Here is a 57,671-nt window from a genome sequence, read left to right as displayed (position 1 = left end):
TACAAGGAGATTCATCGTTGGTCTCCGTTCGAACGCCTGAACTCACGATATCGGAAACAAATGTTTCCGTAAACGGTTGTTTCCCGATTTCTGTGCCAAGCTTGCAAGGTGACCCGGGCTTTCAGTGGCACCTATCGCGGCACCACGACCGACGAGCGACGCGAACAGCGCCGCCGCAGACTCCTGGACGCGGCGCTGGATATCGTTGGCACGCAGGGCTTGTCGGCCTTGACCGTGCGCGGAGTGTGCGAGCGGGCGCGAGTGGGGCCGCGCTTCTTCTACGAGGCGTTCACCGATCTGGACGCGCTGGCCGGGACCCTGCTCGAGGAGGTGCAGCGCGAGGCGCTGGACTGTGCCCGCACCACCATGCAGGAGACGCCGGGCAGTCCGGAGGACAAGATCCGGGCGGGTGTGGCCGCGCTCATCGTGGCGGTCACCGACGATCCGCGGCGCGCCAATATCGCCTTCGCCCAGGCCTACGGCAGCGAGGCCCTGACCCGGCTGCGATTCGAGGGGATGCGCGAGGTCGCACAGCTGATCGTCGATCAGACCCGGGTGCTGCTGGACATCCCCGACGGCGAGGAGGAGACGGCGCTGACCGCGCTCGCCCAGCTGATCACCGGTGGCGCCGCCGAACTGGTCATGGTCTGGCTCGACGGCGGCCTGAAGGTGGAGCGGCCGGTGCTGATCGGCATCGTCGCCGATTACGCGGTGGCCATGGTGGACCGGCTCCCGGACCTGGCCCGGAAACTCGAGTGAGCGCCGGATCGATCGGCTCGGGCATCAGACCGGCTGGCCGACCCCGCTCAGCACGATCTCCTCGACCACGACCTTGGCGGTTTCCGCGCACGCGGTGACACCGCCGTTCGCGTACTCCTTCACCCCGTCACCGACATTCCAGAGATTGGGAATCGGAGTCGAGTGCGGCATGTCGTAGCCGGCGACCGCGCGCTGCGGCGGCCACTCGTCGCGATTGACCACGATCGAGAGAATGCGCGCCTGCTCGAACCCCGGGATCTCCTCACGCAGATCCTGCAGCACCAGCGCGGCTTCGGCCTCGGGGTCGAAATCACCGACCGAGGGTTTCGGCACGCCGGCGCCCACGTAGAGATGCCAGCCCTCCGGCGCCATCTCTGGGCACACCGTGGTGAAGTTCGCGATGTAGCAGAGCCTGCGGGTGCGGGCGAAGCTCAGCAGACCGGGAGCGCTCACGAGCGGTTCGCGGCTGGCGAAGTTCACCGAGATCATCGCGCACGGCAGATCCCCTTGCAGCACGGTGCCGACGTAATCGGACGGCAGATGCTCCGGTCCGACCAGATCCAGAGTGGCCGACGGCCCGATGTCGCTCACCGCGACACCGCAGGTGATATCGACGATCTCCCCGCCCCGGCGGATGCGCGCACCGCTGATGCGGCCGTCGGTGACCTCGAGGCGTTGCACCTCGCTGTCGAGCCAGACCGCGCCGCCCTCCCGCTCGACGACCTCGGCGAGCGACTTCCAGATGCCGATGGTGCCGTCGGGGCAGAAACCGAAGCGCTTGAACGCGGATTTGCGCGTGAAGTAGGTGAGGAAGACCCGAGCGGGCAACTCCTCCGAGCCGACCGCGAAGACCGATCCGCACATATTGCGGAAGATGCCTTGCACCGCATCGTTCTTCGTGTAACGGCGCACCCAGTCCGCGGTGGAAAGTTCCCGGGCAGGCAGCCCGCTGTCCTGCCGCGCCGCACCGATGCCCTTGAGCAGAGTCGCGCCTTGCCTGGTGAGCTGCGAAATCAACAGGCCCCAGCCGCCACTGCTGACATCGACGTCCTTACCGTTGATTCGGTAGAGGATCGGCGGATCCACCGGGCGCACTTCGAATTTCGCGCCGACATCGGCGAATGTCTGCTCGGTGACGCCACCCAATTCCACGGCGACAGCGCCGTTGTTGATCGTGAATCCGTCGACCACGTCGGTGGACGCGCGGCCACCGACCCTATCCAGACGTTCGACCACCAACGTGCGGTAACCGTGATGTGCGAGCCGGGCGGCGGCACAGAGCCCGCCCACCCCGGCGCCGACAACCAATACGTCCCAGTTGTTCCCGCTCATGGCGAGGCTCCTCGAGAATGCTTAACACATGCTGAACACATAGAAATCGCCTTGGGCAAAGGCGTCGAGCCTGTCGGTACCTGAGCCTCCCAATCCCCCTCGAGCGGCGATGCCCGCCCGTTGCTGCCGCAGTTCCCACGTTCGCGGTCAGCTCCGTTCGCCTGGTACTACGTTACCGGGCGACCATCTGTCCTGCGGCACTTAGGGCAGGAAAACAGCGGGTCCCATCGGGTGGGTGCGGCCGCCGATCTTGCTCAGCAGTGGACGCCGGTCACCGCGAACCGTTCGACCTCCGCGACGTGACCTCCAGTGGACACCGCGACGGTGAGAACGCCGGGGCAGGTCCCGGTGAACGGGACTGTTCCAGACCACGGACTGTCGGTGCCTCCGGCAGGGATACCAGGTATTTCACCGACCGATCGCGGACCGGTGAGTTGGTGGATTCGCACGCGCAGGCTCTCGTCCACACCGGTGACGTGACCGCCGACCGCGAGCGGTGAACCGACCTTCGCGCCGTACTCGGGAGTAGCAATCGTGAGGGTCCGATCCTCGGTGCCGACCACCTCCCACGGCATGTCCGCACCGGCTCCCAGACGCGCGAGATGAAGCTCCGCGGCGGGGATTCCGACGCCGTTGGGATTGCCGTAACCAATTGTTATCCAGGACTCTTCGCCCTTGGTCGTGGCGAGCAGCACGCGATCGAGGTCGGTGTAGCCCAGATAGCCCCGGGTGAAATTCAGCGCGACCGCCGACGGATCGAGGTGCCACGGCTGGTGTCCGCCTTCGTGATACGACTGCTGCCAGGCGATGGCCTCGGCGGCGCTCGCGAAGGGCCACAGGGGTTGATATGCGAAGGTCACGGGCGTGCCGGAGGTCGGTGGCGCGGTAGTCGTCTCCGGGCCGGACGCGGTCGTGGCCTCCGGGCTCGGCGGGCTGCCGGTCAGGTTCGCCGGCGGTCCGCTCGTCGCGGGCCCGGTGACCGAGGCGGTCGGGGTCAGGGTCGGGGTCGCCCCGGTGTCGTCGCCGCTGTCGCGGATCAGGCCGAAATAGGCGATGGCGGCGAGGCCGAGCACCACGACCGCGGCGAGCGCCGCCAACGCGAAGATCGTTCCTGGTCGACGGCCGGGCGGTTCCGAATTCGGGGTCATGGTCCAGTCTGCCTCGCGAACAGGGCATCACGCTCGTCCCGAGACCGGCCCGGCGCGAAACCGTTCCCAGGTACAGGACTGGACAGTCGATAACTCTTCGCCCAGTCGTTAGGTTGGGAGAGGTGACGCCCCATCTCCATCGGCAATTCCCGGAACTCACCGAGACCCTCCCGCATCTAGTACTGGGCAAGAGTCCGACTCCGGTGCGGCTGCTGTCCTCGCTCGACACCGTCGGCGCGGATCTGTGGCTCAAGGACGACGGCGCGTTCGGCGACGGCGGCTGGGGCGGCAACAAGGTCCGGAAATTGGAGTGGCTGCTGCCGGATGCCCTGCGCCAGGGCCGCACGACCATCGTCACCGTCGGCGGGCTCGGCACCAATTGGGGGCTGGCGACCGCGCTGTACGGGCGCGAGAACGGGCTGAAAACCGTTCTCGCACTGATCGATCAGCCGGAGGACGACCACGTGCGCGCGCAGTTGGCGCGGTTGCGCGCCTCGGGCGCGACGCTCATCTTCACCCACACCAAGGCGCGGACCATCCTGCGGGCCCCGATCATCCTGGCGCGCAACTTCTCCGGACGCCGGCCGCCGTATCTGCTGCCCGCCGGTGGATCCTCTCCCGTCGGCGCGCTCGGATACGTCGAGGCCGCACTGGAATTGGCCGATCAGGTCCGCAACGGGGAACTGCCCGAGCCGACCCATATCGTCGCGCCGCTGGGCTCGGGGGGCACGGTGGCCGGGCTCTCGCTCGGGCTGCGGCTGGCCGGACTGTCCACCCGGGTCGTCGGTGTGGTCGTCAACGACACTCTGCGACTGGATGAATCGGCGATCTCCCGACTCGCGGACCGGGCCGCCGGGGTGCTGCGGGATCGGGGTGCGCGCCTGCCCGCCGACATCTCCCCCACCGGCAATCTCGAGATCGTCACCGGCTACCTCGGGACCGGGTACGGCCATCCGACGATGGAAGCCACCACCGCCCAGACCCTGTCGGAGGATCTCGAGCACCTCACCCTCGAGCCGGTCTACACCGCCAAGTCGATGGCCGCCGTGCTCGAGCTGAACGCGCAAGGCCGGTTCGGGGGCGGGCCGGTGGTGTTCCTCAATACCAACGGCCCGCGCTGATCCGCAGTTCACGCCGCGGCGATCCGCTCGGTGCGGTACGAAGGCAGCCGTTCGGACGAATTCCTGTCCATCGTGCGGCATCCTCGGTCCGTAGAGGGGTTGGCACGGTGTGGCCGGGGGCACAGCTGCCGGTACCTCGTACGCTGGTCCCATGTCGGCACCCGCGACGTCACCGCTGTCCGCACCCACGACAGCATTGCCCGCGCCCGAGCTCGATCGCCTGCTCGAGCTGGTTTCCGGTCGCCGTGTCGCGGTGCTCACGGGTGCGGGAATCTCCACCGACAGCGGTATCCCGGACTATCGCAGCCCCGGTGCGCCACCCCGCACTCCGATGACCTTCCAGCAGTTCGTGGGCGATCCGGTGTTCCGCCAACGCTATTGGGCGCGCAATCACATCGGCTGGCGCGCGATGGACGCCGCCCGGCCCAATCGCGGGCATCGGGCGCTGGCCGCGCTGGAACGTTCCGGGGTCGTCACCGCTCTCATCACCCAGAACGTAGATCTGCTGCACACCAAGGCCGGGCACCGCTCGGTCATCGATCTGCACGGGGTCTACGCCCGCGTGCGCTGCCTGGCCTGCGACGCGCTCATCTCCCGCATGGCCCTGGCCGACCGGCTCGAGGCCGCCAATCCCGGTTTCGCCGAGGATGCCCGAAGCACCGGCATCGAGGTCGCCCCCGACGCCGACGCGATCGTCGTCGATACCGAGAATTTCCGCATGGTCGATTGCCATCGCTGCGGTGGTCTGCTCAAACCCGACATCGTCTACTTCGGCGAGACCGTTCCCAAGGATCGGGTGACCGCCGCGTTCGAGGCCCTCGATGCCGCCGAAGTCCTGCTGGTGGCCGGTTCCTCCCTGACCGTCATGTCCGGCCTGCGCTTCGCGCGCCGGGCCGCCAAAACCGCTCGCCCCGTAATCATTCTGAACCGAGGCGAGACCCGCGCCCACCACCTCGCCACCCTCACCCTCGACGCCGGCTGCTCCCCCGCCCTCGAAGCACTGGCCCACGCCCTCGCCCCGTAGGTGGAGAACGATCCTGACCGTGCCCGATTCCGGCCGCCGTCCGGCGTACAACGACGAAGCCGGTCACCCCGGCCAGGGCGGTCGGTTAATCGGCCGGCAGCGACGGACGCGTATCGGCGGCTCGTTGGCGGCGGTGAATTCGGTGGCGTGGTTCCAGAGCTCTGCAGAGGATGAGCGGATGACGAGTGCTGTTGAGGGTCATGCTGTTTCGCGTGACAGCCTATCGCGGGCGGAGCCGTCGGGCGTCATTCCAGGGTCAGCGAGCGTGCGTGCCGCCGGGGTTGGCGCGGAGGCGGTCGCGTTCATCGGTCGGCGCGGTGTTGGCGTCTTGCAGGTCCAGGATGCGACCGATGACGACTGCGACCACAGATTACCTACATCCGACACTTGCACTCACCTAGTCAGAGTGCTAAATAATATCTATGCCAGATGGCAGAGGTTATCTGGTCGAGACACTACAGAGAATGGAGTGAGTTAGAGGTGGCGACCATGCTGATGCGCACTGATCCCTTCCGTGATCTGGATCGTTTGACGCAACAGGTGTTCGGCACCGCGGCCCGACCCGCGGCGATGCCGATGGATGCCTGGCGCGAGAACGACCAGTTCCTGGTCGAATTCGACCTGCCGGGTATCGATCCCGATTCCCTGGACCTGGATGTGGAACGCAACGTGGTGACCGTGCGCGCCTCGCGCCCGGAAATCGACCCCGGCCGGTCCATGCTCGCGGCGGAACGCCCACGTGGGGTGTTCAGCCGTCAGCTGGTGCTGGGCGAGAGCCTCGATACCGAGCAGATCCGTGCGGACTACCGCGACGGGGTTCTGCGGTTGTCGATTCCGGTGGCGGAGAAGGCCAAACCCAGAAAGATCGAGATCGCCCGCCCCGAACGCGAACCCGAACGCCAGGTCATCAACGCCTGATCCGGCCGCACGGCCGCCGTCCGCGAATGCGATCCGCAGCGCGCTCGCGGACGGCGGCCCCATGGTGACGACTACCAATGCCTCGCCTACTGACCGGACACCATCCGCCTGATCGGACAGATTCGTGAAAACGAGGACCTCTCCCGAGACCGACCACACCACCACCCGCCCCGACCCGGACCGGGATCCGCAGGAGGTGGTGCACTGGCCCGACCCCAGCCCGCTGCGCCCGTGGTGGGACACCGTCATGGGACCGGCGATGCCCGCCCCGCTCACCGCTCAACGCTCCCCCACCCCGCGTCACCCCCACGCACGGAATCCGCACGTGCGCCCGCGCAGACTCATCGGTGCGAGCGCGGCCCGCTGACCCTGCTCCGGGCGAGTCAGCAATGGCTCAGATCTCGATCCGCCGTTTCCACCAAGGGAGATCGTGCGGTGCGTACGGATCGTTGACTGTCCGGGCGATGACGCGATCGTCGAGCGGTCCGAGTTCTCTTCGTAGTTCTCGATGGGCCCTGGGCAGGAGAGAACAGGCAGCCCGCTCCAGCAGCGTCCTGATGTGGTAATCGCCACTACGTAGGTTCGAGTCGTCATGCTCGTAGTTGGGCGCCAGATCTCGACGTGCACCTCGGCCCACCCCGGCCCATTGTCGGAAAGCATGCGCGACAGACCCCGGGCACAGGCCGTGGGAGCGTTCGAAATCGCCGATCTGGCGATTCGCGGCGGGCGAGAGTCGACGTATGACGGGCGGACGCCGGTGGAAAACTGCTGGTCGGGCGTCCGCTCTGCGTCGCGGTAGCCGTGATCTGATCTCACCCGGTGATCGGCGAGGCATGGAAACTTCCAGGGGATAGCGCGAAATTCTCGCTGACTCTAGCGGGATGGAGCTGATGGACTCAATGGCACCAGCCCGCCGGTCGCCGACGTCGATCGACCTCCAGTCATCGTCCCTCGTGAGCCCACCGTGCGAATGGTGGGTGTCAGGTGGGCCGGAAGCGTTGTCGCCTACCGTAGATCGGCGGTTGTCGTGGCTGCTTCGGGCGGGCTGGTTACCACCGCGCGTGACCGCAGAATCCAGATTGTGGCGAGTAGTGCCGTCGCGACGGAGTACAGGACCATCGGGCCGGTTTGGGCCGTGCCCGAGTCCTGATCCAACAGCGCGAGCCAACCCAGGTTGATCAGCAGGTGGAAGGTGCCCGCGAGTAGCAACCGGTGGAGGGTGGGGGCGGTGCGCAGGGCCAGGCCGAGGATGAGGGACATCGCTACCGTCGAGATGAGGAACGCTGCGGCGTACACCGGGCCGAGCGCGAAGATCTGGATGTGCCAGACGCCCCACAGGAGGCCGACCGTGAGGGCGGCACCGAGTGTCCCGAAGCGGGATTCCAGTAGCGGTTGCAGGTAGCAGCGCCAGCCGAACTCCTCACCGCACGCCCCGATGAATTGGGCCGGAACGATCAACCACCAGGAATGAGAGATGCTGGTGGAGTAGCGATCCCAGCTCAGGAGCTCGAACAGCCCGAGGGTCACCGCGATGATCAGGACCGGGGTCGCGAGCAAGTCCGCCATCCGGCGGGCCGGTATCCCGGAGCCTGTTCCGAGTGTCGGATCCCGCCGCCACACGAGCAGGACCGCCAGCACGCCGAGTGTAGGCCCGAACTGAACGAGTTCGATGACCTCCCCCGGTATGCGAGTCACCGGCTGCACCAGCAGCAGGGCGCCCGCACCCAGGACGGTCACGATGTAGAACACGATCGTCTTCGACAGCCATCCGGCACTAGTCGACTTCAATGCTGTTGCCCCTCTTGACCGCAGCCTCGGACGAATGTTCGCTGCGTTGTACCGAGAGTAGGCATCCGGGGCGCCGGAAGTCCTCACCCTACGGTGCGATATCGAACTCCCCCTGGGGAGCGATACCGGTCTCGAAGATCAAGCCCGGCGATTCCGGTCACGCGGCACTACCGCCCACTGCCAGGCTCAGCGATAGCGCCGACACCGCGGACGGATCAGCGAAGCCGCCTACTCGACGGACTCGACGACGAAACTCGCTGCCGTCGTGGTGCTTCCACCGATGTTCAGGGTGGCGTAGCGGCGGGCGTCCGGGATCTGAAAGTCACCGGCTTGATCGGTGACCTGCTTGTAAGCGTCCAGCAGCATGCGGACGCCGGTGGCTCCGACCGGATGTCCGATGCCGATCAGTCCGCCACCGGGATTGACGGGAAGTGTTCCGGTGCGCGCGATTTCGCCGGATTCGATGGCCTTCCAGCTCTCACCGGGAGCGGTGAGCCCGAGGTGGTCGATGGCCATGTACTCGGACATGGAGAAGCAGTCGTGGACCTCGACGCCGTCCACGTCGTGGATGTCGGCCAGGCCCGCGCGGGCGAGGGCATCGCGGACCGTGGCGCGTACGTGCGGGAAGACGTACGGATCCTCGGCCGAGGCCGTCAGCTTCCGTTCCAGCGGCAGACCGACCGTGCGGTGGCCCCAGCCGGTGATCGCGGCGACGCGGCTCTCACGAATAGCACTGTGGCGGTTCAGGTATCGGTCCGACACCAGAACGACGGCGGCCGCGCCGTCGGTCATCTGACTGCAGTCCTGACGGCGGAGCCGGCCCACCACCGGTGGATTGGCGGTGTCGTCGTCGGTGAAACTGTCCGGGGTGTAGGTCCACTCGCGTGTCTGCGCCAGCGGATTGAGCCGGGCATTGCCGATGTTCAACTCGCTGATCGCGCGCAGGTGCGCCGCGTCCAGGCCGTAGCGGCGGTCGTACTCGTCCGCGAGGGCCGCGAACATGGTGGGCCACACCAGATCCGTGTCCTGGGCTTCGTGTCCGGCCCAGGCGGCCGCGCCCATGTACGCCGCGGCCTTGCCGCCGGGAACGGTCTTCTCCAGCTCCACGCCCAGGACCAGCGCGCAGTCGTAGCGCCCCGATTCCAGGTCGGACATGGCGGCGAGCGCGGCCATACTGCCGGAGGCGCAGGCGGCCTCGTGCCGGCTCGCGGGGATGCCCCACAGCGCGGGCAGCACGGTGGCGGGCATGGCGCCGAGGTGCCCCTGGCCGGTGAACAGCTGCCCGAAGGCGTTGCCCACGTGGATGACTCCGATATCGGCGGGATCGATGCCGGTGGCCGCCAGCGCGTCCTGCACAACGGTGCGGACCAGCGCGTCGGTGTCGAGACCGGCGCGGTGCCAGTTGAGAGCGAAGTCGGTCTGACTGCCGCCGAGGATGTGTACGGACATGGTCACTCCAGAGTGATCGACGGTTCAGAGACGAGTGCGCAGTTCGCGGCGCAGCAGCTTGCCGACCGGGTTTCGGGGCAGCGTCTCGGCGATCTCCAGACGCTCGGGGAGCTTGAAGGAGGCGACCTCTCGCGACCGCAGGTGCGCGACGAGATCATTCAGGGTCGGGTTCGCACCGGGTGCGGGAACCACGAAGGCACAGCACTTTTCACCGAGGACCGGATCCGGGTATCCGACGATGGCGACATCGGCGACGGCCGGATGGTCCGAGAGCAGACCCTCGATCTCGGCGGGCGCGATGTTCATGCCGCCGCGAATGATGATCTCCTTCACCCGGTCCACGAAGCGCAGATAGCGACCGCCCTCACCACACAGCTCGAAAACATCTCCGCTGCACAGGTATCCCTCCTCGTCGAAGGGCTCGGCGGAGGCGGTGCCCGGCAGGTATCCGGCGAAGACCGCGGGGCCGCGCATGCGCAGCTCACCGCGTCCGCCGAGTGCGGTCACCGTCTCGCCGGTCACCACGTCCACGAGTTTGACCGCGGTGCGGGCGGCCAGGCTGGTGGACCAGCGCACGCCGGGAGCGCCGTAATGCGGCAGGTGCTGGGCGCGCACCGTCGGATCGGGAATGTCGGCGGGTGCGCCCAGCAGGCTGACGCCCTCGTTCGAGCCGAAGAAATTCAGGACCTGGATGCCGAGGTCCTCCTGCCAGCGACGCACCACCGGCGGTGGCAGCGGACCGCCGCCGGACCCGACCGTGCGCAGAGAGCTCAAATCCGCCTCGGCGCGCAGGGTTTCGTTCTGCAGCAGCATGGTCAGGAGCGCGGGCGGCATGGCGGTGTGCGAGACGCGGTGCTCGGCGATCTGACCGAAGAACACCGGCAGATCCAGGGGATGGTGTTGCACCAGGTGCCCGCCCGCCAGCAGCCACGGCAGGAACGAGCCCGCGAAGCCCGCCATGTTCACCATGGGGAAGGGGTTGAGCACCACCGAATCCGGGGTGATGCCGAGTCCGTCCTGGACTCCGCGCGCCACGGCCAGCCAGTCACCGTGACAGCGGGGAATGCCCTTGGGTGCCGCCTCGGTGCCGCTGGTCCAGCAGATGGTGACGCGATCGTTGACGGTGATCTCCAGTCCGGAGCCGTAGTCGCGCACCCGATTCCGCGCTTCGGGACCGACGGCGTCGCCGATCGCGACCGCCTCGGCAGGTACGCCCGGTCCGAAGGCGAAGACGGTCCGCTCGCCCTGCGCGACCTCCAGCGCCTCGCGCACCGGTTCCCGATCGGTCAGCGCACCGACCGTGATGATCGCCTCGGCATCGGTGGCCGCGACGATGCCGGAGAGCTCGTGCCGCCGGAACGAGGCGGGCATGGGTGTGGCGACCGCCCCGAGTCGCCACAGCGCGAGATAGGTGGCGGTGAGCGCGACCGAATTGGGCAGCAGCACAGCCACGGTGCCGCCCTGGCGGATCCCGTGATCGAACAGCACGGCCGCGATATCGGTGACGTGATCGTCGAGCTCGCGCCACGTCAGCGTGCGCGGCAGCGCCCTGGTCAACTCGGCCAGGTTCGCCGGATCGGTCACCGCGAGCGCATCACCCGCCTCCGCGACCCGTCGGTCGAAGACGTCCGGAATGGTCTCGGCCTCCCACCAGCCCTGTTCGAGATACGCGCGCACCGTCGCTTCGGGGTGACACGTCGGCACCGCCCGGTGCGTAGTCGTGCCGAAGGCAGGCGTATCGGAGTCGGCCGGGGCGGAGATGGGAGAAGCGGAGATGGGAGAAGCGGTTGTGTCGGAGGCGGTTGTGTCGGCCATCGAAACCCCTACTGGGTCGTAGTGCTCTGCATCGAGCGGGATGTCGTGTGAGCTGTGTTCTGTTGTGCGGGGCCGGATCGGCAGGACGGCGAGAATTCCTCATGATGTGCGGCGGAGGATCATCGCCGAGCCCAATCCGAGTGCGGCCGGGATGGTTATCAGCGCGAATTCGCCGTCGCGGCGGCGTAGTTCGTCGAGCGCCTGGGCGATGAGAATGCCGCCGGTCGCACCGAGGGGGTGGCCGACCGCGAGCGCACCGCCCGAGGGGTTCACCCGCTCCGGGTCGAGGCCGAGTTCACCGATCAGGACCAGCGGGGTGACGGCGAAGGATTCGTTGACCTCGATGACGTCGAGGTCGGCGGCGGTGATTCCCGCGCGGCGCAAGGCAATTCGCGCGGCCACGGCGGGGGCGGTCAGCAGCGGCGAGCGCACGGCGGCCTGTCCGGTCCCGACGATCCGGGCGAGCGGATCGCGGCCCAGCGTCCTGTGCGCCGATCGGCCGCCCAGCAGCACCGCTGACGCGCCGTCGGCCAGCTGTGGTGCGGTCGCGATGGTGTGCAGCCCGTCGGCCGGACGCGGCGAGCCCGGTAGTCGCCGAGCCACTCGCTCCCAGGCGGGATCCGCGCCGAAGAGCGTGGGCAGCGCGGCGAATACCTCTTCGCTCGCGTCGGCCCGCGCGCCCTCGTCGTTCGCCAGCAGCAGGGTTCCGCCCTTGCGGGCCGGCACGACCGAGCTCGACACCATTGCGGCACCGGCTCTCCGGTGTGACCGCACCGCGTACGCATCGAGCTCCGCACGGGTGATCCCGTACTCGGCGGCGGTCAGATCCGCCGACACCCCGATGGTCACGAACCCGGTCCGCTCCCCCAGATCGGCATCGCTCGCGATGGCGGGCCGATCCGACAGCATGGGAACACGCGACATGGATTCCACCCCACCGGCGATCACCACCTCCGCGTATCCGGCCGCGACCCGCGCCGCGCCGCTCTCCACCGCGTCCAGCCCCGAGCAGCACAGCCGCGACACCACCCCGCCGGGCACCGAATCCGGCCACCCCGCCCACAATTCGGCGGCGCGCGCCACATCCCCGCCCTGCTCCCCCATCGCGGTGCTCACCCCGACGATCACGTCGTCCACCGATTCCGCCGGGCACGAACGATTCTCCAGCGCGGTCAGCAACTGCCCGAACAACTCGTACGCCGGCAACTCCGCCAACGTCCCCCCGCCCTTGCGAACCCGCCCCCGCGGCAGCCGCACCGCGTCGTAGACGTACGCCTCACTCATGCCGAACCCTCGCAAGCGTCTCGAGTGTGTGACTTCCCGCCGGGTCGTGTGCGGAGGTGGCCGGAACCACGACCACCTCGTCCGCCCCGGCCGCACGGTATGCGGCGAGGCGAGAGGTCAAAGTGTCTGCGGCCCCGAACATTCCGACCGCGGCGGGCAGTTCGTCGGGCACCGCCGCGAGCACCTCCCGGGGGTGCGCGCCGCTGTGCGCCAACCGCACCACGTCGCCGAAACCGGCTTCGGTGAACATGGCGTCATAGCCGGGAGCTCGGAGGTATCCGACAACTCCGCGCCGCACGGTCGCCAGCATCTCCGGGAGCGGATCCGCCGCCGCGGTCACCCACACCGACACCGCCGGAGCCGCCAGTCCCGCTTCTGCCGCGAAACCGCGCACGGCCGCAACGCATCTCGCGACCTGTGCCGGAGTGACCAGGTTCAGCACCACACGATCGGCGCTCCGCGCCGCTGCCGCGAGCGCCCGCTCTCCGAACGCCGCGACGCCCAGTTCGACCCGTCGTATCTCGCGATCGGCCACTGCCGAATGTCCGTTCGATCGCGTGGACACCACGGGCCCCGGGGTCGTGCGGTCCGCCGGGTGAGGGGCCCGGTGCCACGCGGGCTCGACTGCCTCCTCGATCATCGATCCCGGTACGGGTAGTCGCAGACGGTAGCCGTTGATGTGTTCCACCGCGCCGTCGAATATCACCTTCTCGCCGTTCAGCAGTCCGCGCACGATTCGCGCGGACTCCTCCAGGTGCACTGCGGGGCGTCGTCTTTCGCGCCCGTGCCAGTCGCGCACCACCACCGTGCTCGAGGTTCCCAGGGCCACGTCGACCGGCCGGCCGGTGAGGGCCGTGACGCTCGCGACGCCCATGGCGATGGTCATGGGGCTGCGGACGTCGACCGCCAGCGGGCCGACGCAGAGCGGGATTCGTCCGGAGGTTCGGCCGATCGCGGTGGCGAGGGCGAAGGCGTCGAAGGTCGCCATCTCGCCCAGCCAGAGGCGGTCGAAACCCAGCGCGTCCGCGGCCTCGGCGACCAGCAGGGCGTCGAGGGGGTCGCGGTCCTGCCAGTACGGGATGCTGACGCTCAGGCGTGGATCTGTCACCGGCGCAACCCCGTTCAGGCCAGCGGCCGGGCGGCGGCACGCATGCGGTCGCCACTGACCCAGGTGGCGTGGAAGCCCAGCGGAACGCGGACCGGCAAACCGAGACGGCAGACGGGACCGTCGGTCATGTTCGCCGCGTCGTAGATCCAGAGTTCGGCCAGATCGGTGTGGCAGTTGTGCACGAACATGGTGAGCCAGGCGTCGTCCTCGCGGTTCCCGCCGTCGCGCGGGACCACCGTGAGCTCACTGCCGTACATGCCGTCGCCGAAGGGCGCGGTTTCCTTTGCGCCGCTGAGGATGTCGTACTTGATGATGGCGTCGAAGATCATGGTGCGATCGACCGACAGCCGCATCTGATACGAGTAGCGCCCGCGCTGACCGGTGAGGCCCTGATCGATGGCCGGGAACTCGGTGTTCACATCGTCCATGGGCGTCTCGACGGTCGTGCCGGTGCGCAGGTTGAAGCGGTACTTGTGCAGCTTGGCCTCGGGACGCAGATACGCGAGCAACTGCGCCAGCGGATGGGCGCGATCGGACACCGGGCTCGGCTCGGACACCCGGCAGACCACGAGCACGATCTCCTCGCCCTCCTCCCAGGAGTTGACGGTGTGATAGATGTACCCCGGCGCGGCCTCGAACCACTTCGCCTGTGCGCCATCGCCGTAACGCGGCAGCACCGCGAATCGGCTGGGCAGGTTCCGGTCGAAGAAGATCTTGAATCGCCCGGCCGCCGCGGCCCGCGGATCGTTGTAGAGCGGCAGATCCATCAGGATCGAATAGTTCTCGGTGATGGCCATATCGTGCGGCAGCCGCGACCCGGGCAGTTCGAGTCCGGTGTAATGGGTGACGGTGCCGGACTTGTCGGCGATGCCGTAGCGCAGATACGGCGCGTTGATGCCGTAGTCGAAGAACAGCAGTTCCTCGGTCCGCTCGTCCACCTTGGCGTGCGCGGACACCTCGCCCGGCAGCGTGCCGTTGAAGTCGTCGACGCCACGGGTCTCGAGGCTGACCGGATCCACCGCGTACGGCTTGCCCGCCCGGTACCAGAGCGCGAGCAGATTCCCGTGATGGAAGACCAGATCGGTATTGGCCGAATTGCGTTCGCGCCGATCACCGGCCGGGTTGCCGTCCCACGGCTCGATCACCCCGCGCCACAGCGCCGTTCCGGCGGCGTGTTCCGCCTCGAACTCGTCGGTCCGTACATACCGGTTGCGGTAGGTGGCGCGCCCGTTCTCGAAGTGGACCGCGTGCAGCATGCCGTCACCGTCGAACCAGTGGTAGCGGCCCAGCGGCGCGAACTGCGGATTGGGTCCGTTGCGCACGTACACCCCGTCCAAGTCGACGGGCAGCTCGCCGTACAGCACGGTCAGATCGGTGGCGGTGACCTCCTCGGAACAGGCCGCGTACGGACCCTCCAGATACGGATTGGTCAGGGCCGACGCGGCCGGGGCGATGAGTTCTTCGTTGAGCGGCATGAGAAGCCTCCAGCGGCCGGGGACATCGACCCGGCAAGATTTCACTACAGTTAATGAAGTGATACGCGTCTCAACGAGAGCTGTCAAGGTTCGCAGTTCACGCGGTCGGCGGCCCGACTCGACAAGGGACTACGACCGGCGGGCAGCGTCAGCGCGGCCAGAGGGCGTCGCGCAGCGGGTGACGAGCAGCAGCCGCGGGCACGCACGCGGCGAGGGAGAAGTTCAGTCCGGTACGTCGCGGGATCCGCGCACGGGCACCTCGAACCGCACGTCCCGCCGCCCGAGTTCGCCCTCGCACCCGCGGCACCGCAGCGCCGGAATCAGCACGGCCCCACACTCTCGGTGCCGAATCAGCAACCCGGGCTCGGGGCTCTGCGGATGCGCGCGATTCGACCACGCCAGCAGGAACGCGAAGACGCCGAACAGCGCCCGACCGCGCGGCGTCAGCCGATAGTCACGCCCGCCCGCCTCGGACCGATCCAGAATTCCCGCCTCGACCAGCCGGGTGAGCCGCTCGGTCAGCGTCGTCGGCGACATGTGCAGCGCCGCACGGAATTCCGAGAACCGGCGCACCCCCGCCAATGCCAGCCCGGTCACCGCCGCGCTCCACCGATCGCCGATCGCCTCCATGATCTCGTCGAATTGCGCGTCCCCGCGCGCGGGACCGGTCCCCCGGCCGGATCGGCGCCGGCCGGAGGTGATGTGCCACAGCGCATCCCGATCCAATTCCACATCGGTGTCGTGCGCGGTGACCGTGCGACCGCACCCCGTGCACATCAGCACCGGAGGGCCGCGATGGCCGCAGTCCGCGTGCACGAACTCCGGCAGCAGCGCCCACTCCGGTGTCCATTCCCGCTGCCAGGACCAGACGCAGACCAGGATCTCCCAGGTCGCCAATCCGAGTTCGGTGAGCCGGTATTCGAACCGGTCCGGGGTCCCGGGCACCGGGCTGCGCTCCAGCACCCCGGAATCGACGAGCGCCGCCAGCCGGGCGGTGAGCACGGCGGGCGGCGCGCCGGTGTGATCGAGCCACTGGGTGAAGCGCCGGGCCCGCCCGGCGAACGCGTGCCGCAGGATCGTCAGCGTCAATCGGTCCCCGAGCAGATCGAAGGTCGCGGCCACGGAGTTCGTCACGCCGACCACCGTATGGGGCGGTGCGGCGGGATCGGCTCCGGGACTCGCGACCTCCGTCGATTGCACTTCAGTAACTGTACTGGATGATCAAGCACCTATCTCGGCCAGCTCGCGCTGCACCTTCGCGTCGTGCTCGGCCGCTTCCTCCGCCGCCTTCTTCGGGCTCCAATGTCCGTTCATCAGGAAGATGAACGGCAGGAACGCGATCTGGGCGATGAGGCAGATCCACCACCAGCGCAACCACTGCTTGGGCGAATCGACCTGAGCCTGCTGCACTTCGGCGCCGTGCGCGGCCAGATACTCCCGATCCTCGACCGGGATGGCCGACACCGCCTTCAGCTGCTCACTGGCCGCCGTCAGCTGCGGACCGGTCGAGGACGCCACGGTGAGCTCGTTGGTCGGGACCTTCTGCGCCGCGACCAACCGTGCCACCGCCTGATCCGGCGGGATCGAGAACTTCTGCGAGATCGCCGCGACGGCCTTGCCCGCGGATTCCGTATCGGCCGGATTCACCATCAGTTTGACCAGCGTCGGTGTATCGACCGCCTGCAATGTGGCGAGCTCCTGCGGATACTTCGCGTTCAGCGCGAGCGTGGTCTGCACATCGGCGGCCGACGCGCCCGTCAGCTTCACCAGCGCCGCGACCTGTGCCGCGGTGTCGTTGGGATTGGCTCCCAGCGCGCCCATGGTGTCCGTGCCGACCTTCTGGATGGTCGCGATCTCGGTGCGATACTTGGCCGAAATCACTTGCAGCTCAGGGCCGTAATTGACCAGCGTGCCCGCGGCGGTCACCACGAGCAGCAGCCCGAGCAGCACGAAGGTGACCACCGTGCGCAGGGTTCCGCCCCACACCGCCAGACCGACGGCCGTGGCCGCGGGATTGCGGTTCTCCACCGTCTCGGTGAAGCTGGCCATCCAGGTCGAGTACGCGATACCGCTGCCCACCGCGATGAAGCTCAGCACGATGGCGAAGGTGTAATAGTCGGTGCCGGGGCGATCGGTGTATCCGAGGAACACCCACAACCCGATGATGCTCACCAGCGCGCCGAACACCATGAACGGTTTGCGCACCTTCAGGTAGTCCGACACGATGCCGGTCAGCACCAGCGCGAACGCGTTCGCGATCCAGTACCAGTTGCCCAGCGCGTTCGCCTGCGCCGCGGTGAATCCGAAATTGGTGGCGAGGTACACGGGCAGGAACGACACGATCGTGTAGAAGAACGCCAGGAAGATCGAGATCCCGAAGGCCGATCCGACGATCCTCGGCACCAGCATCTGCCGCCACTGATCGCGTTCGAGCGAGCTGACGTCCAGTCCGCGCGCCCGGGCTTCGATCAGCGCCTTGTCCCGCATCGACACCATGATCTGATCGCGCAGAGCCGGGCTGAGCTCACGCAATCCGACCAGGCCGACCAGCGAGATGATCACGCAGATCACACCGCACAGCCGGTAGTGGAACTGCCAGTCCGGATGCGCGTCGAGGGTGTGCGTGGCGAGCTCGGTGGTCACCAGCGCGCCGAGCACCGGCCCGAGCGTCCAGAATCCCATGGCCGAGGCGCGCCCCAGCTGCGGCGAGAAGTCGCGCACCAGTGCGGGAGTCGCGACCAGCACCGCGCCCTCCACGATTCCGATGACGCAGTAGACGATGAGGTAGGCCTCTTTCGTCGTACACGCCGGAATCGCGAAAAGGGTGAGCAGCGAGCAGATCACGGTGCCGTAGGCGACCATATTGGCTCGCCCCCACCGATCCAGCAGACCGGCCACCACCGAGGCGACCGCGCCGACGGCCGCGCCGGCGATGAAGATTCCGACGAAGTACCGGAAGGTCAGGTGGTAGTACGCGATGAGCTGATTGCCCACCGCGCCCGCCACGAACAACTGGTAGTAGAGGGCGACCGAGACGATCACCACGAGGAACAGGTACCAGGACCGCGCGGGCGTATCCGGATAGTGCGGGATTTTGCGCTGCCACAACCCGGTCAGCAGGGTCGGCGGCGCGAATTCGGGGGGCGCGGCCGGTGGAACAGCGGTCGGAGTCGTACTCATATTCGAAATGCCTCTCTGCACACGGCATCTCGCGTACCGGGAAGACCCTTCGGCACCGCGAGCGACCGGGTGAGAACAGGGTAACTGTCATGAGTGATTTGGATCACTGTTACGAAGATCAATACTGGACAGTTGTCGGCACGAGTCCCGCTGAGTGGACTTTCTCGCCCGTTCAGTGGACCATTTCGCCCGTTCAGCGGACGATCTGGGCGTCTTTCGCGGCGCGCAGCCAGGCCGGGAATTCCTCGAGCAGCTTCGCGTACAACTCGGCATCGCTGAGCCGGTCGATATCGGGCACCGCGAAGAACCCGGCGTTGTCCACCACCCGTCCGCTGAGGGTGTCGAGTTCGTGCAGCATGCCGAACTTGTTCTTGCCCAGGCCGATGAACTGCCAGAACACCGGAAGCCGCGAGGCGTCCCGCATCAGCGCCGCGATCTGGGCCTTCTTGGAGAAACCGCCGTCGGTGAAGAACAGCACCAGAACCGGTAGCGTGCTCGACGCCGAGGCCTGCAGAATGTGCCCGATGATCGGCAGTTCGTCATTGGACGCGCCGAGCTTGCCGTAGTCGATGCCGGCATGGGTGCCCGAGAGATGGATGTAGGTCGCGCACCAGGCATCCACCTCGGCGACGGTGACGTTCGGGAGCTTGGCGTAGCCGCGGGCGTAGAGGTAGGGCTCGAGCTCGCCGTCGTCGTCGAGCTGGATCGCGACGGGGACCATGCGCTCGACCACCCGATGCACCACGCCGTTCGAGTACTCCCTGGCCATGCTGCCGGTCTTGTCGATGACGAGCAGGACCCGGGCGCGCACACCGGACGCGCCCTTGGTCAGCAGCACCTTCGCGACCTCCTGCTTGCGCAGGTTCAGCTTCTCGCGTTTGACCAGGGACAGCTTCTCCTCACCCGCGACCGAGCGCACCGGCGAATCCTGCTGCTGTGGTGCGGCGTGCCGCACGGCCGAGTCGGGCTGCGGCGGAGAGAAGGCGGCGGGTTCGTCCTCGACGCTCACACCGTGGTCGGTCACCAGTGCGGCGAATCCGCCCGCGTACCCCTGGCCGACCGCGCGCACCTTCCACTCGCTGTTGCGTCGATACAGCTCGAGCGCGATCACGATGGACTCGCTGGACAAGCCCTCGACGGCATACTCGTACAGCGGGTTTCCGGCCGCGTCCGAGACATGGGCGATCGGGGCCGCACCCGCCCCGAAGGTGCTGCCCGGATCGTCGAGGGCGATGACCGCGCGAATCTGCGCGATGTCCGCGGGCACGGCGCGCAGGGCCACGGCCAGCACGGCGGACCGCGATCCGGCGGCCGGCCGCAGTTGCACGCCCGGCCCTGTGGGCTGATTGAAGAACACGAAGTCCGCGTCCGAGCGCACGGTGCCCCGCTCGGTGACCAGCAGCGCGGACAGGTCCGCGGGCGCGCCGATCCGCAGGGAGATCACTACGTCGTCGACCGCGAGCGGCCCGTTCTGCCCCTTGGCGAGTGCCGTCATGACCCCATGCCTTCTGGTCGCTGGTGGAGCCGGGGTGGTGCCCCGAAGCTATTCCGGATCGGCGAAGTACAGGATGTTCGAGCCGTGCGAGGCCAGCGGACCGGATTCGGCGGCCTGGCGAATACCGCTGCCGGGCAGGCTGGTCAGCTTGGTGAACATGGTGGCGTTGCCGAACGCCCCACGGACCTGTGTCTCCGAGGCGTAGTCCGCGCCGTACTCGGCGAGAGCCTTGAAATCCAGTGGGGCCAAGGGCTTTTCGAGCGGCACCTGCCCCGAGGGCAGTCCGAGCGCGGCGTACTGGGTGGCGGAACCGCCTTCGTACCAGCACAGTTCGTAGGACATCTGCTCGGTGGTGGTGACCGTGACGGTCGGCCACTCCTGAGACAGGCGCAGCGCCAGCGGATGCCGCCCGACCGGGGCGACCTCCCAGTTCAGACTCTTGACCGAAACCCAGTGCTCGGAGACCTTTTCGATGAGGACCACGTCCTCACCGAGCCGCTCGGTCCGGTTCTGCTCGGGTTCCGGTGTGCTCCAGTGCTTCTCGTCCACACCCTGATACGCCGAACTCGGGACCACGTTCGCACCGTCGGCCGTGTACGCCGCCATGATGGCCGCGCGCACCAGTGTGACCGCATTGCGCGAGGAGCAGCGCACACCCAGCGCGCCGAAGGAATTGCCGATCTCCACCGGTTTGGAGGGCTGATCCGGCATGGCCCCGGCCAGCAGCGGCTTGAGGCCGATCAAGGCGAGCTGCCAGTTGATCTCCTCGATCGTCGACAGATCGCCAGAGGTCTGATAGAGGATCTGCTGCTGGGTCAGATGACCCGCGCGCTCGAGCGTCGCGCAGCCGAGCTTGCGCAGCGCGGTCAGGGTCTTGCTGGTGAAACCCATGTCCTCGACCTTGAGCTCGCGCAGGCGCTGCGCCATGGCCGGGGAGGTGACCGCCGCATACCGTTCGCGATACATGGCGACGGCCTGTTTGCGCTGGCGGCCGACCATGAGCGTGCGCAGCAGCGTATTGAGGGTGGCGAGATAGCGATTGGCCTGCTCGGGGTCCGCCGCGAAGAGCGAGGCGCGAATGCGCACGGCATCCTCACCTGCGGCGACGGCGGCGTTCGGATCGAGGCGGCAGAGCCATACGCTGCACTTGGACAGGGCATCGGCACAGACGCCGGCCGCATGCGGATAGGTGTGCGCGACATGGCGATACGCCTGACACGCATTGCGAATGGTGGCGGTCGCGAGTTCACGATGACCGATGGTGCGCGCGGCCTGCTCGAACAGGCGCAGCGCCTCCTGCACCTCACCGGCGAACACCGCGGTCACATGACCGGCGGTGAGCCAGCGCAGACGCAGCAGCACCGCCTCCTGCGCGGGTTCCAGCGCCGAGGCCGAGTAATCCCGCTGGGAACTGTCGTCTTTGGTGGCTATGAGCGCGCGGGCGAACGTGCACAGCGTGGTGGCCAGGCGTAGCTCGTTTTCGGGCGAACGGTCCCGCGCGGCCCCGCGATCCGCGGCCACCTCACGCTCGATGGCGCTGAGATCCATTGCGACCTTCAAACTCCCACATCAACCTTGCGCATACGGCCGCCCATCGACCGGGTCGCGCGTTTGCGCCGAGTCTGCCACACAATGCCCGCGCGGGTCACCCATCCGACGGTATGCCCGGATTCTCGGTGACCCGCGCACCCGGGAGCGCGTCAGTCGCGCCGGGCGATCCGCAGCTGTGTGGATTTCGACTGGTCATAGGCGTCGCGGCCCGAGAGATGCTGCGGCACACCCACTTCCCACCACGCTCCCGCCTCGGTCCACGAGGACGGCCGGGTGCCGACCACGACCACCGCGGGCCGCCGTTCGACCGTGGCCGCGGTGCGGGCGCGGGCGTAGGCATCGGCGAACTCGCTCAGCTCACCCGCGGTGAACACCGCACAGCCCAGCGCTTTCGCGTGCGCGGCGAAGTCCACCCGCGGCGGGTTCGCGTGCAGGGTGCGGCAGTCGGCGTAGAAGTTGTTGAACGGCTCACCGCCCTGTCCCCGCTGCAACCGCGCGATGACCGCGTACCCGTCGTTGTCGCACACCACGGCCACAAGTGGATGCCCGGCGAAGGCCGCGGAGAACAGCTCGGAATTGAGCATCAGGTACGAGCCGTCGCCGAGCAGGGTGGTCACCAGCCCGGCGTCGTGCGCCATGGCCGCGCCCCAGGCTCCCGCCAGCTCGTATCCCATACAGGAGAAGCCGTATTCGACATCCATGGTCGGCTCGCCGCCCGAGGCGCGCCAGCCGCCGACCAGTTCACCGGGCAATCCGCCGGAGGCGGTCATGACGTAGTCGGTCGGTCCGCTGAGCTCGTTGACCACGCCGACCAGCTGCGCGTAGGTGGGCGCACCACCATCGGGGGCGCGCAGTTCGTCGATGTGGGCGTCCCACGCCGACCGGGCCGTGGCCGCCTTCAGGGTCCAGTCCGGGTCCACCCGCCAGCCGCGCAGGCCCGGCGCGAGATCCGCGAGCGTCGCGTCGGCGTCCCCGACCACCGCGAGCGCGCCGTGCTTCACCGCGTCGAAGCGCGCGGCGTTGATGTGCACCAGCCGCACCTCGGGCGCGAAGAGCGTCCACGAGGCGGTGGTGAAGTCCTGCAACCGGGTGCCAACGGCCAGCACCACATCCGCCTCGGCCGCGAGGGTGTTGGCCGAGGCTGCGCCGGTGACACCCAGCGGTCCCGCGTACAGCGAATGATCGTGCGGAACCAGCGTGCGCCCGGCCGTGGTCTCGGTGATCGGAATGCCGTGCCGCTGAGCGAATTCCAGCGCGCGGGCTCCGGCCCCGGAATAGCGCACTCCCCCACCGAGTATCAGCAGCGGACGGGTGGCGGACCGCAGCGTCTCGGTCGCCGCCGCCACACTGCGCCGGTCCGGGCGTGGACGCGGAACGTGGTGCACGACAGGGGTGAACAGCGCGTCGGGGAAGTCGTGGACCTCGGCTTGCACGTCCTGGGGCAGTGCCAGGGTCACCGGCCCCGCGTCGGCCGGATCGGTGAGCACCCGCGCGACCTGCGGCAGCGTCGCGATCAGCTGCTCGGGCCTGGTGATCCGATCGAAATAGCGGCTGACCGAGCGGAACGCGTCGTTGACCGTGCCGGTCGGATCGCCGTAGTGCTCCACCTGCTGCAACACCGGATCCGGCGCACGGCTCACGAAGGTGTCACCCGGCAGCAGCAGCAACGGCAGCCGATTGGCGTGCGCCACCCCGGCGGCCGTCACCATGTTCAGCGCCCCCGGCCCGATGGACGAGGTGGCGACGCCCACCTGCCGCCGGTGCGCGGCCTTGGCCAACCCCACCGCCGCGAGCGCCATCCCCTCCTCGGTGTGGCCGCGCCACACCGGGATCTCCTCGCGCCGCTCCTGCAACGCGGTACCCAGACCCAGCACGTTCCCGTGCCCGAAGATCGCGAAAACCGCTGGGAACAGCGGCACTTCATCCCCGCCGAGCGTCGCTGACCGCTGCGCGATCATCCACGCCACCAATGCCTGTGCGGTCGTCATCCTCATACCGGGAGTCCTTCGTCGTCGATGGCCGGCCCTGTCATCGGACACGCCCTCGGTGGGTGGTGACCGGACAGCGCGGATCGAGAGGTGTGTCTGTCCAGCTCGATCGGACCCAGGCGTGGGCGGGGTCGTCGCAGAAGGCCATCGATCGTTCGGGGGCGGGTCCGGCCAGTACGTTCAGGTAGTACATCGGGTAGCCGGGGGCGGCGATGCAGGGGCCGTGATAGCCGTGCGGCACCAGGAAGACGTCGCCGTCCCGCACCGCTGCGTTCTCGTCGAGTGATCCGTCCGCCGTGTAGGTGCGGTGCATGCCGAACCCCTCGGGGCCGGTGGTGATTCCGTCGCGGCCGGCGATCCGGAAGTAGTAGATCTCCTCGTTGACCACCTCGCAGTCGTTCGCCGCGTCGTGCTTGTGGGGCGGGTAGGAGGACCAGTTCCCGTCGGGGGTGATGAGCTCGCAGGCATTGAGTTTGTCCGCGTGTTCCCAGACACCGGGTACACCGAAGCCGGTGACCTGTCGCGTCGCGGAGCCCGCCCCGCGCACCTCCACCGGAACCTGTTCCGCCGGGCCGTATTTCGGTTCCAGCCGTCGAGTGCAGCGCGCCATCGGCAGGGCGATCTCCGCACCGGCGGCGCTGGACAATTCGATCTCGGCATCCCTCGGGACGTAGGCGAAATCCGTCACGCGCGCGAATACCGAAGCGCGCCCGTCGAGTTCGAACCTGAGGCCGTCGACCCGGACCGTGCAGGAACCGGCCAGCGGGAGCACGAAAGCCTCGAAGTCTCCCGTGCGCACGATCCGGGAAGCACCGGCGTGCAGCCGCAGCACCCGAAGACCGGTGTAGGTCCAGCCCGCGTCCGCGGGTGTCAGCACCACGGGATCGGTTCCGCTGCGCAGGGTTCCGGCCGGATAGTGCAGCGTGCTCATGTCCGCACCGCCGTTCCCGGACCGGGTGGGACGACCACGGCTCCGCGCGCACCCACTCCGGATGCTCTCTCGGTCGACGGTTTCCGACTCGGCACCGACGACGCGACCGGGATTCGACGGACGACCGCACTCATCGGGCCGCCTCCAGGACTCGCGCCGCCGCGTCGACCGCACCCGCGACGTCGCCGTCCGGCGGGTAGAGCAGGCTGCGCCCGACCACCAGGCCGCGCGTGACGTCGTGCCGGAGCGCCGCTCCCCAGGAGTTCAGGTCGGCCTGCGGGTCGCCCGAGGGTGCGCCGCCCAGGACCAGTACCGGGAGGGTGGTGGCGTCCAGGACCGAGATATGTTCCGGGGCCGGAATTTTCAGCCAGGTGTAGGCCGAGGTGACGCCCAGGCCGGAGGCGACGGTGATCGCGCGCTGCAGGGCGGCGGCGTCCCGGTGCATGGTGAGCGCACCGGAGGCGTCGCGCCGGTAGGGCAGGGGTTCGACCATGGCCATCAGCCCGTGTTCGGCCAGTTCGGAGACCGCGCGGGCGCAGGCTTCCAGGGTGGGGATGGTGCCGGGATCCGAATCGACGAGTCGCAGCAGCATCTTGCCGCCGTCGAGGCGGTATTTGACCAGCGCTTCGGCGTCGTATCCGGTGAAGCGATCGTCGATCTCCCAGTCCGCGCCGGCCAGACCGCCGCGATTCATGGAGCCGATGACGATCTTGTCGTGCACCGCGCCGAGCAGCAGCAGTTCCTCGACGATGTCGGGGGAACCCAGCACCCCGTCCACGGCGGGATTGTCCAGGGCGATGAGCAGCCGCTCGAGCAGCGTGCGGCGATCGGCCATGGCGGTGCTGTCCGCGCCGACGCCGAGGGCCCCGCGCGCGGGATGGTCGGCCGCGACCAGAAACAGGGTTCCGCGCTCGGACAACAGGTTCGGACGGCGACGCCGGTCGGCGTACGCGGAGCGGATGGCCTCCGGCTCGGTGGCCCGCACCCGTAACAGGTCGTACCAGCGGTCGTCGGTCAGGTGCACAACATCTCCTCGATCTCGGCATCGGTCGGCATGGCATCGGCACACGCCAGGCGCGAAGCGACCAGCGCGCCCGCGGCATTGGCATAGGTGGCGATCCGGTGCGGATCCCAGCCCGAGAGCAGCCCGTGCACCAGCGCACCGCCGAACCCGTCCCCCGCGCCCAGTCCGCACACCACCTCCACCGGACACGGCGGCACGGTCCACCGTTCGGATTCGGTGGCGATGAGCACGCCCTGCGCGCCGCGCTTGATCACCGCGAGCCGGACGCCGCGCGCCAGCAGCCGGTCCGCGGCCTCGTCGGGATCCTCGGTGCCGACGGCCACCCGCACCTCGGTTCTGTTGCCCACCACCACGTTCACGTGATCGAGCATCCAGCCGATCTCGGCGCGCGCGGTCTCGACATCGGGCCAGAACATGGGCCGGTAGTCGAGATCCAGCACGGTATGGGCGCGGCGTCCCCGGCGGCGCAGGATCGCACGCTGTGTACCCCGACCCGGTTCGGCGCTGACGCCGGTTCCGGTCACCCACAGCAGCGGCACCGAATCGACCACGTCCCAGGGGATCTCGTCCTCGGTCAGGGTCAGGTCGGGTGCGATGGGCAGGCGGTAGAACAGCAGGGGCGGATCGGCGGGCGGATCGAGCTCGCAGAACACCACCGGCGTCAGCAGATCCGCCGAGGTGCCCACATACCGCGACGACACCCCGAAACCCTCCAGCGCCGTGCGCACGAAATCCCCGAAACCGTCTCCGCCGACCTTGGTCAGCACCCCGGCGCGGCGGCCGAGCCGGGCCGCCGCCACCGCGACGTTGGTCGCGGTGCCGCCCAGGAACTTGGCGAACGTGCTCACCTCGGCGAGCGGAACACCGCTCTGCTGCGGGTACAGGTCCACCCCGACCCGTCCGATCGTCAATACCTCCAGCTCGGTCACGGCGTCACCACCCGCGATAGTTCGTGTTGCAGCGCTTCGAGTTCCGCGCCGCCCGCCATCTGACGGGTGAGCTCGTTCAGGTCGATCTCGGACTTCTCATAGCCGCCGAGCATGCCGCCGCGCTTGAGCAGCAGGAACCGATCGCCCACGGGGAAGGCGTGATGCGGATTATGGGTGATGAGCACGACGCCCAGCCCGCGGTCGCGTGCCTGCACGACATAGCGCAGCACCACACCCGCCTGCTTCACGCCCAGCGCCGCGGTCGGTTCGTCGAGAATGAGCACCTTGGCTCCGTAGTGCACGGCGCGGGCGATGGCGACGCACTGGCGCTGACCACCGGACAGGGTGCCCACCGGCTGTTCCATATCCCGGATGTCGATCCCCATGTCCGCCAGCGCCTTCCGGGTGATGTCCCGGCCCTGCGCCCGGTCGAGCAACCGAATCGGCCCGTAGCTCTTGACCGGTTCGGAGCCGAGCACGAAATTGCGCCACACGCTCATCAGCGGCACCACCGCCAGATCCTGGTACACCGTGGCGATGCCGCGATCCAATGCCTCACGGGGCGAGGACAATCGCACCGATTCGCCGTCGAGCCGCAGTTCGCCGGCGTCGTGCTGGTGCACCCCGGCCAGGATCTTGATCAGCGTGGATTTGCCCGCACCGTTGTCACCCAGCACGCAGGTGACCTGACCGGCCTTCACCACGGTGGACACGTCGTGCAGCGCGACCACACCGCCGTAGCTCTTACCGATCGCGACCGTCTCGATGAGTGGAGCGCTCTCGCCCGTGGAATTCATCGGCGTACCCTTTCCGCCCGCTTCTTGAACGCGTTGTTGACCAGTACGGCCGAGAGCAGCAGCACGCCGAGGAACAACATGAACCAGTCACTGTCCCAGCGCGCGAACACGATTCCCTGTCGTGCCATACCGAAGATGAGCGCACCGATGGCCGCACCGACCACCGAGCCGAAACCGCCGGTCAGCAGGCATCCGCCGACCACCGCGGCGATGATGTACTGAAACTCCAGTCCCACACCCTGATTGGCCTGCACGCTGGCGAAGCGCAGCAGATTGCACGCGCCGACCACCCAGCCCGCGAAGGCCGTGGTCATGAACAACAGGATCTTGGTCCGCATGGCCGGTACGCCGACCGCGCGTGCGCTGGGCAACGAGCCGCCGACCGCGAAGATCCAGTTGCCGAAGCGGGTGCGCATCAGCACGAGCGCGGCCAGCGCGGTGAGCACGATCCACCACAGCACCGACGCCTGGATGCGAGCATCACCGATATCGGTGGTGGCGGCGAAAACCCAGCCCGCGGACTGATATCCGTCCGCGGCGCGGATCCCCGACACCTGTACCGTGCCGGTCACCCACCGGGTGACACCGAGATTCAGGCCCTGCAGGGCCAGGAAGGTGCCCAGGGTGACGATGAAGCTCGGCAGCCCGGTCCGCATCACCACCCAGCCGTTCAAGGCACCGACCGCGAGCGCGAACGCCAGCGACACCGCCAGTGACAGCCACACATTCCAGCCCGCGTCGACCGCGAGCAGCGCGGTGATCAACGCCGTGGACGCGGTCATCACCCCGGCGGACAGGTCGAATTCCCCGCCGATCATGAGCAGCGCCACGGCCACCGCCATGATCCCGAGGGTCGAGGCGTCGTCCAGCCAGGTCGAGACCCCCAGGGGACTCAGGAATTTGTCGGTGATGATCGTGAAGAAGAGGAACACGACCAGCGCGCCGAGCAGAGCGCCGATTTCGGGCCGCACGACCAGGCGATTCATGATGGAGGCCTTCGCGTCGGCCACCGCGGACTCGGATGGCTTCGTCGTAACAGTCATTTCGCTCTCTCCCGACCCGCTCACCGGGTGCCCTGGCCGACGAGTGCGGCGACGGCATCGACATTGCGCTTGTCCACGAAGGCCGGTCCCGTCTGCACGGGATGTCCGCCGCCGACGGTATTGAGATTCGACCGGTACAGCTTCAACATGACCACCGGCAGATAGCCCTGTTCGTACTGCTGCTGATCGACCGCGAACAACAGCGTGCCCGCCCTGATCGCCTCCACCACATCGGTATTGAGATCGAAGGTCGCGACCGTGGCCTTGGACCGGGATTCGCGCACCGCGTCCACCGCGCGCGCGGCGACCTGCGAATTGAGCGTCAGCACGGCGTCCAGGGCTGGATCCGCCTCGAGCGCGCCCTTGATGCGGGCCTGCGCGTCGGCCGGGTTGTTGATGTCGACCTGCAGCGTGACGGCCTGGCCGAAGCCCTGGGTCGCACCGGCGCAGCGATCGTTCGCGCCGATGTTCCCGGCTTCGTGGATCACGCACAGCATCTTGCGTTTTCCGGCCTCGGCCAGCCGCTTGCCTGCGGATTCACCGGCCATGCGCTCGCTCTGCCCGACGTGCCCGATCGCACCGTAGGCCACGCTCTCGGCCTCGCCGGAATTGATGGTCACCACGGGAATCCCTGCGGCCCTAGCTTTTTCGATGGATGGCTTGAGCGAGTCCGGATTGGCCATGGACACCACCAACCCGTCGACGCCCTGCGCCACCGCATTGTCGATGAGCTTGGCCTGCTGCCCGGGGTCGCCGGCGGAGTTGTACTCCACGCGCACGCCGAGGTCCTTCCCGGCCGCTTCCGCGCCGTTCTTGACCACGTTCCAGAAGGCGTCGCCGGGCGACCCGTGCGTGACCACGGCGACCGAGGTCAATTCGCCCACCGAGGCCGGTGACCCGGTGGTGCCCGCGACATCGGTGCCCGGACCGCTGCAGGCCGCGAGCAGTGCCGCGGCGGCGAACCAGGGCGAGAGACGGCGCAGCCGCGACCCGCGTGAGCGGGGTGGCCTGGCGGAACACGGCACGCGCGACGCCGGGGAGAATAGGGACGGCATTGTCTTCACCTCCTCAGTGAATCCGCGCCGAAGCCACTGCGGCCCCGATTCCGGCCAGGACACGCAGGCTGTGTTCCGCGTCGCGACTCGCTGCGGCGGCGGTCTCGTCGGGCCCGAGCGCGGTGTCCTGCTCGATGACGTACCAGCCGCGATAGCCGGCCTCGTGCACGGTGCGCACCAGCGCGTCGATGTCGAGGTCGCCCTCGCCGAGCGGGACGTACAGTCCGCGGCGCACCGCCTCGCTGTATTCGATTCGGCCACTGCGCACTTCGTCGGCCAGGTGCAGGCGCACATCCTTGAGGTGGACGTGCCCGATCCGATGCGCCGCACGTCGAGCCAGGGCGACCGGGTCGGTTCCGCCGATGGCGAGGTGCCCGGTGTCCAGGCAGATGTCGAGCTCGGAGTCGGCCAGGAAGCGTTCCACCTCGGCCTCGGTCTCGACATGGGTTCCGACGTGCGGATGCAGTGTCGCCCGCAGCCCGTGTTCGGCCGCGATATCGCCGACGGTGGCGGCGGTGTCGATCAGGGTCCGCCACTCGTGGTCGGTGAGCGGGGTTCTCGTGTCGTAGCCGTCCTGCCCGGTCGCGGCGGCCAGCACCAGCACTTCGGCGCCGGTCGCGGCGAACAGCGCGACGGCTTCGCGGGCCCGAGCCAGCGCAGTGCCGGGGTCTCGATGCAGAGCGAGGGCCAGGAATCCCCCGATCGGCGTGATGCCGTAGCCGCCGAGGCGCTCGCGCAATTCCCGGGGGTCCGCGGGCAGGTAGCCCGGTGGACCGAACTCGGTCGCGGTGATTCCCAGCCGCGCCATTTCGGCCAGGACCGTCCCCGCATCGAGGGCGTGCCCCCAGCCGGGGACTTCGCAGACCCCCCAGGAGATCGGCGCGGCGGCGATCCGCAGCGTGTCGGTTCGCAGCGTGTCGGTTCGCAATGGACGGAGCGGTTCGGTCATCGGCACATCCCAGACCTGTCGTGAGCCATCGGGTGGAACGCTCGCGGTCGATGCGATCTATGGTCTCGACGTTGGAGCGCTCCAACAATGTAACCTGGCTCACTCGAGTGTCAAGGGCTCCGAAGTGGCTCGAAATTAGCGGCTAACCATGCACAACAGCATCTTCCAGTGCGTTTCACCATCGAGTATCACATCCGGAATTTCGGATTAGAGCGCTCTATTGCCCGCTACCGACCGACGCTGTACCGTCCGTCACAACCGATTCGGAACCCATCCGCGGCACCACATGTCGACACCCACATTTCGGAGGCACCATGACGCGACCGACGATGGAGGACGTCGCCGCCGCGGCGGGCGTCTCCCGCGCGCTGGTCTCGCTCGTGATGCGCAACTCCCCCAAGGTGAGCGAGCATCGCCGCCGCGCGGTGCTGCAGGCCGCGTCCGACCTCGGTTATCAGCCGCACGCCATGGCCCGCTCGCTGGCCAGCCGAACCTCGAACCTGGTCGGCGTCATGGTGTCCGACCTGCGCAACGCCTTCTTCGCCGACGTGGTGGAGGGTATGGACGAGGCCGCGCAGGACGCGGGGCTGGAGCTCATCCTCACCACCGGCCGCCGCAGTGCCGCCCGGGAACGCACCGCACTGGACGGCCTGCTGGCCTTCCGCCCCGGCGGGATCATCCTGCTCTCACCGGTACTGCCCGCCGCCGCCATCCGGGATGCGTCGCAACGCTGCCCGATCGTGCTGGTATCGCGCACCTCCAGCACCGCCACGGTCGACACCGTCAACGACGACGGCGAGACCGGAGCGGCCCTGGCCGTGGATCATCTTGTCTCCCTTGGCCATCGCCGCATCGTGCATCTGGACGGCGGAGCCGCCTTCGCCGCGCCGCCGCGCCGCAAGGGCTACACCGCCGCCATGCAGCGGTACGGTCTCGAGCCCATGGTGGTGCCCAGCGAGCACACCGACGCGGCGGGCGCGGCCGCGGTGCGCAAGCTGCTGAACCTGTTCTCCCCCGGCACTTTTCCCACCGCCCTGTTGTGCGGCAACGATTTCAACGCAGTCGGCGCGATGTCCGCGCTCGCCGAGGCCGGACTGCGGGTGCCCGAGGATGTCTCGATCGTGGGATACGACAACACCTCGCTCGCGGCGCTGCGTCACGTCTCACTGACCACCATCGACCAGCCGCGCACCAGCATCGGGCGGCTGGCCGTCGAAGCCCTCACCGAGCGCCTGCGCGACGGCCGCACCGAACCGGTGCGCAAACGTCTCGAGCCCTCCCTGGTCGTCCGCGCGACGACCGCCGCACCCCGCGGTTGAGCTGTGCCGCACCCGATCCGAGAAGGAGCTTTGCCATGCCGTCCATTCGAGTGGGTCTCGCCGGTACCGGCCGGATCGGAACCTCGCATGCCGAAACCCTCCGGCACCTGCCCGGGGTCGGCGCCGTAGTGGTCACCGATGTCGACGCCGAGCGCGCCCGGGCCACCGCCGACAAACTCGAGGTGGAATTCGCCGCCGATACCGCGGCCCTGTTCGATTCCGGAATCGACGCGCTCGTGGTCACCACCGCCACCGACTCGCATCCCGAACTCATCACCGCCGCGGTCGATCGCGGCATCCCGGTGTTCTGCGAGAAGCCCATCGCGGCCGATATCACCGGCACGCTGGCGGTGGTCGAGCACGTCGCGAACTCGCGGGTTCCGGTCCAGATCGGCTTCCAGCGTCGATTCGACGCCGGGTACCGTGCGGCTCGACGCGCCGTGGCGGCGGGCGAACTCGGCTGGGTGCACACGCTGCGCGCCACCACCCTCGACCCCGCCCCGCCGCCCGCGGAATACATCCCGCGCTCGGGCGGACTGTTCCGCGATTGCGGCGTACACGATTTCGACATCATCCGCTGGGTCACCGGTCGCGAGGTCACCGAGGTCTACGCCACCGGAGCCAACCGCGGCGAGCAGTTCTTCGTGGACGCGGGCGATGTGGACACCGCGGCGGTCGTTCTGCGGCTCGATGACGGCGCGCTGGCCACCGTGTCGCTGAGCCGCTACAACGGCGCGGGCTACGACGTGCGGCTCGAGGCCCTGGGCTCGCTCGGCAATGCCGTTGTCGGACTGGATGACCGGGCCCCGTTGCATTCGGTCGAGCCCGACTACCCGCAGTCCCCGCTGCCCGCGTATCCGGGTTTCATGGATCGTTTCCACGGCGCGTACGCCGAGGAGCTGGCGGTGTTCGTCGGTGTGGCCACGGGCCGCAACGACAATCCCTGCCCGCCGAGCGAAGCGCTCGAGGCCTTCTACATCGCCGAGGCCTGCGAGCGCTCCCGCCGGGACGGTAAGCCGGTGCAGCTCGCCGACGTCCGTCGCTAGCCGAGGACCAGCCCGAGGGCCAGGGCGGTCATGACGGTCGCGATGACGGTATCGAGGATTCGCCAGGCTCTCGGCTTCGCGAAGACCGGAGCCAGCAGGCGCGCACCGAAACCCAGTGACACGAACCAGATGATGCTGCCCAGAATCGCGCCCGCGGCCAGGAACCAGCGGTCCGGGGTGGCATAGGTGCTGGCGAACGAGCCCAGCAGCACCATGGTGTCCAGGTAGGCATGGGGATTCAGCCAGGTCACCGCGAGGCAGGTGGCGATGGCCGCGCCCAGGGCGATCGGCGCGCCACCGTCGGCGGTGAGACCCGAGGCGGAGAAGGCGCGCCGCGCGGCCAGGAAGGCGTAGCCGAGCAGGAACAGCGCGCCTGCGTATTTTGCGAAGGTCAGCAGGACCGGGGCCTTCTCCATCACGGTGCCGAAACCGGCCACCCCGACGCTCATGAGCACCACATCGGAGGCGGCACAGACCGCGACCACCGGCAGGACATGCTCGCGTCGGATTCCCTGGCGCAGCACGAAGGCGTTTTGCGCGCCGATCGCCACGATGAGGGAGAGTCCGAAGCCGAGTCCTGAAAGGCCTGCCAGGGCCGCCGATGATGCGTTCACTCCCCCGAAACTAGGGCAGTCGTCCATCACCAGGCCAGCTAAAGATTCTGAAGCACGATTACAGTTTCTTAATATGGATCTGCAACTGGATCAGCTGCGCGCCCTGGACGCGGTCATCAGCGAGGGCACCTTCGAGGCGGCCGCCCGGCGGCTCAACGTCACGCCCTCCGCGATCAGCCAGCGAATCAAGGCACTCGAGGACTCGGCGGGCCGGATCCTGGTGCAACGCACCAAACCGGTGCAGCCGACCGAGTCCGGGCTCACCGTGCTGCGGCTCGCCAAACAGATCCAGCTGCTCACCAGCGACACCGCGCGCGAGCTCGGCGGCGCAGACCAGGAGGACGCGCCGCGGGTGAACATCCCGATCGCGGTCAATGCGGATTCCTTACAGACCTGGGTCATGGCCGCGCTCGGACGCGCCGCCGGGGGTGTCTCGTTCGAGATCCACCGCGAGGACGAGGAGCACACCACCCGGCTACTGCGCGACGGCACGGTGATGGCCGCCATCACCTCCACCGCCGCGGCCGTGCAGGGCTGTTCGGTGCGGCGGCTCGGGGCCATGCGCTACCGGCCGATGGCCGAGCCGGACTTCGTGCGCACCTGGTTTCCGGACGGCCCGACCGCCGCGGCGTTCGCCCGGGCGCCGGTGGTTCTGTTCGATCGCAAGGACGATCTGCAGTTCCGGCTGATGCGCCAGTACACCCGCAGACCCGTCGATCCGCCCCGCCACTACATCCCGTCCTCGGCCGGATTCGGCGATGCCATCCGCATCGGGCTCGGCTGGGGGATGATGCCGGATCTGCAGATGCGCCCCGACGACACCCTGATCCCCTTGGACGACAAGGTCTTCGTCGACGTTCCGCTGTACTGGCAGCAATGGCGGCTCGACTCCCCCGCGCTGAGTCTGGTCGCCGCCACCATCGCCGAAGCGGCTGCGGCGGCACTACTCTGAGCGCCTCCGGCACTCTCCCCGACGGTGGCCCGGCGGGACGGCGTGCGACTCGGTGAGATCGAGTCGCACCTGTTCCCCGCCCGGATGCGATAGTCGGGGGGATTGCTTTTTAGCCGAGAAAGGAACTACGTGTCCCAGATTGTGCGCGGCGTCATCGCACGCTCGAAGAACGCTCCCGTGGAACTCACCGAAATCGTGATCCCGGATCCGGGCCCGGGCGAAGCCGTCGTGAAGATCCAGGCGTGCGGGGTGTGTCACACCGATCTGCACTACCGGCAGGGCGGCATCAACGACGAATTCCCGTTCCTGCTCGGCCACGAGGCCGCCGGCTTGGTGGAGGCGGTTGGCGAGGGCGTCACCGACGTCGAACCCGGCGATTTCGTCATCCTGAACTGGCGTGCGGTCTGCGGCACCTGCCGGGCCTGCCGCAAGGGCAAGCCGTGGTACTGCTTCTCCACCCACAATGCCTCGCAGCCCATGACTCTCACCGACGGCACGCCGCTGACCCCCGCGCTGGGCATCGGCGCGTTCGCCGAGAAGACCCTCGTGCACGCCGGACAGTGCACCAAGGTGGATCCGACCGCCTCGCCCGTCGCGGCGGGCCTGCTCGGCTGCGGCGTCATGGCCGGACTCGGTGCGGCGATCAATACCGGCGGCGTCACCCGCGGTGACAGCGTCGCGGTGATCGGCTGCGGCGGCGTGGGCAGCGCGGCCATCGCGGGCGCGCGGCTGGCCGGTGCGACCACCATCATCGCCGTCGACATCGACGAGCGGAAACTGGAGTGGGCCAAGGGCTTCGGCGCGACGCACACCGTCAACTCCGCCAAAGAGGATGCGGTGGAACGCATTCAGGAGCTCACCGACACCTTCGGCGCGGACGTGGTGATCGACGCCGTCGGCCGCCCCGAAACCTGGAAGCAGGCGTTCTACGGGCGCGATCTGGCCGGGACCGTGGTGCTGGTCGGCGTGCCCACCCCGGACATGACGCTCGACATGCCGCTCATCGACTTCTTCTCGCGCGGTGGATCCCTGAAGTCCGCGTGGTACGGCGACGCGCTGCCCTCGCGGGACTTCCCGTACCTGATCGAGCTGTACAAGCAGGGCCGCTTCGATCTCGACGCGTTCGTCACCGAGACCATCGCGCTGACCGACATCGAGGCCGCCTTCGAGAAGATGCACCACGGTGACGTGCTGCGCTCGGTGGTGGTGCTCTGATGGGCCATATCGATCACACCGTCACCTCGGGCACCTTCAGCCTGGACGGTGAGACCTTCGAGGTCGAGAACAATGTGTGGCTGGTCGGCGACGACGCGGAATGCGTCATCATCGACGCCCCGCACAATGTCGAGGCGATCCTGGATCTGGTGGAGGGACGCAAGGTCAAGGCCATTCTCGCGACCCATGCGCACGACGATCACATTCGCTTCGCACCCGAGCTGTCCAAGGCCACCGGCGCGCCGATCCTGCTGCATCCGGACGATCTGGTGCTGTGGCGGCTCACGCACCCGGACGTGGACCCCGACGGCGAGCTCGCCGACAAGCAGGTCATCGAGGTCGGCGATACCGCCCTGCGCGTCCTGCACACTCCCGGGCACGCGCCGGGTGCGGTCTGCTTCCACTCCCCCGATCTGGGCGTGCTCTTCAGCGGCGACACCCTGTTTCACGGCGGGCCCGGGGCGACCGGGCGGTCCTACTCCGATTTCCCCACCATTCTGGGCTCGATCGAGGACCGGCTGCTCACCCTCCCCTCGGACACCCTGGTGCACACCGGGCACGGGGAGTCCACCACCATCGGGGCGGAGTTCCCGCATCTGGACGACTGGCGCCAGCGCGGCCACTGAGTCCGGAACGCCCGAGATTGGCGAGGTTCGCAAAACGTGCGAACCTCGCCAATAATTTCGGCGCGCCGCACCGGCTCGCCGTGCGAAGTCGATCTTTCCTGTCGAAACCGCGAAGATCATCGCGACACCTGCGCATAAAGTTGTCTATGCGGAAACTGACAGCTGCTCTGCCCCTCTTGTTCGTCCCGATTCTCGTGGCCGGATGCAATACGGGGACCGGTTCGGTGAGCAAGAGTGATGTGGAATCGAAAGCCGGTAGCGTATTCCACGACAAGTCGCACGAAGACGCGAAATCCGTTGCGTGCGATGGTGATCTGGACGCCAAGGTGGATGCCACCCAGAAGTGCACGATCACGGCCGGTGACGGCCAGGCCTGGGCGGTCACCGCGAAGGTGACCAAGGTCGACGACGACACCGCGTTCTACGACCTGAACTTCACCGACAAATACGTCGCGCCCGACGACATCGCGGGCAATGTGTCCAACTTCTATCAGGAGAAAGTCGGCGTCGCGCCCAAGTCGTCCACCTGTACGGGCCTGCTGCGGGGAGCCACCGGCACCAGCGTTCGCTGCGTGGTAACCGAAAGCGACGGCACCCGCTGGGGTGTCACCGCGACGACCACCAATGTCGAGGGCGATCAGGTCAACTACGACATGATCGTCGACGACAAGCCCCTCGCGTAGCGTCGCCAGGGCACAACCGAATCCCCCTTCGAGGCAGCGGCAACGCCGGGCCCGCAACGCTTTTCGCGGTGACTCGGCGTTTGTCGCCCGATCATGCTTGAATACGACGGTTCCAGTGTCACCCCGGGGGGATCGTCCAGCTTGACCACGTCCGATACAGCCTTCGCCACACCCGATTTCGCGTCCGCCAACGGCGTCTACTGCAAGTATTGCGGCGCCACCCCGGCGGTGAAGCTCGACTTCCGCGCTCATCGCGGCCTGATTCTGTTCATGCAGATGCGCAATCTGCCCGGCCCCTACTGCCGCAACTGCGGTATCGCAGTCTTCCGCCACATGACCGCGGACAGCCTGGTCCAGGGCTGGTGGGGACCGATCTCGTTCGTCGTGGTGAACCCGTTGACCATCCTGAGCAACGTGGTGAACCGCGGCCGGATCGGCCGCCTGGCTCCGCCGATCCCCGGCGGGCCGTCACAGCCGATGGACGAGGGCAAGCCACTGGTCCAGCGCTGGCAGTTCTTCGGCTTCTTCATTCCGCTGATCGCCATCGGCTCCGTGATCGCCTCGGCCGCCGGCAGCCAGTCCTCCTCCGGCAGTGGCTATTCCAGCTACCCCACCTACCCTCGCACCACCTACACCGCGCCCTACGCGGTGATCCCGTCGGTGCCCGCGGTCCCGAAGACGACGGCCCGCACCGACCCCGGCTTCGCCGTCGCGGGCGACTGCATCCACAACACGCACGGCCCCCTGGCCACCGACGACGACCCGGTCCTTGTCATCGTCCCCTGCACCGACCCTCAGGCCGAAGCCGAAGTGATCGCCCGCCCCACCGGTCCCCTGGCCGACAACCAGTGCGACACCGACTACCCCGAGGCCGACATGGTCTTCACCCACACCACCCGATACGGCAGCGGCCCCGAAATCCAGACCTACGCCCTCTGCGTACGCATGAAATAGCCTGCCCCGCAGCCGTATCGCGTGGTTCAGCGGCAGGAGGCGAGGGTGGCTTGGGCCAGTTCGTCGATGACGTCGGCGAGTTGACCTCGGTGGCGGAAGGCCTCGAGTTGGCGGTGAGCGCCGTTACCCCGGGTGAGGAGGGCGGTGATCGCGTCGTTGACGAAGTCCCGATCGCCCAGGTGCACGAGGGCGGGCTCGACGAGGTCGACGAGCGTGCCGAGCAGGTCCTGCACGGGGATGGTGGTGCCGCGCAGCGGATCTATGGCGGGGCCGTCGAGTCCCTCGTGTGCCGCTTTCCAATAGGCCGCGCGCAGTGTGCCTTCCGCGACCGAGGGGGCGGAATCGGCGCTGCGGGCGGTCATTACGGTGGCGCGGATCAGGGTGGCCAGCAGGGCGGTCTCCTGCACGGTGGCGGGCACGTCGCTGACGCGGACCTCCACGGTGGGGAAGGCTACCGAGGGACGCACATCCCAATAGACCATCTTCTGATCGAGGATGACGCCCGCGGACAGCATCGCCTCGACCGCGGTGTCGAACTCACGGGTCGTATCGAAGTGCGGGGGCGGACCGGCGCTGGGCCAGCGCCGCCAGAGAATGTTTCGCCAACTGGCATAACCGGTTTCATCGCCGCGGTAGATCGCGGAGTTCGCGGTCAGGGCTAGGAACAGCGGCAACCACGGGCGCAGGAAGTTGCTCGCGTGCAGGGCCGCCTCGCGATTGGGAACGGCGACGTGCACGTGACAGCCGCACAGGCCCTGCTCGTTCGCGAGCCGCCCGTAGCCCTCGGCGATCCGCTTGTAGCGCGGTGTGCCGGTAATGGTCAGCTCGTCCACGCCGGTCGGCGGTACCGCGACCGCGAGCAGCAGGGCCTCGTTCTTCTCGGCGCTGGCCGCGGCGCCGCTGCGCAGGGTGCGCAATTCCTGCAGTAGTTCGGTGGTCTCGGTGTGCACTCCGGTGCTGGTTTCGACCTGGCACCGCATAATTTCCAATTGCAGGTCTATTCCGAAATCCGCGGCGGTGCGAACGACGTCGACATTCTTGCCGACGGGCGCACCGGTCAGCGGATCGACTAGGAGAAACTCTTCTTCGACACCTACCGTCGGCGGGGCATCCACTCATCCTGTGTACCTCGATATCGGCCCGCCGACACCTGTCGGAACGGTCTGTTTCGGCAGTTCCGCACCTTTTCCCGGTCACACCCCGTTCTTCGGGAAGTTTCTGCCGAAAATTGTCGGTGGGCGGGGACACAATGCGGTATGGCATACGACGAGAAACTGGCCGACCGAATTCGCGACGCGCTGGGACCCGCGCAGGGCGAGGTGACCGAGAAGAAGATGTTCGGCGGTCTGGCCTTCCTGTTGGGCGGCAACATGTCGGTCGCGGCCAGCCGCCAGGGTGGACTCCTGGCCCGGGTGGACCCTCGGGAGGCCGCCGAGCTGCTCAGCCGGGAATCGGTCGACACCATGGTGATGGGCGGGCGGGAAATGACCAATTGGTTGCGTGTCGACCCCGACGCCCTGCACGAGGATCGCGCGCTCCAGGAGTGGGTGGACCGCTGCCTGGCCTACGCCCGGACCCTGCCGCGAAAATAGCCGCCGGACGCTAAGGCTGTGCTACCGGACACACCGATGCCCGGGTTGTGCGCCATTTCACCGAATTCGCCTTCGGCACAAGCGCTTCGCCCATTTGTTTCACTGCGTCTTTACTTCCCAGCACAGTGCCGAAACGTGCGCCGACCAGGCTGGTGAACATGAGGCAAACCGAAGTACATGCGCTGGCGTGCGAAGTATGCGGTCGGCTGCCCCACCCCCGTCGAACACGGCTCACCCTCGCCAAACTGGCCGCTGTCTTTCCCGTCGAATTGGCGCTGCACGCGCTGGTCGTGCACCTGGAACTGTCCTATCTCGTCACGGTCGCCGTATTGACCATCACCACCACGATTCTCGTCATCTGGGTGGTGGAGCCCGGAGCCATGCGCTATCTGAGCCGCTGGCTGCACGGCCCGGAACTGACTCATCGCCACCGGCTCGACAGCGCCGAGCGCCTGTGGCGTATCCGGGTGCGACTGGACAACACGCCGGGCAGGCTCGAGCTGCTGGCCAAACAGCTCGCGTACCGCCGTGCGAACATCCTCACCGTCCACGTACACCATCTGGAGGACGGCGTGCTGGACGAGCTGGTGGTCTCCACGCCGGCCGATGTTCCCCCGCAGCGCCTGGCCGGCGCGGTGGCCCGATCCGGCGGCACCGCCATCGGCGTCTGGCCCGCCTCGGCATTGACGCTGGTGGACGGGCAGACCAGAGCCCTCGGCCTGGCCGCACGGGTTGCCACCGATCCCGATGAGCTCCCGCTCGTGATCGCGGAATTGCTGGGCGCGCAGTATGTTCCGTCCGCGGATCCGGACCGCACCCCCGGCAGCACCATGCTCGAGATCGTTCCCGAGGGCGAGATGGGCGCGATGACCTTCGTGCGATCGGGCGAGCCCTTCACCCCCGCGGAGGTCGCCCGCGCGCACCGCCTCACCGATTTGGCCCTGTTGTCCGGGCAGCACCGCGACGCACCGGAGATACCCGCCGTGACACGCCGCCTTCCGTCTCAATATCCGGGATCCTTCCGCCACTAGCCCGACATTTCAGACCAGCCAGTTTCAGACTGTGTCAGACTTCCCCAGGCGCACACATAGACGCGCGAGGGGTTGATCGATGACAGTGGGACGCATCGGCGCACGGTGGGGGAATCCGGGTGCCGACGGAAATCCACCGACGCGCAGGGCGGTTCGCACCGCGAAACTGGCCGCACTGCCGGTGGCGTTCGCGGGCCGCCGGATGGCGGGAGCGAGCAAACGCGCACTGGGGGTCCGCTCGGCCGCCGAGGTGAACCATGAGATCCAGGTGCGCACCGCGCAGCACATGTTCGACGTGCTCGGCGAATTGAAGGGCTGCGCCGCCAAACTGGGCCAACTGCTGGCCATCTACGAACTCGGCCTGCCACCGGAACTGGCCGAACCGTATCGAATCGCATTGGGCCGCTTACAAGATTCGATGCCCGCGATGCTCCCGGCCACCGTGCACTCGGTGCTGGCCGAATCGCTGGGACCGCAGTGGCGCAACCAGTTCCGGGAGTTCGAGGACCGCCGGGCGGCATCGGCCAGCATCGGTCAGGTGCATCGCGCCCGCTGGCACGACGGCCGGGTCGTCGCGGTGAAGGTGATGTATCCGGGCGCCCGCGCCGCGGTCCTGAGCGATCTCGACCAGCTGCGCCGGATGTCCGCGCTGACCGGAGTGTTCCTGCCCAACGCGGATATCCGCGGTCTGACCGATCAGCTCGCCGAATGCGTCCGTGCCGAACTGGATTTCACGGCCGAGGCCGAGAACCAGCGGATCTTCGCCGACGCCTACGCCGGGGACCCCGATTTCGCGGTCTCGTCCGTGGTGCTGCAGCGCGGCGATGTGATCGTCACCGAATGGCTGGACGGCGTCGGATCGAACCGCCTGATCGAGAGCGGCGCACAGTCCGAACGCGACCGGGTCGGCATGCTCGCATTGCGCTTCGTGCTGTCCTCGGCCCCGCGCACCGGATTGCTCTACGGCGACCCGCATCCCGGGAACTTCCGGGTGCTGCCGGACGGCCGCCTCGGTGTGGTCGACTTCGGCGCCTGCACCGCGTGGCCCCCGGCCCAGTTCCCGCCCATGGTGCGCGATATCGTCGGCGCGCTCTTCAACGGCGGCTCGACCGAGCTGGACGCGGCCATCCGGCAGCACGGATTCGCTTCTCCGCGAGCAATTTTCGATATTCACGCACTGGCCGAGCAGCTGTTCCCCTACACCGAACTGCTGCGCCACGACAGCTTCCGGGTCGACAAGCACTGGCTGCGCGAACGCGTCCTGACCGCCCTGAATCCCCGCCTGAGCAATGTCAATCGCCAGCTCACCATGCCCGCCTACTACACCCCGTTCGCCCGCGCCGTGCTCACCCTGCTCGGGCTGGTCTGCCAGCTCGGCACCACCGGTCCCATGCGCGCCGAAATCCTGCGCTGGTCACCGGAATCGGCCGCCGTCCTCGCCGAATACGGTGAGCGCCGCGGGCTGCCGATCGATTTGAACGCGGCACGCCTGCGCCGCACCGCGTCCGGACTGCGCAACACCGCCGTCGGCTGAACCGGCGCCGGTGCACGCCCCCGGGCGTGCACCGAGGCGCGGTGAGGAACTCCATGACCGCGTTCACGAGCGGGCCGGCTCCCGAGCCCGTCCCTCACTCGATGCGGAATCTGTTCCGATACTCCGTCGGCGTCGTGTCCAGCTTGCGACGGAACGCGCGCACCAGGGTGTCCGTGGTGTTGAATCCGCATCCGGCGGCGACCCTTTCGAGCGTGTCGTCGGTGGTCTCGAGCCGATTCCGGGCGGCCTCGACGCGCACGGATTCGATATAGGCCGCCGGAGTCGTCCCGAGATCGGTCTTGAAGATCCGGGTGAGCTGCCGATCGCTCACATGCGCGTGCTCGGCCAGATCGGTGACGGTGAGCTGCTCGCCCAGGTGCCGCGAAATGTAGTGGCGCAGTTCGTCGATCCGGCGCGTGGTGGACAGTGGTTCGAGCGCGACGCTGAACTGGTTCTGCCCGCTGGGCCGCTTGAGGAACATGACCAGCTGCCGCGCCACGCGCAGCGCCGCCGCCTCCCCGAAGTCGTCCGCGACGAGTGCGAGCGCCAGGTCCAGGCAGGCGGTGAGCCCCGCACCGGTCCAGACGTTCTCGTCCCGGATGAAGATGGGATCCGCGTCGACCTCGATCGCCGGGTGATCGGCCGCCAGCTGCGGCGCGGTGGACCAGTGCGTGGTGGCCCGTTTGCCGTCCAGCAGACCGGCTTCCGCGAGAATGTGCGCGCCCACGCATACCGACGCGACGCGGCGGGACCGGCCGGCGAGCGCCCTCACCCATTCGACGATCTCGGGGTAGCAGATCGCGCGCACCCGCCGTTGCGCGTCGATCTCGACCGCGCCCGGCACCACCAGGGTGTCGATGCGCCGATCGGCGATCTGCTCGAAGGTGACATCGGGCAGCACCCGCACCCCTGCGGAGGTGGTCACCGGGTCGAGCGTCTCCGAGGCCAGCACCACCTGATAGCCCGTCGGCTCGTCCATCTCGCGCTGCAGCAGCGAGAAGACCTCCGGTGGTCCGGTGACGTCCAGCAGATCGATGCGGTCGAAGAGAACCACGACGATCAAGCGTTCGAGAGTGCGCACGGTCCTGCCTCCGAGTCGGTGTCCGAATTTGCAGGTTACATGACATTCCCGACACGCCCGATGCTGACTAGCGTGGAAAACACCACGTCACGACGGCGCACCGCCGCCGTGACCCTCTCGGCAGAAGGACTCTCGATGACAACCACGACGCTGCGCGAACTCAACGGCCTGGATCCGAAACCGGCCACCCTGGCCGATGCCACGCTGGTGCTGATCGACTACCAGAACACCTACACCCGCGGTGTCATGGAGTTGACCGACTGGGAGCCCGCGCTAGACGCCGCCGCCGCACTCCTGGCAGCGGCGCGGGCGGCGGGGTCGACGGTCATCCACGTCGTCAACGACGGTGGCGAGGGCACCCCCTACGACATCCGCACCGATATCGGCGCTATCCACCCCCGCCTCGCGCCTCGCGACGGCGAACCCGTCGTCGTCAAGACCGCCCCGAACGGTTTCCTCGACACCGATCTCGGCGCGCGGATCGACGCCGCGGGCAACGAGAACCTCGTCATCGCCGGGTTCATGACCCACATGTGCGTGACGTTCACCTCCGAAGGCGCGTTCCTGCGCGGCAATCGGGTCACCGTCGTCGCGGACGCCTGCGCGACCCGGCCGCTGCGGACCGCCGTCGCCGAGGTCACCGCAAAGCAGTTGCACCACAGCGCACTCGCGACGATCGGCGATCTCTACGGTGTCGTCGTCCCGACGACAGCCGCGCTCGACTGAGCGGTGACAGCGCTGCCGCGGTGCGCCGATCGGTCAGCCCTGGGTCGTCTCGGTCGCCGCGGTTTCGATGAGATCGACCACTGCCTGCGGCTGCGACAGCGCCACCGCGTGACTGCCCGCGTGTTCGACCACGGTCGCGTTCATCCGGGCGGCCATCCGGCGCTGGCCGTCCGGCGGGATCATCCGATCGTCCTCGGCCACCAGCGTCCAACTCCGCAGGCTCTTCCAGGCCGGTTCGGCGGTCTGCTCGGTGAACGAGGCGACCGCGATCGGACGCTGTCCGGCCGCCAGCACCGCGGCCTCGGCCGCGGGCAGATCCTGGGCGAAGAACTCGCCGAACTTGACCGGTGCGATGGTCAACTCGGGAGCCCTGCCCGCACCGTCCGGCAGCGGATACTCGTGCGGCACCGAGATTTTGGTGGCCGGACCGCCGAAGCGCGCATCGAGTTCGCCGAGGCTCTCGCCCCTGTCCGGTGCGAACGCGGCGATGTAGACCAGGCCCGCGGCCTTCGGGGAACCGGCGGCGGCGTTGGTGATGACCGCGCCGCCGTAGGAGTGGCCCACGACGACGGTTCTGCCCGGCAAGCCGTCCAGGATCGTGCGGATGTACGCGGAGTCATAGGCGAGGCCGCGCAGCGGAACCGCGGCGGTCGTCACCCGATATCCGTCCCGCTGTAGCTTTTCCGCGACTCGGCTCCAGCTCGAGCCGTCGGCGAACGCGCCGTGCACCAGCAGCACGCCCGGCCTGTCGGCGGGCTGCTGGGCCGGGGCCTCGTCCTCGGCCTTGCCCTGAGCCCGGTTCTCGGGCTGGGCCGAACATGCGGTCGCCGCCATGCTCAGCGCGACGGCCGTGGCGATCAGCACGGTCCGTGCGAGACCGTGCCTGCGTGTGATGCTCATCCTCGATAAGCCTTCCTGGCGAATGTGGGTCGATGGTCGCGACGATGATGTGCGGCCGCGCTCAACACCCACTGAACGATTTCCGAACGCGGTGCTCACCGACGCGCGCCGCCGACCACGACAACTCACGCAATCGCGGCGACGCACCACTCCGGTGATCACGAAATACCCCCGGTTACAGCAAAGTCGACGTTTCTACCAGCAAGTTCGCAACAGATCGTTTAGTTTCTTGATATCTTCGGCGCGCACCCGCAAGACGTCGCATACCCGGCTACGGTTCGTACGGTCGGCATCGAGGGACGCGGGGTCGCAAACCGCAAGACGAGTCAATCCCTATGGTGCGGAAGAGAACTGCAAATCGGCGAAGTCTGAACAAGGAGTGTGGGCCCTTGTCCTTACGAAGAGCGTGCGGTGGCGTCATCTCAGCGGTAGCGATCACGACGGGAGTGCTGGCCGCGACCGGCGCGCCTCCGGCTGCCGCGACTCCGAGCGATTGCCCGGATCTGTATGTGGTGGCCGTGCCCGGCACCTGGGAGACCTCTCGCGAGGAGCCCGGTCAGGGCATGCTGGCGCAGGTCACCCGAGGTCTGCCCGGCAATGTACGTACCGAGTTCGTCAGTTACGCGGCAACCGCCATGCCCTGGGAGGGCGAGGTCTACGGCCGCTCCAAACATGAGGGTGTGGCCAACGCGCGGGGATTGGTCGCGAACATGGCGGCCAAGTGCGCGGCGACCAAGATCGCGCTGCTGGGTTACAGCCAGGGCGCGGACGCGGCGGGTGATCTGGCCGCGGAGATCGGCACCGGACTCGGTGTGGTGCCTCCGGATCGAGTGGCCGCGGTGGGTCTGCTGTCCGATCCGCGCAGGTCTCCGACCGACGCCCTGATCGGACCGCCGGTCTCGGGCCGGGGTGCGGGTGGGGTGCGAGCCGGTGGTTTCGGCTGGCTCACTCCCAAGGTGCGCACCTTCTGCGCCGAGGGCGATCTGTATTGCTCGCTCTCGAACGAGGATCTGGCCGGCCGGGTCGCGGGATTCTTCACCCAGGCGTCCTATCCGGACCCGCTGCAGCTGGGCAGTTACATGCTCAATGTCCAGTCCATTCTGAGCGAGGCGCTCGGACCCGGCAGTGCGGCCTTCATGCCGACCTCCGACGCTCCGCCGAGCGAGCAGTGGGTGCGGCAGTTGCAGGATTTCCTGGCCTCGGGCGTGCACCAGTCGTATCCGCGCTACGTCGTGGACGGCAACGGTGCGACGGCGACCTCGTGGCTGCGCAACTGGCTGACCGACATCGCCAACGAGTAGCACTGTTCCGCAAGGCATTTCAGGTAGTCGCACGACCCCGAGTCCGTCACCCTTCCGGTGGCGGACTCGTTTTTCGTCCCGTCGGCGACAGCCCCCTTCGCGCGAACCCTTGATCACTGTCCCAGACAGCACTACGCTAGGTGGGAACCCGCCGCGTGCGGGGCGAGTCATGGCGGCCTCGACATCGGATCGGCCGCTGCGCGTGCGAAAGGCTGAGCCGGCGTGGGCACCAGAGCGAATGGCAATACGGCACCGACACATTCACGACCGGATTTCGAAGTCGCCGTGATCGGAGCCGGGCCGGGCGGGATCGCCGCCGGGGTCAAGCTGAAGCGGGCGGGTGTCACCGACTTCGTGATCATCGAGCGCGCCGACGAGGTCGGGGGCAGCTGGCACGAGAACCACTATCCGGGGCTGGAAGTCGACATCCCCTCGCTCGCCTATCAGTATTCGTTCGCCCGCAATGCCAAGTGGAGCAGGCTTTTCGCGCCCGGCGCGGAGGTGAAGCAGTACCACATCGAGGTCGCGCGGCGCTTCGGTCTCTACGCGCACACGCGGTTCGACACCACGATCGCCGGTGAGGAATGGGACGAGAGCAACCACTGCTGGATCCTGCGGGTGCAGGGCGGCGGAGTGATCACGGCCCGCTTCGTCATCAGCGCGGTCGGGGCGTTCATCAGCCCGAAGCAGGATCCGGGCATCGCGGGACTCGCCGACTATCGGGGCAAGATCCAGCGGCCCTCGAACTGGGATCACGACTACGACCACGGCGGTAAACAGGTCGCGATCATCGGCACCGGGGCGTCCTCGGTCCAGATCACCCCGTCCATCGCCGGGGAGGTCGCCGGTCTGGCGGTGTTCCAGCGCACGCCGGTCTGGTGTGTGCCCAAGCCGAATCCCGTGATGCCGGGCGCGGTTCAGGCCGTGCTCGGCATTCCCGGCGTGCAGGCCGCCGTGCACGGTTCGGCGCTGGTGGTGATCGACGCTCTGCTGCGGGTGATGTCGAACGCGCCGATGACGGTGGTGCGCCCCACCATGCGGACCGTGGATTCGGTCGCCATCACCGGATACAAGGGCCTGCTGCGCCTGATGGTGAAGGATCCGGCGACCCGCGCGGGCCTGACTCCGGACTACGGCCCGATCGCCAAGCGCCCCACCGCCAATACCGGCTACCTGCTCAGTTTCAACCGGGACAATGTCGAACTGGTCACCACGCCGATCGAGCGCTTCACCGAGACCGGCCTGCGCACCACCGACGGGGTGGAGCGGGCCTTCGACATGATCGTGCTGGCCACCGGATACAACGTGTTCTCCGACCCGGAGACGTACGTGCCCGGAATGGTGGTCGGGCGTGCGGGATTGGACCTGGGCAAGTTCTACGGCGAGCACGGGTTGCAGGCGTACGAGAGCGTCTCGCTGCCCGGCCTGCCGAACCGGTGGACGCTGGTCGGGCCGTACTCCTGGTCCGGCAGCGGCTGGCATGCCTTCGTGGAGATGACCGCCGATCACGCGGTGCGCGCGATCGGTGAAGCACGCAGACGCGGAGCGACTTTCGTCGCCGTCCGGCAGGACGCGCACGAGGCGTATCACCGCGATATCTACGCGCGCGGGGAGGCCATGCGGTACTACCTGGCCGAACTCAACGCGCATGTGCCCACGTACTACCGCAATTCGCAGGGTGACAGCACCTACATCCGGCCCTCCGGATTCTTCCGGGCGCGGCGCGGGCATCGCAGGTTCCCGTTCTCGGACTACCGGTTCGAGGTGCAGCGGCCCACGGTGGTCGCCGGTACGCCCGAGGCGGCACCGTCCCCGCGCACTTGATCCGCCCGCACCTGCGGCTGATCTCGCCCGCGCACCCGATCTCCGCTCGACAAGGAAGTTGAGTTCACCGATGGAACTGCCGAAGTCTCTCCGGATCGTGTTCGGGGCGAGCAGCTATGGCATCAGCGACCGGCGACTCGCACCGGCCGTCACCGGGAAGGTGATCCTGGTGACGGGCGCGTCCTCCGGGGTCGGCCGGGCGACGGCGCTGCGACTGGCCGCCAACGGGGCCGTCGTGCTGGCGGTGGCGCGCAGGGCGCACCTGCTGCGGGAGCTGAGTGCCGAGGCCGCGCGCGGTCCCGGGAGCATTCACCCCTATCCCACCGATCTGACCGATATCGACGCGTGCGCCGAGCTCATCCGGCGGGTGCTGGCCGATCACGGGCACGTGGACGTGTTCGTCAGCAACGCGGGCAAGTCGATTCGCCGCTGGCTGACCGATTCGGTGGATCGCTGGGACAACGTCCAGGACACCACCCTGGTCAATTACCTGGGCCCGGTGCGATTGGTCATGAGCCTGATGCCGTCCATGCGGGCGCGCCGGGGCGGACACATCGTGAACGTGAGCACCGCCGGAGTGCACGCCCCGGCCGTCGGATGGACCAACTACATCGCCACCAAGTCCGCGTTCAACTCCTGGATGCGCGGCGCCGCACCGGAATTGCGCGCCGAGGGCATCTCCTCGACGACCATCCATCTGCAGCTGGTGCGCTCGGACATGCTGGGCCCCTCGCGAATCTTCCGGTACACGCCGGGGAACACCTGCGAGGAGGCCGCGAGCGTGGTGTGCCGTGCCATCGTGGACCGTCCGCTGGCGATCCGGCCGTGGTTCGAGCGGGCCGGTGCGCCGATGATGTACGCGCTGGACAACTCCCGCACCGCGCAGCGTCTCATGACCGGGTACGCCAAGGCGAGCAATCCGACCAGCCGGCCGCAGGACTGGGCTCCCGCGCTCGGCCGAGTGGAGACGGTCGCGCATCTGCTGGACGATCTGGTGACCGTGGCAGGCCGGATCCCGGGCAGCGGCGTGCTGGATCTGGTGCCGCCCGGCAGGATTGCGCAGTTGGCGCTGTCGCTTCGCGGTGGCGTGGGCCTGTCCACGCTGCTGGCGAGTTTCGCGGCGCGGTTCCCCGATCGAGCGGCCATGATCGATGATCAGGGTTCGATCACCGCCGCGGAGTTGCACGAGCGCGTGCGACTGCTGGCGGCGGCGCTGCGCTCACGCTGGAACATTCGGCGCGGCAACAGAATCGGCGTGCTGTGCCGCGACCATCGAGGGTTCGCCGAGGCCGTGTGCGCCGCGGCGCGGCTGTCGGCCGATATCGTGCCGCTCAACTACGGTTTCGCGGGACCGCAGATCGGCGAGGTACTGCGGCGCGAACGAGTGGACACGCTGCTCTACGACGCCGAATTCCATTCCGAGATAGCCAAATCCGGGTTCGAGGGGCGCCGCGTGCTCGTGCGCGGTACGGCCGCGGGCCTGCCGACGGTGGACGAGCTGATCGCCGAGGGTGGTCCCGCCGTGCGCGAACCCGCCTACGGCAGTGCGATAGTCATGCTCACCGGCGGCACCACCGGTGTGCCGAAGGGCGCGCCCCGGCAGCTGGGGTTGCGCGAGGCGGGGCCGATGATCGCCGGACTGCATCCCCGCATGCTGCTGGCACTCTCGGATGTGGCTCGGATCCAGCCGATTCCGCGACTCGGCTCGCCGATGATCGTCGCGCCGCCGCTGCACCACACCTACGGCTTCCTCGCGCTGCTGGGGTCGTTCCTGATGGGTTCGACGGCCATCGTGCACGAAAGGTTCGATCCCGAACAGGTATTGGCCGATATCGAGCGGCACAGCGTGCACCTGGCCTGCCTGGTGCCGACCATGCTCAAGCGCGTCATGGATCTGCCGCCGGATGTGCGCCACGACTACAACACCGACTCATTGCAGATGGTCGCGTGCGGCGCCGCTCCCCTGCCGCCGTGGCTGGCGACCGCGTTCATGGACGAGTTCGGTGATGTGCTGTTCAACGGCTACGCCTCTACCGAGACCGGGGTCGGGGCGCTGGCGAGTCCCGCGGATCTGCGGGCCGCGCCCGGCACCGTGGGGCGTCCGCCGCGCGGGCTGGTGGATATCCGCATCGTCGACGCTCGGGGACGCGATCTGCCGATCGGCACGAGCGGCCGGATCATCAACAAGAACCCGACCCTGTTCCACGGCTACACCGATGGCAGACAGAAGGCGATGGTCGGAAAGTACATGGACTCCGGCGATCTCGGACACTTCGATGCCGAGGGGCGACTGTTCATCGACGGCCGATCCGACGACATGATCCTGTCCGGCGGCGAAAACGTCTTCCCCCAGGAGGTGGAGGACGCGCTGCTCGCACACGCGGCCGTCGCCGACGCAGGGGCGGTAGGAGTTCCCGACGAGGACTTCGGACAGCGACTCGCCGCCGTGATCGTCCTCAAACCCGAGGCCACAGCCGACGCGAACGAGCTCAAAGCCCACGTCAAGTCCACCCTGGCCAACTACAAGGTGCCCCGCGACATCGTCTTCGCCGCGCAGCTCCCCCGCACGACCGCCGGAAAGCTACGACGACAACAACTTCCGGAGATCATCGCAGAATCCACAGGCACCGCCTCCGCCGAGACGACGGGAGCGTCAGCGCAATGACCACCTAGCGAACCAACTGACATCCGGCCCTACCGCACGACACAGACCCTGGCATCCCCGCCCCGACCACGAACGCCCCAACGCCGCTGACGCATCTGCGCTCGGGTTTACAGAGCCCTCGCTGTCGCACACCAGGCAAAGGCCCGGTCCGCGATACCGCCCACCCCGATTCCACAGTGGTGGCGGGCCACATTGCCGACGAAACCCACCATCGAGTTCACGGACCTCGGACCCGATACAGCGGGGGCACATAGCGTTCCGGCCTCTTCCGCGCGAGCATTTTCCTTAGCTGCGCGCCGGTCGCCGGATCCTTGGCGCGCACGAGTTCGGCGACTCTGCGGATGGTGAGGTAGTCGATCCCCGCTTCTCGAGCCCGCTCCACGTAGCGGTCTATCTCGACCAGTGATTCCGTAGTCGGCTCGACCGACGGCTCGGAGGCCAAATCGGAGAATCGCTTCCGTTCGAAGTCGATCTCGGTTGTCCCGCGATACCGACGAACAACCTCCTCCGCCTCATCGAGACTGCGTGTTCCCGCCAGATGTGCGGCCAGACTCCCCTCGAATACCAGCCCGCTGTCCACCTCGTGGACAGCAGCGGACGCATCGGTCAACTCGACCCACGTACGCCCCTGCCTGGTCTCGACCTTCCCCCGCACCCCACCTGCCGCAGCCGCCAGCAGCCCGTTCGCTTCCGACGGATGCCACTCGAACAGCGGATAAAGCCTCTCGAAATTGGTCGCCTCCAACACCATTCGAATCACACCCGAATGCGCGCTCAGCCGCTCCCCCAACTCCGCATCTGTCAGTTCCCCGTCCAGCCCAACCCCCGCAACCAGGAGCCGAACCGTCAGTCCCGTGCCGATAGCCGCCGCCAACGCGAGCGAGTCCGCAAGCGGCGTCCGCAACCCCGCCTCTCGCCCCGTCGCCAGAACATCACCCCCCACATCGACGACCACAATTTCCTGAGCCCCGAACCCCCTAGCCGCAGCGCCGATTTGACGACCCAGCCCCACCGCACCCCCCACCGGATCCAACAGCAACAACCGATCCGGCAACACCGACACCAACCCCGGCAGCGTAGCCAGTCCCCCATTTCGCAAAACCGCCCCCGCGACAATCTCGAACACCCCCGGCGCCGGTTCCACCAACCCCTCGAAATCCCCAGCCACCCGAGGCCCCGGATCAGGATCCAACATCAACCGATCCCACGAAAAACCCATCACCCCGACCACATCCACCCCCTCGAGCGCCCGCCCCACCACGGACCCCGAAATCGCATCCCCACCACCCCCGGCCGCAACCACCAGCACCCGAACCATCAGACTCCTCGCCCAGCTGTAATAGGCCGTCCGCCTGCACCGTTGATACACTGGCCAGTGGTCTAGGGTACTCGCTGCGGCGCATGACCATCACGACGTGCGGAGAGGTTGACCGTTGCCGGAGATCGAAGAGGTACTCCCGAAGTACCTGCAGATCGCGAGCTACATTCGAGATCAGATCGTCCGGGGCGACCTGCCGCCAGGATCCGAGGTGCCCTCCGAACGCGCACTCTCCACCACGTGGAAAGTGGCGCGGCCGACTGCCGGCAAAGCGTTGCAGGCTCTTCGCCGCCAAGGACTGGTGGAGTCACGCCGTGGTTCCGGAACCTACGTCCGTTCCCAGCAAATGGCACCGCGTGCACGCGAACGCTACGCCCGGGCAGCGGAATTCGGAACGATGTATTCGGAGAACGAAAGTGTCGAGTTCCTGCACGCACGCATCGTGGCAGGCCCCGATCATGTCACCGAGGCCCTCGCCCTATCTGCGGATGCCGATGTCATCGAACGGCGGCGCCTGATAAGTAGCAGGGCGACCGGCCCCATTGAATTGTCCACCTCCTGGTTTCCCGCTTCGATTGCCGAAGCGGCGCCACGCCTGCTCGAGCTCGAACGTATCCGAGGTGGAACCGCCCGCTACGTCGCCGAGATGTCCGGACGAACAGCGGCTTACGCCAGAGACCAGGTATGTGCCCGCCTCTCGAATGCACAGGAGCAACGCGGTCTGCAGATCGGTCGCCCCTCCGCGGTTCTCATACACTGGCTCGTTCTCTTCGATCTCGACGACACACCCCTGCAGTTCGATGAGGCGGTACATCCGCAGGCGCACTGGTCTTTCCGGCAGGAGTACCCCCTCGCCTGAGTACAGATGCGGACACACCGACGACTCCCCGAAGTGGCATAGACCACTTTTCTCGTAAGTGGCATAGTCCATTTACAGAAGAAGTTTCACTCACACAGAGGGGATCGACATGTTCGAGCCATTGAAACTCGGGGCCTGGGCTGCGGTCGACGGGCGATGCCCGATGCGCAGCATCATCAACAATCGGGACGAGGTAACGCTCGTATTCGGCAGCGCACGAGACGAATTCGAGTTCGCGTTCGACTCAGCCGCGCTGCGCAATCTCCTGGACCTCGGAGCTCACGCGCTCGCGGAGATGGAGTCGCTTACCTCTGAGTTGTGATGCCTGCCGCCGATGCGGGCGTCGGTGGCGGTGCTGCCTCAGGAGTCGGTGCCGGACACTCCGGTGAGGTCGGAGATCCAGGTGCGGGCGAGGGCGAGGAAGGGGCCTTCGGCGTCCAGTTACGCTGCCGTCCTTCCTTCAGGGGTGAGACCGTTTCAGCTGCGCCCGCCATCGACCGTCTCAGCAGTTTGGAAGAGATTCCACCGATACGGGATAACGTCCCTTGGAGAACCGGGTCAGGAGCGGGAGAGATCGATCGTGACGTCGATCGCTCGGTGATCCGGTCCGGGTAGGCGCAGGACCGTGGAGGTGGTGGCGGTCAGGCCGCGGGTGAGAATGTGGTCCAGGCGTACCAGGGGGAAGGTGGCCGGCCAGGTGAATCCCGGTCCGGAGGACGGGCGGGCCTCCTCGTAGCCGGGAGCGAGGCGGGTCCAATCGCGGTCGGTGGACGGGGTGTTGAAGTCTCCCGCCACCAGGACGCGGGCGGATTCGTCACCGGCGAGGGTTCGGGAGAGGGTGGACAGGCCCCGCTCCCGGGTGGTGGTGTCGCCGGGGCGGATCGACGGCAGGTGAACCACGTAGACCGTGAGATCGCCTCGGGGGGTGGACACCTCGGTACGCAGACCCCGATGCCATGGCAGCCCCACGTCTACGGCAACGGTTTCCGAGGTCGGGTAGCGACTCCAGAGCGCCACCGTTCCGACCACCTCGCTGTAGCGATAGCTGCGATCGAGAATGCGTTGCACGGGTTCGCGGTCCGCCCCGGCGAACTCCTGCACGGCGATCAGATCGGCATCGGATGCCACCAGTGCTCGCGCCGTCGCAGTCGGGGACGCGTTGTCGGCGAACAGGTTCTGGGAGACCAGCCGTAGCGGTTCGACGGCCCGCGGTGACGCCCCAGGAGAATGCGGAGCCCACCAACTGCCGAATACCCACGCCCAGGCCAGCAGGGGCACCAGAGCGGCGGCCGCACCCGCCGGTGAACGCAGCAGCAGAGCGGTGAGGGCGAGCAGGGGCACGAACACCACCAGCCACGGCGCGGCCGCGTCGAGAAACACTCCCGCACCGAGGACATCGGGGAACCGATCATGCGCCGTCACCAGGGCAGTCAGAAGCGCAGCCGCGCAGACGAATACGAATGTCCGGCGGGTGCCGGACCTGGTGCCGCCCACCACCCGCTGCGCGGTCACGGCGCGGGGCACAGTCGCCGGGGCGTAGCCTCACCCGTCAGCTGGGCATCCACACACCCACCGGGCAGACCGTCCACGGTCCGAGGGCCGAAGTTCGCGGTGACGGTGAGGACCCCGTCACCGAACACCGTCCGCTGGACCTGATGGTCATCGCCGAGCCAGCGGAAATCACTCATGGGTAGCGTCCCCGCCGCCTCGTGCAGTGGCGCGAAGAACTGTTGCAGCAGTGCGATTTCCGGTCCCTGCTCGGCCAGCGACGCCCCGTCGAGCACCAGATTCAGCGGAGTGTTGTTCAGCACGGCGGTGAGCGCGCGCATCGTCTTCTGCTGCGGCAGTTTGCCGTACGACAATTCCCAGCGATCCAGATTGACGATCGAATCGTGCAGTACCGTCTCGTAGAGCGGAATCCGATAGGCCGGATCGAACATGGCCTTCACCGCGTCATCGGGCAGATCCACCGGCTTGAAGAAGATCCCCGGAGCCTGGTGAGGCGAATACCCGCCCCAGTTCTGCCGATCCCGTTGCAGAGTCCACAGGAGGTTCGAAACAGGCGTCTGCGCACCGTGATCGAAGGCCAGCACCGGCGCTGCCCACGCACCGGCCGACTCCGACCCCAGAACGGTCCCGCGATCCTCCGCGAGCCAGCGCATGCGATCCAGGCGATTCTCCCGATCCTGCTCCTGGTTCATCGAGTGATCGGCGCTGTAGTCGTCGAAGAAGTCACCCGCGGCATCGACGTCGAGAAAATACGACTCCGCCCCGTTCGCGACCATCTGCGCGTACCGCTCCTGATACAGCATCGGGTTCTGTTGCAGCGCCTGCGAACTCACATAGCAGCCACGCCCCTGAAAACCGGTCTCGGGCGCGCCGTCCGCGTCCCGCACGCACCCGTCGGGCCACACGCCGCCCGGCCACCGCGACGAAGGGTTGTCCGCGCCGCCCGGATCCTGCGCGTTCTCCCACGAATCGTACGGCCCGACAAGGTATCCCGCGGCGCGCGCCGCGGCCACCGCCCGCGCCGACATCGGATGAGCGTCGGCGTCGTATCCGAGCCACATCTTGGAGAGCCCGAGCGCGCGCATCCGCTCGACGGCCTCGGGCGTGCGGGCGTCCCCGAACAGGTAGGCGTGAAAGGCCCCGAGCAGCCGCGAGATCTCCGGATTCCGCGCGATCTTGTCTCGGAGGGAACGGAATCGACCGTGGTGCTGGAGCCAGTCCCGGTAGTCCCGCGCCGAGGCCACCGGGGAATCGTCGGTGAGCGCGAAGGTCACCGTGTAGTCCCGGGTACCCGCGCGCTCGTCGAACCGATGTTCGGCCCGTGCCAGCAGCCGTCCGCCCTCGGAATTCACCGTCAGACTGCTGCCGATATCGGTGGGCACGATATAGCTGACCCCGCGGCCGCCCAGTCGGTAGCCCCAGAACGGCATGGTCAGACCCGAAGTCAGATCCATGGATTCGCCGACGACACCGGTATCGGGCCCGTTCCAGAACGCGTCCCGCACCGGCAGGGACAGCCCCTCCCCGCGCGGAATCTGCAGCGATTCGGCCGAGGAGTCGCCGCCGGTGCGCGGCCACGCCAGCGTGCCGTCCCGGTCGCTGTGCACCGTCATCCGCAGCCGCCCGTCCGCCTCACCGGCTGTCACGGTCAGCGCCTTCGCGGGGTAGGTCCAGGTCGCCACCGATCCGTCGACGCGGACCGGACCAGGCTTCCCGAGCTCATCACCGACCGCCGAGGTCAGCTCGAACCGCCGGCCGCCGCTCTCGGCGGATACGGCCAGCGTGTCGACATCGACCTCGGCCGCATCCCCGCCCAATCCGATAACCACCTGATTGCCATCGACCCGTGGCGCGGCCGTGGCGGACTCGCGGCCGCACCCGGTCAGTCCGGCGGCCGTCACCCCCAGCACGGCGATCACGGCGGGCCCTCGAAGCAGTCTCCCAAATCGCATGGCCCTCACCCTCACGACCGGAGATGAGAGTCCGATGAGAAAGTCCAGGTACAACCGATACGTATGATCCGGAGCATGCGCGTATTGGTGGTCGACGACGAACCCGCGGTGCGGGATGCGCTGGTCCGCGCCTTGGACACCGAGGGCTACGACACCCGATCCGCCACGGACGGCGCGACCGCCCTCACCGAGATTGCTCGATGGCAGCCATCGGTTGTGGTGCTCGATGTGCTCATGCCCTTCATGGACGGTCTCACCACCTGCCGGACCCTGCGCGGCCGCGGTGATCGCACCCCGATCCTCATGCTCACCGCCCGCGACGCGGTGGCCGACCGCATCGAGGGCCTCGATGCCGGAGCCGACGACTACCTCGTCAAACCGTTCGATCTGGACGAGTTGCTGGCCCGTGTGCGCGCCCTGGTGCGGCGCACCTACCCCGAGGACGGCGCGGTGCTCTCGCTCGCGGACCTGGTCATGGACACCGCCGCGCACACCGTCCGTCGCGCGGCCCGCGAGATCGAGCTCAGCAGAACCGAATTCGCGCTGCTCGAGGTGCTGCTGCGCAATGCCGGACAGGCTCTGCCGCGCGAGACGCTGATCGATCGCGTGTGGGGGCATCAGTCCTCGAACTCGCTCAAGGTCTACATCCGCTATCTGCGGCGCAAGCTCGACGCCGTGAACGAGCCGCCGCTCATCCACACCGTGCGCGGGGTCGGCTACCGGCTGGGCGCACCGTGAAGCGCCTCGGCCTGCGCGGCCGGATCGCCGTATTCTTCGTGCTGGCAATGGCATCGGCGCTCGCGGGCATGGGAACCGCCGCCTACGTGGTGGTCGGGCACGAGTTGGAGAGCTCGCTCGATCTCGGCCTGCGCCGCCAGGCCACCCGGATCATCCGCCAGTTCCCCGCCGAGCCCGACATCGCATCGATCTCCGGCCCGTGCCGATACCTCGCCGCACCCAGCTGTGTTCAGGTGGTGGCGGCCGACGGACGGATCGAATCGGAGCATTTCCCCGACCAGGAACTGCCGATCGAGGACCGAACCCGCTCCGTCGCAGCGGGTTCGGACGCGGACTACTTCAGCGATTTCAGTTATGACGGCCTCGCCATGCGCATGTACACCGTGCAGTTGCGCCCGGGCAGCGCCGTGCAGGTCGCGCAGCGTTCGGACACCGTCGACACCGGTCTGCGCCGAGTGGGCATCGCCCTGCTGGCGGCCGCGGCGGCCGGGACCCTGCTCGCCGCGGTGATCGGCACGATCCTGTCCCGCCGTGCCCTGGCCCCGGTGACCGCCCTGACCGAGGCCGCCGAGCGAGTCGCCCGCACCCGAGATCCCCAGCAGCACATAGCCGTCCAGGGCACCGACGAGCTGGCCCGCCTGGCCACCAGCCTCAACACCATGCTCGACGAACTCGACGCCGCCCTCACCGCCGAACGCGATTCCCGTGCCGCACAGCACCGTCTGGTGGCCGACGCCTCCCATGAGCTCCGCACACCCCTGACCGCCCTGCGCACCGACATCGACCTGCTGCGCCGCGCCGACCGCCTGTCCCCACAGCAGCTGGCCGACACCACCGCCGCGCTGCGGATCCAGGCGGAGGAGCTGTCCGGCCTGGTCACGGACCTGATCGAACTCGCCCGCGCCGACGACCCGAATGCCGTCGCGGAACCGCTCGAGGATCTGCGCCTGGACACCCTCGTCGCCGATCGCGTCGAGACGGCGCGCAGGCACTGGCCCGCGCTCACCTTCGAGCTGCGACTGGAACCCACCACGGTCCACGGCGTCCCGGCCCGCCTCGCCCGGGCCGT

Annotated in this window: 50 protein-coding genes (1 of these 50 only partly in view); 23 read left to right on the top strand and 27 right to left on the bottom strand. The window is 68.0% G+C overall.

Annotated elements, in window-relative coordinates:
* Positions 1–108: 108 nt before the first annotated feature.
* A complete protein-coding gene (locus NJ1_RS06555) occupies positions 109–759 on the top strand; it encodes a TetR/AcrR family transcriptional regulator (protein ID WP_067688797.1) in 651 nt (216 codons plus the stop codon).
* Positions 760–783: 24 nt separating this feature from the next.
* On the opposite strand, the gene NJ1_RS06550 is transcribed toward NJ1_RS06555, so the two are convergent.
* Both NJ1_RS06550 and NJ1_RS06545 read right to left on the bottom strand, forming a co-directional pair.
* Positions 784–2,091 (bottom strand): phytoene desaturase family protein, encoded by a 1,308-nt coding sequence (locus NJ1_RS06550; protein ID WP_067688794.1) that lies wholly within the window; start codon positions 2,089–2,091, stop codon positions 784–786.
* Between the two features lie 254 nt (positions 2,092–2,345).
* The gene (locus NJ1_RS06545; protein WP_169813099.1) at positions 2,346–3,239 is read right to left on the bottom strand and encodes a hypothetical protein; all 894 of its coding nucleotides are present in this window, start codon (positions 3,237–3,239) and stop codon (positions 2,346–2,348) included.
* 122 nt (positions 3,240–3,361) lie between these two features.
* Here NJ1_RS06545 and NJ1_RS06540 point away from each other — a divergent pair, with 122 nt between their 5' ends.
* From NJ1_RS06540 to NJ1_RS06525, 4 genes are all read left to right on the top strand, one after another.
* Complete coding sequence (locus NJ1_RS06540; RefSeq protein WP_157573790.1) at positions 3,362–4,360, top strand: 1-aminocyclopropane-1-carboxylate deaminase/D-cysteine desulfhydrase; 999 nt, start codon at positions 3,362–3,364, stop codon at positions 4,358–4,360.
* Positions 4,361–4,511: 151 nt separating this feature from the next.
* The gene (locus tag NJ1_RS06535) at positions 4,512–5,384 is read left to right on the top strand and encodes an NAD-dependent protein deacetylase (protein WP_084477814.1); all 873 of its coding nucleotides are present in this window, start codon (positions 4,512–4,514) and stop codon (positions 5,382–5,384) included.
* A gap of 489 nt (positions 5,385–5,873) precedes the next feature.
* On the top strand, positions 5,874–6,302 hold the full coding sequence (locus NJ1_RS06530; protein WP_067688889.1) for an Hsp20/alpha crystallin family protein: 429 nt from the start codon (positions 5,874–5,876) through the stop codon (positions 6,300–6,302).
* A 124-nt stretch (positions 6,303–6,426) separates the two neighbouring features.
* Positions 6,427–6,669 carry a hypothetical protein gene (locus NJ1_RS06525; RefSeq protein ID WP_067688785.1) on the top strand — a complete coding sequence of 81 codons (243 nt, stop codon included), beginning with the start codon at positions 6,427–6,429 and terminating at the stop codon, positions 6,667–6,669.
* A 638-nt stretch (positions 6,670–7,307) separates the two neighbouring features.
* Here the strand turns inward: NJ1_RS06525 and NJ1_RS06520 are convergent.
* The 18 genes from NJ1_RS06520 to NJ1_RS06435 all read right to left on the bottom strand — a co-directional run bounded on the left by NJ1_RS06520 (position 7,308) and on the right by NJ1_RS06435 (position 30,163).
* Entirely contained in the window at positions 7,308–8,090 is a 783-nt protein-coding gene (locus NJ1_RS06520; protein ID WP_157573789.1) for a CPBP family intramembrane glutamic endopeptidase, read from the bottom strand.
* 228 nt (positions 8,091–8,318) lie between these two features.
* Positions 8,319–9,539: an acetyl-CoA acetyltransferase gene (locus NJ1_RS06515; protein ID WP_067688880.1), complete on the bottom strand. Its 1,221-nt coding sequence runs from the start codon at positions 9,537–9,539 to the stop codon at positions 8,319–8,321.
* A gap of 24 nt (positions 9,540–9,563) precedes the next feature.
* Positions 9,564–11,354, bottom strand: coding sequence for a class I adenylate-forming enzyme family protein (locus tag NJ1_RS06510; RefSeq protein WP_084477813.1), 1,791 nt, complete (start codon positions 11,352–11,354; stop codon positions 9,564–9,566).
* Positions 11,355–11,453: 99 nt separating this feature from the next.
* Positions 11,454–12,638: a thiolase family protein gene (locus tag NJ1_RS06505; RefSeq protein ID WP_067688782.1), complete on the bottom strand. Its 1,185-nt coding sequence runs from the start codon at positions 12,636–12,638 to the stop codon at positions 11,454–11,456.
* Complete coding sequence (locus NJ1_RS06500) at positions 12,631–13,746, bottom strand: LLM class flavin-dependent oxidoreductase (RefSeq protein WP_084477812.1); 1,116 nt, start codon at positions 13,744–13,746, stop codon at positions 12,631–12,633. Before NJ1_RS06500 ends, NJ1_RS06505 begins: the two co-directional genes overlap by 8 nt.
* 14 nt (positions 13,747–13,760) lie before the next feature.
* On the bottom strand, positions 13,761–15,221 hold the full coding sequence (locus NJ1_RS06495) for a carotenoid oxygenase family protein (RefSeq protein WP_067688779.1): 1,461 nt from the start codon (positions 15,219–15,221) through the stop codon (positions 13,761–13,763).
* 222 nt (positions 15,222–15,443) lie between these two features.
* On the bottom strand, positions 15,444–16,355 hold the full coding sequence (locus NJ1_RS06490; protein ID WP_245717248.1) for a winged helix-turn-helix transcriptional regulator: 912 nt from the start codon (positions 16,353–16,355) through the stop codon (positions 15,444–15,446).
* A gap of 87 nt (positions 16,356–16,442) precedes the next feature.
* The gene (locus NJ1_RS06485) at positions 16,443–18,401 is read right to left on the bottom strand and encodes an MFS transporter (protein WP_067688778.1); all 1,959 of its coding nucleotides are present in this window, start codon (positions 18,399–18,401) and stop codon (positions 16,443–16,445) included.
* 193 nt (positions 18,402–18,594) lie between these two features.
* Positions 18,595–19,896 (bottom strand): vWA domain-containing protein, encoded by a 1,302-nt coding sequence (locus NJ1_RS06480; RefSeq protein ID WP_067688775.1) that lies wholly within the window; start codon positions 19,894–19,896, stop codon positions 18,595–18,597.
* A gap of 48 nt (positions 19,897–19,944) precedes the next feature.
* The gene (locus NJ1_RS06475) at positions 19,945–21,456 is read right to left on the bottom strand and encodes a hypothetical protein (RefSeq protein ID WP_245717247.1); all 1,512 of its coding nucleotides are present in this window, start codon (positions 21,454–21,456) and stop codon (positions 19,945–19,947) included.
* 140 nt (positions 21,457–21,596) lie between these two features.
* Positions 21,597–23,441: a 3D-(3,5/4)-trihydroxycyclohexane-1,2-dione acylhydrolase (decyclizing) gene (iolD, locus tag NJ1_RS06470; RefSeq protein WP_067688770.1), complete on the bottom strand. Its 1,845-nt coding sequence runs from the start codon at positions 23,439–23,441 to the stop codon at positions 21,597–21,599.
* Positions 23,442–23,475: 34 nt separating this feature from the next.
* On the bottom strand, positions 23,476–24,366 hold the full coding sequence (gene iolB / locus NJ1_RS06465; protein ID WP_067688767.1) for a 5-deoxy-glucuronate isomerase: 891 nt from the start codon (positions 24,364–24,366) through the stop codon (positions 23,476–23,478).
* 130 nt (positions 24,367–24,496) lie between these two features.
* The gene (locus NJ1_RS06460) at positions 24,497–25,390 is read right to left on the bottom strand and encodes a Cgl0159 family (beta/alpha)8-fold protein (protein WP_067688764.1); all 894 of its coding nucleotides are present in this window, start codon (positions 25,388–25,390) and stop codon (positions 24,497–24,499) included.
* A complete protein-coding gene (iolC, locus tag NJ1_RS06455; RefSeq protein WP_067688761.1) occupies positions 25,381–26,319 on the bottom strand; it encodes a 5-dehydro-2-deoxygluconokinase in 939 nt (312 codons plus the stop codon). Before iolC ends, NJ1_RS06460 begins: the two co-directional genes overlap by 10 nt.
* Positions 26,316–27,116: an ATP-binding cassette domain-containing protein gene (locus tag NJ1_RS06450; RefSeq protein ID WP_067688759.1), complete on the bottom strand. Its 801-nt coding sequence runs from the start codon at positions 27,114–27,116 to the stop codon at positions 26,316–26,318. The genes iolC and NJ1_RS06450 overlap by 4 nt, the downstream gene beginning before the upstream one ends.
* The gene (locus NJ1_RS06445; RefSeq protein WP_067688756.1) at positions 27,113–28,159 is read right to left on the bottom strand and encodes an ABC transporter permease; all 1,047 of its coding nucleotides are present in this window, start codon (positions 28,157–28,159) and stop codon (positions 27,113–27,115) included. The genes NJ1_RS06450 and NJ1_RS06445 overlap by 4 nt, the downstream gene beginning before the upstream one ends.
* Positions 28,160–28,179: 20 nt before the next feature.
* Complete coding sequence (locus tag NJ1_RS06440) at positions 28,180–29,214, bottom strand: sugar ABC transporter substrate-binding protein (protein WP_084477810.1); 1,035 nt, start codon at positions 29,212–29,214, stop codon at positions 28,180–28,182.
* A gap of 13 nt (positions 29,215–29,227) precedes the next feature.
* On the bottom strand, positions 29,228–30,163 hold the full coding sequence (locus NJ1_RS06435; RefSeq protein ID WP_067688753.1) for a TIM barrel protein: 936 nt from the start codon (positions 30,161–30,163) through the stop codon (positions 29,228–29,230).
* 314 nt (positions 30,164–30,477) lie between these two features.
* Between NJ1_RS06435 and NJ1_RS06430 the strand changes: the two genes are divergently transcribed.
* Positions 30,478–31,482: a LacI family DNA-binding transcriptional regulator gene (locus NJ1_RS06430; RefSeq protein WP_067688750.1), complete on the top strand. Its 1,005-nt coding sequence runs from the start codon at positions 30,478–30,480 to the stop codon at positions 31,480–31,482.
* 35 nt (positions 31,483–31,517) lie between these two features.
* Complete coding sequence (locus NJ1_RS06425) at positions 31,518–32,528, top strand: Gfo/Idh/MocA family protein (protein WP_067688747.1); 1,011 nt, start codon at positions 31,518–31,520, stop codon at positions 32,526–32,528.
* Here NJ1_RS06425 and NJ1_RS06420 read toward each other — a convergent pair.
* Positions 32,525–33,142, bottom strand: coding sequence for a LysE/ArgO family amino acid transporter (locus tag NJ1_RS06420; protein WP_245717246.1), 618 nt, complete (start codon positions 33,140–33,142; stop codon positions 32,525–32,527). The genes NJ1_RS06425 and NJ1_RS06420 overlap by 4 nt on opposite strands.
* A gap of 73 nt (positions 33,143–33,215) precedes the next feature.
* Between NJ1_RS06420 and NJ1_RS06415 the strand changes: the two genes are divergently transcribed.
* The 5 genes from NJ1_RS06415 (at position 33,216) to NJ1_RS06395 (ending at position 37,572) form a co-directional block, all read left to right on the top strand.
* Entirely contained in the window at positions 33,216–34,094 is an 879-nt protein-coding gene (locus tag NJ1_RS06415) for a LysR family transcriptional regulator ArgP (RefSeq protein WP_067688741.1), read from the top strand.
* A 129-nt stretch (positions 34,095–34,223) separates the two neighbouring features.
* Positions 34,224–35,309 carry an S-(hydroxymethyl)mycothiol dehydrogenase gene (locus tag NJ1_RS06410; RefSeq protein ID WP_067688738.1) on the top strand — a complete coding sequence of 362 codons (1,086 nt, stop codon included), beginning with the start codon at positions 34,224–34,226 and terminating at the stop codon, positions 35,307–35,309.
* The gene (locus tag NJ1_RS06405; protein ID WP_067688735.1) at positions 35,309–35,935 is read left to right on the top strand and encodes an MBL fold metallo-hydrolase; all 627 of its coding nucleotides are present in this window, start codon (positions 35,309–35,311) and stop codon (positions 35,933–35,935) included. Before NJ1_RS06410 ends, NJ1_RS06405 begins: the two co-directional genes overlap by 1 nt.
* Before the next feature lie 146 nt (positions 35,936–36,081).
* A complete protein-coding gene (locus tag NJ1_RS06400; protein WP_067688732.1) occupies positions 36,082–36,618 on the top strand; it encodes a DUF4333 domain-containing protein in 537 nt (178 codons plus the stop codon).
* Positions 36,619–36,759: 141 nt separating this feature from the next.
* The gene (locus NJ1_RS06395) at positions 36,760–37,572 is read left to right on the top strand and encodes an LppU/SCO3897 family protein (RefSeq protein WP_157573787.1); all 813 of its coding nucleotides are present in this window, start codon (positions 36,760–36,762) and stop codon (positions 37,570–37,572) included.
* 26 nt (positions 37,573–37,598) lie between these two features.
* On the opposite strand, the gene NJ1_RS06390 is transcribed toward NJ1_RS06395, so the two are convergent.
* Positions 37,599–38,687 carry a carboxylate-amine ligase gene (locus tag NJ1_RS06390; protein WP_067688726.1) on the bottom strand — a complete coding sequence of 363 codons (1,089 nt, stop codon included), beginning with the start codon at positions 38,685–38,687 and terminating at the stop codon, positions 37,599–37,601.
* Between the two features lie 141 nt (positions 38,688–38,828).
* Here NJ1_RS06390 and NJ1_RS06385 point away from each other — a divergent pair, with 141 nt between their 5' ends.
* From NJ1_RS06385 to NJ1_RS06375, 3 genes are all read left to right on the top strand, one after another.
* Positions 38,829–39,164, top strand: coding sequence for a TfoX/Sxy family protein (locus tag NJ1_RS06385; RefSeq protein WP_067688723.1), 336 nt, complete (start codon positions 38,829–38,831; stop codon positions 39,162–39,164).
* A gap of 158 nt (positions 39,165–39,322) precedes the next feature.
* The gene (locus NJ1_RS06380) at positions 39,323–40,195 is read left to right on the top strand and encodes a putative antibiotic biosynthesis monooxygenase (protein WP_067688867.1); all 873 of its coding nucleotides are present in this window, start codon (positions 39,323–39,325) and stop codon (positions 40,193–40,195) included.
* Between the two features lie 79 nt (positions 40,196–40,274).
* Complete coding sequence (locus NJ1_RS06375; protein ID WP_084477809.1) at positions 40,275–41,729, top strand: ABC1 kinase family protein; 1,455 nt, start codon at positions 40,275–40,277, stop codon at positions 41,727–41,729.
* 94 nt (positions 41,730–41,823) lie between these two features.
* On the opposite strand, the gene NJ1_RS06370 is transcribed toward NJ1_RS06375, so the two are convergent.
* Entirely contained in the window at positions 41,824–42,810 is a 987-nt protein-coding gene (locus tag NJ1_RS06370) for a GlxA family transcriptional regulator (RefSeq protein ID WP_067688719.1), read from the bottom strand.
* A gap of 135 nt (positions 42,811–42,945) precedes the next feature.
* Here NJ1_RS06370 and NJ1_RS06365 point away from each other — a divergent pair, with 135 nt between their 5' ends.
* A complete protein-coding gene (locus NJ1_RS06365) occupies positions 42,946–43,536 on the top strand; it encodes an isochorismatase family protein (RefSeq protein ID WP_067688861.1) in 591 nt (196 codons plus the stop codon).
* 33 nt (positions 43,537–43,569) lie between these two features.
* Here the strand turns inward: NJ1_RS06365 and NJ1_RS06360 are convergent, their stop codons facing one another.
* Positions 43,570–44,436 carry an alpha/beta fold hydrolase gene (locus NJ1_RS06360; protein ID WP_245717245.1) on the bottom strand — a complete coding sequence of 289 codons (867 nt, stop codon included), beginning with the start codon at positions 44,434–44,436 and terminating at the stop codon, positions 43,570–43,572.
* A gap of 389 nt (positions 44,437–44,825) precedes the next feature.
* Between NJ1_RS06360 and NJ1_RS06355 the strand changes: the two genes are divergently transcribed.
* The 3 genes from NJ1_RS06355 (at position 44,826) to NJ1_RS37850 (ending at position 50,226) form a co-directional block, all read left to right on the top strand.
* Complete coding sequence (locus NJ1_RS06355) at positions 44,826–45,737, top strand: cutinase family protein (RefSeq protein WP_245717244.1); 912 nt, start codon at positions 44,826–44,828, stop codon at positions 45,735–45,737.
* 285 nt (positions 45,738–46,022) lie between these two features.
* Positions 46,023–47,561: a flavin-containing monooxygenase gene (locus NJ1_RS06350; protein WP_084477807.1), complete on the top strand. Its 1,539-nt coding sequence runs from the start codon at positions 46,023–46,025 to the stop codon at positions 47,559–47,561.
* A 70-nt stretch (positions 47,562–47,631) separates the two neighbouring features.
* Positions 47,632–50,226 carry an SDR family NAD(P)-dependent oxidoreductase gene (locus tag NJ1_RS37850; RefSeq protein ID WP_084477806.1) on the top strand — a complete coding sequence of 865 codons (2,595 nt, stop codon included), beginning with the start codon at positions 47,632–47,634 and terminating at the stop codon, positions 50,224–50,226.
* A gap of 217 nt (positions 50,227–50,443) precedes the next feature.
* On the opposite strand, the gene NJ1_RS06340 is transcribed toward NJ1_RS37850, so the two are convergent.
* Positions 50,444–51,544: a DUF1152 domain-containing protein gene (locus tag NJ1_RS06340; protein WP_157573786.1), complete on the bottom strand. Its 1,101-nt coding sequence runs from the start codon at positions 51,542–51,544 to the stop codon at positions 50,444–50,446.
* 115 nt (positions 51,545–51,659) lie between these two features.
* On the opposite strand from NJ1_RS06340, the gene NJ1_RS06335 reads away from it, so the two are divergent.
* Both NJ1_RS06335 and NJ1_RS06330 read left to right on the top strand, forming a co-directional pair.
* Positions 51,660–52,403 carry a GntR family transcriptional regulator gene (locus tag NJ1_RS06335; protein ID WP_067688713.1) on the top strand — a complete coding sequence of 248 codons (744 nt, stop codon included), beginning with the start codon at positions 51,660–51,662 and terminating at the stop codon, positions 52,401–52,403.
* Between the two features lie 109 nt (positions 52,404–52,512).
* Positions 52,513–52,725 (top strand): hypothetical protein, encoded by a 213-nt coding sequence (locus tag NJ1_RS06330; RefSeq protein WP_067688710.1) that lies wholly within the window; start codon positions 52,513–52,515, stop codon positions 52,723–52,725.
* A 236-nt stretch (positions 52,726–52,961) separates the two neighbouring features.
* On the opposite strand, the gene NJ1_RS06325 is transcribed toward NJ1_RS06330, so the two are convergent.
* The gene (locus tag NJ1_RS06325; RefSeq protein ID WP_169813097.1) at positions 52,962–53,825 is read right to left on the bottom strand and encodes an endonuclease/exonuclease/phosphatase family protein; all 864 of its coding nucleotides are present in this window, start codon (positions 53,823–53,825) and stop codon (positions 52,962–52,964) included.
* 86 nt (positions 53,826–53,911) lie between these two features.
* The gene (locus NJ1_RS06320; protein WP_157573785.1) at positions 53,912–55,864 is read right to left on the bottom strand and encodes a glycoside hydrolase; all 1,953 of its coding nucleotides are present in this window, start codon (positions 55,862–55,864) and stop codon (positions 53,912–53,914) included.
* 75 nt (positions 55,865–55,939) lie between these two features.
* On the opposite strand from NJ1_RS06320, the gene NJ1_RS06315 reads away from it, so the two are divergent.
* Together NJ1_RS06315 and NJ1_RS06310 are read left to right on the top strand one after the other, a co-directional pair.
* Positions 55,940–56,602 carry a response regulator transcription factor gene (locus tag NJ1_RS06315; RefSeq protein WP_067688842.1) on the top strand — a complete coding sequence of 221 codons (663 nt, stop codon included), beginning with the start codon at positions 55,940–55,942 and terminating at the stop codon, positions 56,600–56,602.
* On the top strand, positions 56,599–57,671 hold the 5' portion of the coding sequence (locus tag NJ1_RS06310) for a HAMP domain-containing sensor histidine kinase (protein WP_245717243.1). It continues 289 nt past the right edge of the window; only the first 1,073 of its 1,362 coding nucleotides appear in the window; the start codon lies at positions 56,599–56,601; its stop codon lies off the right edge, out of view. The genes NJ1_RS06315 and NJ1_RS06310 overlap by 4 nt, the downstream gene beginning before the upstream one ends.

This window comes from Nocardia jejuensis NBRC 103114 (assembly GCF_001613145.1).
Taxonomy (GTDB): Bacteria; Actinomycetota; Actinomycetes; order Mycobacteriales; family Mycobacteriaceae; genus Nocardia; species Nocardia jejuensis.
Note: the sequence above shows the minus strand (reverse complement) of the source record. Positions and strands in the feature narration are given on the sequence as shown.

Coding starts and splice junctions, on each gene's coding strand:
- NJ1_RS06550 (WP_067688794.1), bottom strand. CDS start 2,091: ATGAGCGGGAACAACTGGGACGTATTGGTTGTCGGCGCCGGGGTGGGC.
- NJ1_RS06545 (WP_169813099.1), bottom strand. CDS start 3,239: ATGACCCCGAATTCGGAACCGCCCGGCCGTCGACCAGGAACGATCTTC.
- NJ1_RS06535 (WP_084477814.1), top strand. CDS start 4,512: ATGTCGGCACCCGCGACGTCACCGCTGTCCGCACCCACGACAGCATTG.
- NJ1_RS06530 (WP_067688889.1), top strand. CDS start 5,874: ATGCTGATGCGCACTGATCCCTTCCGTGATCTGGATCGTTTGACGCAA.
- NJ1_RS06515 (WP_067688880.1), bottom strand. CDS start 9,539: ATGTCCGTACACATCCTCGGCGGCAGTCAGACCGACTTCGCTCTCAAC.
- NJ1_RS06510 (WP_084477813.1), bottom strand. CDS start 11,354: ATGGCCGACACAACCGCCTCCGACACAACCGCTTCTCCCATCTCCGCT.
- NJ1_RS06505 (WP_067688782.1), bottom strand. CDS start 12,638: ATGAGTGAGGCGTACGTCTACGACGCGGTGCGGCTGCCGCGGGGGCGG.
- NJ1_RS06495 (WP_067688779.1), bottom strand. CDS start 15,221: ATGCCGCTCAACGAAGAACTCATCGCCCCGGCCGCGTCGGCCCTGACC.
- NJ1_RS06485 (WP_067688778.1), bottom strand. CDS start 18,401: ATGAGTACGACTCCGACCGCTGTTCCACCGGCCGCGCCCCCCGAATTC.
- NJ1_RS06480 (WP_067688775.1), bottom strand. CDS start 19,896: ATGACGGCACTCGCCAAGGGGCAGAACGGGCCGCTCGCGGTCGACGAC.
- iolD (WP_067688770.1), bottom strand. CDS start 23,441: ATGAGGATGACGACCGCACAGGCATTGGTGGCGTGGATGATCGCGCAG.
- iolB (WP_067688767.1), bottom strand. CDS start 24,366: ATGAGCACGCTGCACTATCCGGCCGGAACCCTGCGCAGCGGAACCGAT.
- NJ1_RS06450 (WP_067688759.1), bottom strand. CDS start 27,116: ATGAATTCCACGGGCGAGAGCGCTCCACTCATCGAGACGGTCGCGATC.
- NJ1_RS06445 (WP_067688756.1), bottom strand. CDS start 28,159: ATGACTGTTACGACGAAGCCATCCGAGTCCGCGGTGGCCGACGCGAAG.
- NJ1_RS06440 (WP_084477810.1), bottom strand. CDS start 29,214: ATGCCGTCCCTATTCTCCCCGGCGTCGCGCGTGCCGTGTTCCGCCAGG.
- NJ1_RS06435 (WP_067688753.1), bottom strand. CDS start 30,163: ATGACCGAACCGCTCCGTCCATTGCGAACCGACACGCTGCGAACCGAC.
- NJ1_RS06430 (WP_067688750.1), top strand. CDS start 30,478: ATGACGCGACCGACGATGGAGGACGTCGCCGCCGCGGCGGGCGTCTCC.
- NJ1_RS06425 (WP_067688747.1), top strand. CDS start 31,518: ATGCCGTCCATTCGAGTGGGTCTCGCCGGTACCGGCCGGATCGGAACC.
- NJ1_RS06415 (WP_067688741.1), top strand. CDS start 33,216: ATGGATCTGCAACTGGATCAGCTGCGCGCCCTGGACGCGGTCATCAGC.
- NJ1_RS06405 (WP_067688735.1), top strand. CDS start 35,309: ATGGGCCATATCGATCACACCGTCACCTCGGGCACCTTCAGCCTGGAC.
- NJ1_RS06400 (WP_067688732.1), top strand. CDS start 36,082: ATGCGGAAACTGACAGCTGCTCTGCCCCTCTTGTTCGTCCCGATTCTC.
- NJ1_RS06385 (WP_067688723.1), top strand. CDS start 38,829: ATGGCATACGACGAGAAACTGGCCGACCGAATTCGCGACGCGCTGGGA.
- NJ1_RS06380 (WP_067688867.1), top strand. CDS start 39,323: ATGAGGCAAACCGAAGTACATGCGCTGGCGTGCGAAGTATGCGGTCGG.
- NJ1_RS06375 (WP_084477809.1), top strand. CDS start 40,275: ATGACAGTGGGACGCATCGGCGCACGGTGGGGGAATCCGGGTGCCGAC.
- NJ1_RS06365 (WP_067688861.1), top strand. CDS start 42,946: ATGACAACCACGACGCTGCGCGAACTCAACGGCCTGGATCCGAAACCG.
- NJ1_RS06360 (WP_245717245.1), bottom strand. CDS start 44,436: ATGAGCATCACACGCAGGCACGGTCTCGCACGGACCGTGCTGATCGCC.
- NJ1_RS37850 (WP_084477806.1), top strand. CDS start 47,632: ATGGAACTGCCGAAGTCTCTCCGGATCGTGTTCGGGGCGAGCAGCTAT.
- NJ1_RS06340 (WP_157573786.1), bottom strand. CDS start 51,544: ATGGTTCGGGTGCTGGTGGTTGCGGCCGGGGGTGGTGGGGATGCGATT.
- NJ1_RS06330 (WP_067688710.1), top strand. CDS start 52,513: ATGTTCGAGCCATTGAAACTCGGGGCCTGGGCTGCGGTCGACGGGCGA.
- NJ1_RS06320 (WP_157573785.1), bottom strand. CDS start 55,864: ATGCGATTTGGGAGACTGCTTCGAGGGCCCGCCGTGATCGCCGTGCTG.
- NJ1_RS06315 (WP_067688842.1), top strand. CDS start 55,940: ATGCGCGTATTGGTGGTCGACGACGAACCCGCGGTGCGGGATGCGCTG.